58 protein-coding genes and 1 pseudogene (1 of these 59 cut by a window edge) are annotated in these 55459 nt (G+C 62.3%); 45 read left to right on the top strand and 14 right to left on the bottom strand.

Annotated elements, in window-relative coordinates:
• Nucleotides 1–305, top strand: partial view of a hypothetical protein gene (locus tag DBR47_RS11805; protein ID WP_197047022.1) — the final stretch only. The gene continues 847 nt to the left of window position 1, outside the view; 305 of the gene's 1152 nt are visible here — the last part of the coding sequence; the start codon falls outside the window, past its left edge; it ends in the stop codon at nt 303–305.
• Here DBR47_RS11805 and DBR47_RS11800 read toward each other — a convergent pair.
• The 5 genes from DBR47_RS11800 to DBR47_RS11780 all read right to left on the bottom strand — a co-directional run bounded on the left by DBR47_RS11800 (nt 277) and on the right by DBR47_RS11780 (nt 6391).
• Nucleotides 277–1746 carry a deoxyribodipyrimidine photo-lyase gene (locus tag DBR47_RS11800; RefSeq protein WP_124450219.1) on the bottom strand — a complete coding sequence of 490 codons (1470 nt, stop codon included), beginning with the start codon at nt 1744–1746 and terminating at the stop codon, nt 277–279. The genes DBR47_RS11805 and DBR47_RS11800 overlap by 29 nt on opposite strands.
• Before the next feature lie 56 nt (nt 1747–1802).
• Complete coding sequence (locus DBR47_RS11795) at nt 1803–3920, bottom strand: peptidase domain-containing ABC transporter (RefSeq protein ID WP_124450217.1); 2118 nt, start codon at nt 3918–3920, stop codon at nt 1803–1805.
• Between the two features lie 48 nt (nt 3921–3968).
• Complete coding sequence (locus tag DBR47_RS11790) at nt 3969–4958, bottom strand: TraB/GumN family protein (RefSeq protein WP_124450215.1); 990 nt, start codon at nt 4956–4958, stop codon at nt 3969–3971.
• Nucleotides 4959–5180: 222 nt separating this feature from the next.
• Complete coding sequence (locus tag DBR47_RS11785; protein WP_124450214.1) at nt 5181–5492, bottom strand: hypothetical protein; 312 nt, start codon at nt 5490–5492, stop codon at nt 5181–5183.
• A gap of 47 nt (nt 5493–5539) precedes the next feature.
• Nucleotides 5540–6391, bottom strand: a complete 852-nt coding sequence (locus DBR47_RS11780) for an HlyD family secretion protein (RefSeq protein WP_197047020.1) — start codon at nt 6389–6391, stop codon at nt 5540–5542.
• 777 nt (nt 6392–7168) lie between these two features.
• On the opposite strand from DBR47_RS11780, the gene DBR47_RS11775 reads away from it, so the two are divergent.
• From DBR47_RS11775 to DBR47_RS11745, 7 genes are read left to right on the top strand one after another with little or no spacing between them, the layout of a single operon-like run.
• The gene (locus DBR47_RS11775) at nt 7169–7750 is read left to right on the top strand and encodes a YqgE/AlgH family protein (protein ID WP_124450210.1); all 582 of its coding nucleotides are present in this window, start codon (nt 7169–7171) and stop codon (nt 7748–7750) included.
• Complete coding sequence (ruvX, locus tag DBR47_RS11770; protein ID WP_124450208.1) at nt 7747–8145, top strand: Holliday junction resolvase RuvX; 399 nt, start codon at nt 7747–7749, stop codon at nt 8143–8145. Before DBR47_RS11775 ends, ruvX begins: the two co-directional genes overlap by 4 nt.
• Nucleotides 8142–8642, top strand: a complete 501-nt coding sequence (pyrR, locus tag DBR47_RS11765) for a bifunctional pyr operon transcriptional regulator/uracil phosphoribosyltransferase PyrR (protein ID WP_124450206.1) — start codon at nt 8142–8144, stop codon at nt 8640–8642. Before ruvX ends, pyrR begins: the two co-directional genes overlap by 4 nt.
• Before the next feature lie 5 nt (nt 8643–8647).
• Nucleotides 8648–9610, top strand: coding sequence for an aspartate carbamoyltransferase catalytic subunit (locus tag DBR47_RS11760; RefSeq protein ID WP_124450204.1), 963 nt, complete (start codon nt 8648–8650; stop codon nt 9608–9610).
• Entirely contained in the window at nt 9607–10926 is a 1320-nt protein-coding gene (locus DBR47_RS11755) for a dihydroorotase (RefSeq protein ID WP_124450202.1), read from the top strand. The genes DBR47_RS11760 and DBR47_RS11755 overlap by 4 nt, the downstream gene beginning before the upstream one ends.
• A 1-nt stretch (nt 10927) precedes the next feature.
• On the top strand, nt 10928–11665 hold the full coding sequence (locus DBR47_RS11750; RefSeq protein WP_124450200.1) for a 1-acyl-sn-glycerol-3-phosphate acyltransferase: 738 nt from the start codon (nt 10928–10930) through the stop codon (nt 11663–11665).
• 22 nt (nt 11666–11687) lie between these two features.
• Nucleotides 11688–12587, top strand: a complete 900-nt coding sequence (locus tag DBR47_RS11745; protein WP_124450198.1) for a ribose-phosphate diphosphokinase — start codon at nt 11688–11690, stop codon at nt 12585–12587.
• Here the strand turns inward: DBR47_RS11745 and otnI are convergent.
• Together otnI and gpmA are read right to left on the bottom strand one after the other, a co-directional pair.
• Nucleotides 12559–13353, bottom strand: a complete 795-nt coding sequence (otnI, locus tag DBR47_RS11740) for a 2-oxo-tetronate isomerase (RefSeq protein WP_124450196.1) — start codon at nt 13351–13353, stop codon at nt 12559–12561. The two genes, DBR47_RS11745 and otnI, sit on opposite strands and share 29 nt — an antisense overlap.
• A gap of 19 nt (nt 13354–13372) precedes the next feature.
• Nucleotides 13373–14116, bottom strand: a complete 744-nt coding sequence (gpmA, locus tag DBR47_RS11735; RefSeq protein ID WP_124450194.1) for a 2,3-diphosphoglycerate-dependent phosphoglycerate mutase — start codon at nt 14114–14116, stop codon at nt 13373–13375.
• Nucleotides 14117–14259: 143 nt separating this feature from the next.
• Here gpmA and DBR47_RS11730 point away from each other — a divergent pair, with 143 nt between their 5' ends.
• From DBR47_RS11730 to DBR47_RS11710, 5 genes are all read left to right on the top strand, one after another.
• On the top strand, nt 14260–14670 hold the full coding sequence (locus DBR47_RS11730; protein ID WP_124450192.1) for a rhodanese-like domain-containing protein: 411 nt from the start codon (nt 14260–14262) through the stop codon (nt 14668–14670).
• 77 nt (nt 14671–14747) lie between these two features.
• Nucleotides 14748–15005, top strand: a complete 258-nt coding sequence (gene grxC, locus DBR47_RS11725) for a glutaredoxin 3 (RefSeq protein ID WP_124450190.1) — start codon at nt 14748–14750, stop codon at nt 15003–15005.
• 121 nt (nt 15006–15126) lie between these two features.
• On the top strand, nt 15127–15588 hold the full coding sequence (gene secB / locus DBR47_RS11720; protein WP_124450188.1) for a protein-export chaperone SecB: 462 nt from the start codon (nt 15127–15129) through the stop codon (nt 15586–15588).
• Nucleotides 15589–15722: 134 nt separating this feature from the next.
• Complete coding sequence (locus DBR47_RS11715) at nt 15723–16763, top strand: NAD(P)H-dependent glycerol-3-phosphate dehydrogenase (RefSeq protein WP_124450186.1); 1041 nt, start codon at nt 15723–15725, stop codon at nt 16761–16763.
• A gap of 1 nt (nt 16764) precedes the next feature.
• A complete protein-coding gene (locus tag DBR47_RS11710) occupies nt 16765–17739 on the top strand; it encodes a tripartite tricarboxylate transporter substrate binding protein (RefSeq protein ID WP_231512271.1) in 975 nt (324 codons plus the stop codon).
• A 6-nt stretch (nt 17740–17745) separates the two neighbouring features.
• Here DBR47_RS11710 and trmL read toward each other — a convergent pair whose 3' ends face one another.
• Together trmL and DBR47_RS11700 are read right to left on the bottom strand one after the other, a co-directional pair.
• Nucleotides 17746–18216, bottom strand: coding sequence for a tRNA (uridine(34)/cytosine(34)/5-carboxymethylaminomethyluridine(34)-2'-O)-methyltransferase TrmL (gene trmL / locus DBR47_RS11705; RefSeq protein WP_124450184.1), 471 nt, complete (start codon nt 18214–18216; stop codon nt 17746–17748).
• Between the two features lie 43 nt (nt 18217–18259).
• Entirely contained in the window at nt 18260–19024 is a 765-nt protein-coding gene (locus DBR47_RS11700; protein WP_124450182.1) for a ComF family protein, read from the bottom strand.
• Between the two features lie 21 nt (nt 19025–19045).
• On the opposite strand from DBR47_RS11700, the gene DBR47_RS11695 reads away from it, so the two are divergent.
• The 7 genes from DBR47_RS11695 (at nt 19046) to DBR47_RS11670 (ending at nt 25179) form a co-directional block, all read left to right on the top strand.
• Nucleotides 19046–19999, top strand: coding sequence for a biotin synthase (locus DBR47_RS11695; RefSeq protein WP_231512270.1), 954 nt, complete (start codon nt 19046–19048; stop codon nt 19997–19999).
• A 328-nt stretch (nt 20000–20327) separates the two neighbouring features.
• Complete coding sequence (coxB, locus tag DBR47_RS11690; protein WP_124450305.1) at nt 20328–21488, top strand: cytochrome c oxidase subunit II; 1161 nt, start codon at nt 20328–20330, stop codon at nt 21486–21488.
• A 29-nt stretch (nt 21489–21517) separates the two neighbouring features.
• Nucleotides 21518–23149, top strand: a complete 1632-nt coding sequence (ctaD, locus tag DBR47_RS11685) for a cytochrome c oxidase subunit I (RefSeq protein ID WP_124450180.1) — start codon at nt 21518–21520, stop codon at nt 23147–23149.
• 4 nt (nt 23150–23153) lie between these two features.
• Complete coding sequence (locus DBR47_RS25010) at nt 23154–23270, top strand: cytochrome oxidase small assembly protein (RefSeq protein ID WP_231512269.1); 117 nt, start codon at nt 23154–23156, stop codon at nt 23268–23270.
• A 26-nt stretch (nt 23271–23296) separates the two neighbouring features.
• The gene (locus tag DBR47_RS11680; protein ID WP_124450178.1) at nt 23297–23962 is read left to right on the top strand and encodes a cytochrome c oxidase assembly protein; all 666 of its coding nucleotides are present in this window, start codon (nt 23297–23299) and stop codon (nt 23960–23962) included.
• Between the two features lie 68 nt (nt 23963–24030).
• Entirely contained in the window at nt 24031–24207 is a 177-nt protein-coding gene (locus DBR47_RS11675; protein WP_124450303.1) for a DUF2970 domain-containing protein, read from the top strand.
• An 87-nt stretch (nt 24208–24294) separates the two neighbouring features.
• Nucleotides 24295–25179, top strand: coding sequence for a cytochrome c oxidase subunit 3 (locus tag DBR47_RS11670; protein WP_124450176.1), 885 nt, complete (start codon nt 24295–24297; stop codon nt 25177–25179).
• A 74-nt stretch (nt 25180–25253) separates the two neighbouring features.
• Here the strand turns inward: DBR47_RS11670 and DBR47_RS11665 are convergent, their stop codons facing one another.
• Nucleotides 25254–25481, bottom strand: coding sequence for a DUF2909 domain-containing protein (locus DBR47_RS11665; protein ID WP_124450174.1), 228 nt, complete (start codon nt 25479–25481; stop codon nt 25254–25256).
• Nucleotides 25482–25514: 33 nt separating this feature from the next.
• Between DBR47_RS11665 and DBR47_RS11660 the strand changes: the two genes are divergently transcribed.
• Genes DBR47_RS11660 through DBR47_RS11640 form a run of 5 tightly spaced genes read left to right on the top strand, consistent with a single transcriptional unit; the run spans nt 25515 to nt 29718 of the window.
• Complete coding sequence (locus tag DBR47_RS11660; RefSeq protein ID WP_124450172.1) at nt 25515–26270, top strand: SURF1 family protein; 756 nt, start codon at nt 25515–25517, stop codon at nt 26268–26270.
• Nucleotides 26251–26937 carry an SCO family protein gene (locus DBR47_RS11655; protein ID WP_370454907.1) on the top strand — a complete coding sequence of 229 codons (687 nt, stop codon included), beginning with the start codon at nt 26251–26253 and terminating at the stop codon, nt 26935–26937. The genes DBR47_RS11660 and DBR47_RS11655 overlap by 20 nt, the downstream gene beginning before the upstream one ends.
• Nucleotides 26938–26948: 11 nt before the next feature.
• Nucleotides 26949–28127, top strand: a complete 1179-nt coding sequence (locus DBR47_RS11650) for a heme A synthase (protein WP_231512268.1) — start codon at nt 26949–26951, stop codon at nt 28125–28127.
• A 28-nt stretch (nt 28128–28155) separates the two neighbouring features.
• Nucleotides 28156–29076, top strand: a complete 921-nt coding sequence (gene cyoE / locus DBR47_RS11645; RefSeq protein ID WP_124450166.1) for a heme o synthase — start codon at nt 28156–28158, stop codon at nt 29074–29076.
• Between the two features lie 15 nt (nt 29077–29091).
• Nucleotides 29092–29718, top strand: coding sequence for an SCO family protein (locus DBR47_RS11640; protein ID WP_124450164.1), 627 nt, complete (start codon nt 29092–29094; stop codon nt 29716–29718).
• Between the two features lie 96 nt (nt 29719–29814).
• Here the strand turns inward: DBR47_RS11640 and rpoH are convergent, their stop codons facing one another.
• The 3 genes from rpoH to ychF all read right to left on the bottom strand — a co-directional run bounded on the left by rpoH (nt 29815) and on the right by ychF (nt 32888).
• On the bottom strand, nt 29815–30741 hold the full coding sequence (gene rpoH, locus DBR47_RS11635; protein WP_370454905.1) for an RNA polymerase sigma factor RpoH: 927 nt from the start codon (nt 30739–30741) through the stop codon (nt 29815–29817).
• 261 nt (nt 30742–31002) lie between these two features.
• Nucleotides 31003–31509, bottom strand: coding sequence for a chemotaxis protein CheW (locus DBR47_RS11630; RefSeq protein WP_124450159.1), 507 nt, complete (start codon nt 31507–31509; stop codon nt 31003–31005).
• Nucleotides 31510–31796: 287 nt separating this feature from the next.
• A complete protein-coding gene (gene ychF / locus DBR47_RS11625; RefSeq protein ID WP_124450158.1) occupies nt 31797–32888 on the bottom strand; it encodes a redox-regulated ATPase YchF in 1092 nt (363 codons plus the stop codon).
• Between the two features lie 173 nt (nt 32889–33061).
• Between ychF and DBR47_RS11620 the strand changes: the two genes are divergently transcribed.
• The 6 genes from DBR47_RS11620 to DBR47_RS11595 all read left to right on the top strand — a co-directional run bounded on the left by DBR47_RS11620 (nt 33062) and on the right by DBR47_RS11595 (nt 39251).
• Nucleotides 33062–34174 carry an FAD-dependent monooxygenase gene (locus DBR47_RS11620; protein WP_124450156.1) on the top strand — a complete coding sequence of 371 codons (1113 nt, stop codon included), beginning with the start codon at nt 33062–33064 and terminating at the stop codon, nt 34172–34174.
• A 31-nt stretch (nt 34175–34205) separates the two neighbouring features.
• Complete coding sequence (locus DBR47_RS11615; protein ID WP_124450154.1) at nt 34206–34955, top strand: DsbC family protein; 750 nt, start codon at nt 34206–34208, stop codon at nt 34953–34955.
• Between the two features lie 25 nt (nt 34956–34980).
• Nucleotides 34981–35451: a DUF3429 domain-containing protein gene (locus tag DBR47_RS11610; RefSeq protein WP_124450152.1), complete on the top strand. Its 471-nt coding sequence runs from the start codon at nt 34981–34983 to the stop codon at nt 35449–35451.
• A 49-nt stretch (nt 35452–35500) separates the two neighbouring features.
• Nucleotides 35501–37270, top strand: a complete 1770-nt coding sequence (locus DBR47_RS11605) for a M61 family metallopeptidase (RefSeq protein WP_124450150.1) — start codon at nt 35501–35503, stop codon at nt 37268–37270.
• Between the two features lie 296 nt (nt 37271–37566).
• The gene (locus tag DBR47_RS11600; RefSeq protein ID WP_197047019.1) at nt 37567–38403 is read left to right on the top strand and encodes a DUF3108 domain-containing protein; all 837 of its coding nucleotides are present in this window, start codon (nt 37567–37569) and stop codon (nt 38401–38403) included.
• A gap of 53 nt (nt 38404–38456) precedes the next feature.
• Nucleotides 38457–39251, top strand: a complete 795-nt coding sequence (locus tag DBR47_RS11595; protein WP_124450146.1) for an enoyl-CoA hydratase — start codon at nt 38457–38459, stop codon at nt 39249–39251.
• A gap of 172 nt (nt 39252–39423) precedes the next feature.
• Here the strand turns inward: DBR47_RS11595 and lysS are convergent, their stop codons facing one another.
• Nucleotides 39424–40950, bottom strand: coding sequence for a lysine--tRNA ligase (gene lysS / locus DBR47_RS11590; protein ID WP_124450144.1), 1527 nt, complete (start codon nt 40948–40950; stop codon nt 39424–39426).
• A gap of 118 nt (nt 40951–41068) precedes the next feature.
• On the opposite strand from lysS, the gene DBR47_RS11585 reads away from it, so the two are divergent.
• The 14 genes and pseudogenes from DBR47_RS11585 to rfbC all read left to right on the top strand — a co-directional run bounded on the left by DBR47_RS11585 (nt 41069) and on the right by rfbC (nt 55330).
• On the top strand, nt 41069–42121 hold the full coding sequence (locus tag DBR47_RS11585) for a Gfo/Idh/MocA family protein (protein WP_231512267.1): 1053 nt from the start codon (nt 41069–41071) through the stop codon (nt 42119–42121).
• Nucleotide 42122: 1 nt separating this feature from the next.
• Entirely contained in the window at nt 42123–42728 is a 606-nt protein-coding gene (locus tag DBR47_RS11580; protein WP_124450142.1) for an acyltransferase, read from the top strand.
• Nucleotides 42729–42742: 14 nt separating this feature from the next.
• On the top strand, nt 42743–43849 hold the full coding sequence (locus DBR47_RS11575; protein ID WP_124450300.1) for a DegT/DnrJ/EryC1/StrS aminotransferase family protein: 1107 nt from the start codon (nt 42743–42745) through the stop codon (nt 43847–43849).
• A 4-nt stretch (nt 43850–43853) separates the two neighbouring features.
• On the top strand, nt 43854–45110 hold the full coding sequence (locus tag DBR47_RS11570; RefSeq protein ID WP_124450140.1) for a lipopolysaccharide biosynthesis protein: 1257 nt from the start codon (nt 43854–43856) through the stop codon (nt 45108–45110).
• Entirely contained in the window at nt 45107–45736 is a 630-nt protein-coding gene (locus tag DBR47_RS11565; protein WP_124450138.1) for a DapH/DapD/GlmU-related protein, read from the top strand. Before DBR47_RS11570 ends, DBR47_RS11565 begins: the two co-directional genes overlap by 4 nt.
• Complete coding sequence (locus DBR47_RS11560) at nt 45733–46842, top strand: glycosyltransferase (protein WP_124450136.1); 1110 nt, start codon at nt 45733–45735, stop codon at nt 46840–46842. The genes DBR47_RS11565 and DBR47_RS11560 overlap by 4 nt, the downstream gene beginning before the upstream one ends.
• Complete coding sequence (locus DBR47_RS11555; protein WP_124450134.1) at nt 46839–48065, top strand: glycosyltransferase family 4 protein; 1227 nt, start codon at nt 46839–46841, stop codon at nt 48063–48065. Before DBR47_RS11560 ends, DBR47_RS11555 begins: the two co-directional genes overlap by 4 nt.
• Entirely contained in the window at nt 48062–48772 is a 711-nt protein-coding gene (locus tag DBR47_RS11550) for a class I SAM-dependent methyltransferase (RefSeq protein WP_231512266.1), read from the top strand. The genes DBR47_RS11555 and DBR47_RS11550 overlap by 4 nt, the downstream gene beginning before the upstream one ends.
• Entirely contained in the window at nt 48769–49950 is a 1182-nt protein-coding gene (locus DBR47_RS11545; RefSeq protein ID WP_124450133.1) for a DegT/DnrJ/EryC1/StrS aminotransferase family protein, read from the top strand. The genes DBR47_RS11550 and DBR47_RS11545 overlap by 4 nt, the downstream gene beginning before the upstream one ends.
• Before the next feature lie 2 nt (nt 49951–49952).
• Nucleotides 49953–50543, top strand: a complete 591-nt coding sequence (locus DBR47_RS11540) for a sugar transferase (RefSeq protein WP_124450131.1) — start codon at nt 49953–49955, stop codon at nt 50541–50543.
• A gap of 54 nt (nt 50544–50597) precedes the next feature.
• Nucleotides 50598–52472 (top strand): nucleoside-diphosphate sugar epimerase/dehydratase, encoded by a 1875-nt coding sequence (locus tag DBR47_RS11535; protein WP_124450129.1) that lies wholly within the window; start codon nt 50598–50600, stop codon nt 52470–52472.
• 116 nt (nt 52473–52588) lie between these two features.
• On the top strand, nt 52589–53647 hold the full coding sequence (gene rfbB, locus DBR47_RS11530) for a dTDP-glucose 4,6-dehydratase (protein ID WP_124450127.1): 1059 nt from the start codon (nt 52589–52591) through the stop codon (nt 53645–53647).
• A gap of 219 nt (nt 53648–53866) precedes the next feature.
• A complete protein-coding gene (gene rfbA, locus DBR47_RS11525; protein WP_124450125.1) occupies nt 53867–54754 on the top strand; it encodes a glucose-1-phosphate thymidylyltransferase RfbA in 888 nt (295 codons plus the stop codon).
• A 22-nt stretch (nt 54755–54776) separates the two neighbouring features.
• Nucleotides 54777–55330 (top strand): annotated as a pseudogene (rfbC, locus tag DBR47_RS11520) (dTDP-4-dehydrorhamnose 3,5-epimerase).
• Nucleotides 55331–55459 lie beyond the last annotated feature (129 nt).

The following is a 55459-nucleotide window of genomic DNA, read 5'->3' as shown; positions in this document are numbered from 1 at the left end:
AAGCCCCGGGGCGCTCCGCCCTCAAAGCCCTGGCCGTGTTTGAGGGGGGCTCGCACAGCATGTTCACCGACCGCGGCCTGACGGGCGGCAGCAGCCTCAACCCGCGCGCCAAGCAGGCCACCAAGGAATTGGCGGCCGCCTTTTTGGATGAGGTCTTGCTGGGCCGCCCCCAGGCCCTGCAGAGCTGGGGCGGGCCTTACCGTGACATCCTGGCGCGCTGGCAAACGCCTTATTCAAGCGGTGTGCAAGGCAGCTTGGCCGAGGCGGCGCCCGTTCTTAAGACTCTGGCAGGGCCCGGCTCTTGACCACCGCATAGCGCGCCAGCGTCAGCGCCCGCGCTTCGTCGTGGCGCACTATTGGGCTCGGGTAGTCGCGCCCCAGCACCAGTCCACAGGCCTGCAATTCCAGCGGCTTGGCCAACCAGGGGGCATGGATCAGTTTGGGCGGCAGCTTGGATAACTGGGGCAGATAGCGCTTGATGAAGCGGCCCTCGGCGTCGAACTTCTCGCTTTGCGTGACCGGGTTGAAGATGCGGAAATAGGGCTGGGCATCGCAGCCGCTCGATGAGGCCCATTGCCAACCGCCGTTATTGGCGGCCAGGTCGAAGTCCAGCAGCTTCTCGGCGAAATAAGCTTCGCCGCGCCGCCAGTCAATGCCAAGGTCCTTGATCAAAAAGCAGGCCGCCACCATGCGCAGGCGGTTGTGCATATAGCCGCTCTGATTGAGCTGCAGCATGGCCGCGTCCACCAGGGGGTAGCCGGTGCGCCCCTCACACCAGGCGGCAAACAGGGCATCGGCGGCCGGGCCGCTCTCCCACTGGATGGCGTCGTACTCGGGCCTAAATGCCTGCCTCATCGCATGGGGATGGTGGTGCATCACCTGGTGATAGAAATCGCGCCAGATCAGTTCCGACAGCCAGACCTCGGCGCCCCGGTCGCCGCCCTGGGCGCGCTGCCAGGCCTCGCGTGCCAAGCGGCGGATGGAGATGGTGCCAAAGCGCAGGTGCACGCTCAGATAGCTAGGGCCTTTGACGGCAGGGAAGTCGCGGGCGCTGTCGTAGCGATCCATGCGCTCCACAAAATCGTCCAACAGGGCCTGTGCGCCTTCGCTGCCTTTGCCCAGCTGAGGGCTGAGGTCCACCGGCTCAAAGCCGATGTCGGCCAGCGTGGGGATGGGCGGGCAGGGTGCAAGCAAAGCCAAGCTCTGGGCATAGCGCTCCACCGGGTAGGCGCGCAGATAGAACTCATCCACCTTGCGCAGCCAGGCGTTCTTGTAGGGGGTGAAGACGCCGTAGGGGCGCATCTGACCCGTCAGCACCTCGCTGCGCTCAAAAATCACATGATCTTTGAAGGACTCAAAAGCACAGGCAAAACTGGCCAGGCGCTGCGCCACCTCGGCGTCACGGCTCAGAGCGGCGGGCTCATCGTCATGGTTGCAAAACACCGCCTGCACGCCCAACTCGGCCGCCAGCCTCGGGATTTCATCCTCCGCCAGGCCGTGGCGCACGATCAGGCCGCTGCCGGGCTGCAAGGCCTTGAGCTGGCCGTCCAAGGACTCCAGGGCCTGCAGGATGAAGAGCACCCGCCGGTCCTGGCGGGGCAGGGGGGCGAGGATGGCTTGGTCCAGCACAAACACGCAGAAGACCTGGCGGGCCGAGCGCAGCGCGTGGTAGAGGGCCGCCTGGTCCTGCGCCCGCAGATCGCGGCGAAACCAGACCAGCGCCCTATCGAATTTTCTTTTCTCCATCCATGGAGTTTCGCTGAGGAATCGGCCTCGCTGGCGAAGGAGGCGCTGCCCGACACTCAGGCCTGCATAGCGGGCTCCGTACTTGCGGGTACGGCCCTGGCCAACTCCATCACTTGCCCCTCTCGTACCATCACCACCCGCTGCGCACCAGCAATGGTCTCAGGCCGGTGGGCGATGATGAGCCGCGTCAAGACCATGCCGCTGAGCGCAGCAGTTACGGCTCGCTCGTTCTGCAAATCCAAGTGACTGGTCGCCTCGTCCAAGGCCAGCACGCGCGGCTGCTTGTACAAAGCCCGCGCCAGCAAGAGCCGCTGCTTTTGCCCGCCCGATAGGCCCGAGCCCAAGTCGCCCACCAGGGTTTGGTAGCCCATGGGCATGCGGCAGATGTCGGCGTGTAACTGCGCCAGCTCAGCGCAGGCCTGGATGCGCGCCTGATCGGGCTGCACATCGAAGAAGGCGATGTTGTCGCTCAAGCTACCGGTGAGCAAAGCGTCCTCCTGCATCACCGTGCCGATCTGGCGGCGGAAGTTCTGCAGGCCCAGCTGGCGTACCGGCATCCCGCCGAAGAGCACCTCGCCCTCGCTGGGTTTGAGCAGGCCCAGCGCAATTTTGAGCAGCGTGGTCTTGCCCGCACCCGAGGGGCCGGTGACGGCCACGCTCTCGCCCGCTTCGATGCGGAAATTGGCTTCTTTGAGAACCCAGGGTTCGCCCTCACCATAGCGAAAGCTCACGTTCTTTAACTCAATGCTGGGCGGCAGGTGGTCTAGTTCATTTGCGAAAATCTCGTCCTTCTCCGGCGGCTCCAGTGCAATATCGGCCAGCCGCTCTGCATGCAGGCTCAGCATCTTGAGTTCCACGCCATAGTTGATCAGGGCCGACACACGGCCGGTGAATTGGCCTTTGTAGGCGATGAAGGCAAACAGCATGCCCACCGTCATGCCCGCGCCGCCACTCATTTGCCCGTCCATGATGAGCTTGGCACCCAACCACAACACTAGCAAGTTCTCCAGGCCAAAGATGAAGGTGTTGGCGAGACCAAAGCCCATGCTCATCTTGGCCGTCCGCAGGTCCAGGTTTTGCACATCAATCACCAGGTTTTGCCACCGCGAGCGGCGCTCTTCCTCGCGGCCATACAGCTTCAAAGGTGTGATGGCGCGCAGGGTCTCCAAAAAATGGGTGTTCTCTTTGGCACTGACCACCAGGCGCTCGGCGGCCACATCACGAAAAGGCCGGTATGACGCCCAGCGCAACAAGCCGTACGCGGCCACGGCACACAGCACTACGGTGGTCAAGGTGGGCGCATATATCAACATCATCACCAGGGCGGCCACAGCCATCAGTCCGTCCAGCACGGCCATTATTGCGGCCGTGGTCAAGGTTCTTTGAATAGCCCCCACGGCGCCAAAGCGCGAGGTGATGTCGCCCAGGTGGCGCTTCTCAAAAAACGACACGGGTAGGCGGATCAAATGGGCAAACACATTGCTTGTCCATTGCAAGCTCAGGGTTTGACTCAGGATGATCACCATCCAAGAGCGCGCCAATCCGATCGCCGTTTGGATGACCAAAAGCAAGCCAAAGCCCCACACCAAAACAGTCAGCAAATCGCGGTCACCGGATGTGAGCACATCGTCCACCACCATCTGATTGAACAGAGGTGCAAGAATGGCGAACATCTCCAGCACCACCGCTACCGCAAAAATTTGTGCCAGCGAACGCTTCAGCCCCAGCACTTTGCCAGTCAGAGCTCGCAATGAAACGCGGGGTGCAGGCGCCTGCGATTTGAACTCTGCGTTAGGTGCTAACTCCAGCGCCACGCCGGTGAAGTGGCGTGAAACCTCAGCCATAGCTAAGCGCCGCTCACCCACCGCGGGGTCCAGGATGAGCACTTTGCCTCGAGACAACTTCTTGAGCACGACGAAGTGGTTCAGGCTCCAATGCAAGATGCAAGGCGTTTGCAACTGATCCAGTTCATCCAGTTCCAGTCGCAGAGGCCGAGAGGAGAAGCCCAAAGTCGCGGCGTAGGTAATGAGTTGCTGGAGATTGGCGCCCCTAAGGCTGACCGGAAAACGGCGGCGTAGTTCGGCCAAATCTTGATGTTGGCCGTGAGCGGCGCAAATCATTGCCAAACAGGCGAGGGCGCATTCGGAAGTTTGAGACTGAAAAATCGGATTCACCGAATCGGCCTAAGGAGATTGCTTCGTTTGGGGAGTTTCTTTAGAAAGTCAATTGTTGCGAGTTGCGCAACCGTTTTTGGTTATCTGATTGCTATCATTGATTAAGTTGCATTCGATTGAATCAATCCGGTCTGTTAGTTTTAGTTCATTCAGAATGCTTCGGTCGCCATAAAAATGATTGACGCCGAAAACAAAAAGTCCGGTTCCAGTGGTTGACATTTCGATTGTTTTGGTGGCTAAATTTCTGTTTCTTGAGTTGGTGAATATTCTTTCTATTTCCGCTGAAGGATAGCCTGTCAATTTTAGATCATTCCAGGGGTCAAGCTCCCTTCCAAAATAGCCCTGTGAAAAGGAATGTATCGTTGCATCGTGCCATTGTTGATATTTTTCAAGACACTTTTCGCAATTTGAGTAGCTAAGTACTGCTGCGGCTGACTCAGCCGCTAGCGCAGCAGGAATTGAATTTAGCGCATCGACTTGATCGCTTGCTTTTTCGACAAAAAGAGGCTGACCACCCTTGCTTTTAATTGCGGCAGAAACAATTGAATCAATGTTGTGTCTGTTTTTGTTGTTCTTATTGATATTTGCTCTGTTTGTGTACATGAGTCCATAGGTTGCAATATATACGGCCTTTAGGCTCCTAAACTTATCAATGGTATTTTTGGATGCATTGTTCTCCAGAAAAAAGCGTTGAACTTGGTTGGCTTGATCATTGCTGAACTCAAATGACCACCCTGAGTCCGAGCCATGAGTCATTTTTTCTTTAGGAATATCTGCGCTTCTTGTGTTGGCTTCGAATGCGATTGCTTGTGTTTGTCGGTCAACAAAAGATTGGATTGCAAGCGCCGTTTTCTCACACAAGGGTACAGTAGCCGCATGGCTTGAAGGTAGTAGGTAAAATTCCTTGCTTGGACCTTTGATGCTAAATACAGGCCATGATGGAAGGCATTCCATTTCGGTTGCATTGGCCATTCCGATTGAATCAAAGAATGTACTTATTGCGCCGAAAAAAAATCGAATGGCAAAGGAGTTCTTCATAATTTTTGTTGAAAATCAGAAAATCAGAAAATCAGAAAATCAGAAAATTTTGTAAATTATGAGATGAGTTTTCGATTTGCTGGATTTTGTGAAGGTAATTTATGTCGCGGCGTGGATTGGAGCTGAATTCATTGCTTAATTTGTAAGTAACAAATTTGTGTTGATTTACTTCGATAGGTAGCGGCATTGAAAATGGCCGCTACCTTTTCTAAGTGCCCGGGTTTACTTAAGGCAATTGGAGCTGCTGAAGAAGCCGTTTAGCGCCCCGCCTGCGTATGTTGCTGCATTTCCCCATGCTAAATTTCCTCCGGGTCCCAGTGGACCCGGCGCATCAGGGCCGCGGTCACCATAACTACCAAGAAAATCCATGCCGGAATTGTGAATATCCTCTAGGCAGTTTCCTCCGTATCCACCGAGCGGGCCATAGTATCGATCCCAATCTACGTTTTTTGGTAGATTCCCTTCCTTGTCCTCAAGCCCCCAACGGTCTCCACCTGCAATTGCAGAAATTTCACCTTTGTTCAATATCTTCATAGTATTTATTCAAGAAAACAGGGTGCGCCCTGAACGCATGCGCAAATTCACTGCACATTCTTTGCATATGTCGCCAAAACTGGCTCCATCATCCATTCCCAAACCCTTCGCCGTTCTTGCTGCACATCTGCCTCTAGCGCCATCCCTGCCTTTAGCGCTGTGGCTTGGCCGTAGGTGGTGATGGTTTGCTGACCCAGGCTCACATTGATTCGATAAAGGGGCTCATTGCTTTGCGCTGCGGCAAGCAAGGCTTGGCCCTGACCTGCAGGTAAATCTTGTGGATTGATGGGGGTATGACTGACGCTGACGACTTGGCCGCGAGCCATGCCAAATTTCTGATACGGGAAGGCGGCGTAGCGCAACCACACCACTTGACCGGGACGTACAAAGCCTGCTGTGCGGCTGGGGGCAAAAAGATGGGCTTCCAAGGGGGCCGTGCTCGCTAAATCGGCAGAATTGCTGCTGACAGGCAGGAGGCTGATTACGGTCTGCCCGGCCTGCACTGCCTGGCCGGGCGAGAGCGTCAGCGCGGAAACTTGGCCCGCCTGTGGGGCGCGGATGCTGAGGCCAGCGCGGGCCTGATCTTCTGTGGCTTCTTGTTCCAGGCTGGCTCGGGCGCGGTCGAGTTGAGCCAGGCTTGTTTGGGTAGCAGTTTGAGCGCTCACAAGTTCTGCCTGCACGCTCTGAATATCGCGTTGCAGTGCCTGGAGATTGCGCTGGGCGCCACGTTCGCGTAACTGCAAGTCCAGCAACTCTTCGCGTTTTTGCTGAGTTTGGGTGGCGGAAACAAAGCCGCTTTTGTCCAACTCAGCAAAGCGCTCGTGGCTTTTGCTGGCAAGTGCGACTCTCACGGCATAGGTTTCAAGGTCTTGCTGGGTTTGGCGTTCTTCGGTCTGCAAGCTACGCAAGCGTTCGGAGAGGGCGGCTTGACGTTGTTGCGCGAGCTGCTGGGTCAGATGCCGCTCGGTGCTCAAGCTAGCAAGGCGTTGAGCAAGGGCCTGGGCATTGAGCAGATGGGCGTCGCCAGAGGAGGTGACGCGTTCGCTTTTGAAGCGCAGCAGGATCTGCCCCTTGGCCACCTCTGCCCCTCATTGACCAGCACTTTATCCAGCACTCCCGCCTGTGACGCAATGAGTTGCATGAGGCCACCGCTGGGCAAGAGTAGCCCGGTCAAGCGAGCTTTGCGGGTGACTTCTCCCCAGATTGCGAAGGCAACTAAGGCTACAGCTAGACAAGCGGCCACGCCGGTTACCCAGGCAAAGCCCAGCGGCGTGCCCAAGCGAATGCTGCCTAGCCACTGTGCTTGGGCTGCTTGCATGACTTCAGGTCGGAACAAAGGCTGATTCACAGACAAACTACTGCTTTGCTTTCGGAGCGGCGTGGTTCGCACGCCTATGGCGGTATTGATACTGGGGCAAGTTCGCCTGGGGTCAGGTCTTGCCCTCAGATCTGGCCGAATCTTCTTTTGCTGCCCCCAACGGCTAGGCCCGTGTAAACCCGTGTTTAAACGGCATGCGAACTGTGAGTTTTGCCTTTGTTTGTGCAGCGCGCCGGCGGGCGGTTGGCGGGCGTTGGCGCCGCTTGCTTGTCGTGCAGTTGCGATCGAATTTTTTTGTGCCGACGGTTTTCTGGTCTGTATGTGGCCGAGGCGTTGGGCGGGCGAATAAAATGCCTGCATGAGCCAAGAAAGCAGCATTGCCCTCGCCAACCAGTTTCTGATCGCAATGCCCGGCATGGCCGATGAGGCTTTTGTGGGCAGCGTGGTCTATCTGTGTGAACACAATGAAAAAGGCGCTCTGGGCCTGGTCATCAACAAACCCATCTCCCTGACCCTGGGCCATCTGTTCGAAAAAGTGGAGCTGAGTCCACCGCAGGACGATCTGGCCGACACCCCGGTGTTCTATGGCGGCCCGGTGCAAACCGAGCGCGGCTTTGTCTTGCATGAACCTCTGGACGCCAAGGGCGGCCATTACAACGCCACGCTCAGCGTGCCCGGCGGCCTGGAGATGACCACCAGCCGCGATGTGCTGGAGGCCTTGTCCAACGGTGCCGGCCCCAAGCGCATCCTCGTCACCCTGGGCTATAGCGGCTGGGCCGCGGGTCAGCTGGAAGAGGAAATCGGCCGCAATGGCTGGTTGACCGTGGCGGCGTCGCCCGAGATTATTTTTGACACCCCGGTGGAGCTGCGCTACGAGCGCGCCCTGGGCCTGCTGGGTGTGGATCCGCGCATGCTGAGCCTTGAGGCCGGCCACGCATGAGCCAGGTCAGTTCAGCGCAGCAGTCTTTTCTGGCCTTTGACTTTGGCACCCGGCGCACCGGCGTGGCCAGCGGCACGCGCTTCACCCAGAGTGCTCAGCCCCTGACGACACTGACCCAGGACGGTGAGGCCCGTATGCAGGCAATCGAAAAGCTGATCAAGGAATGGCAGCCCGCGGCCCTGGTGATTGGCCTGCCGCGCCATCCCGACGGTGCCGAGCATGAAATGACCCTGCGGGCGCGCAAATTTGGCCGCCAGCTGCGCCGCTTCGGCCTGCCCGTGCACGAGGTGGACGAACGCTACACCTCGGTCGAGGCCGAGAGCTATGGCGCGCGCGATGTGGACGCCACCGCGGCCGCCCTGATTCTTGAACAATTCTTTCGGGAGAATCCATGAGCTCACTCTTGCTGAACGCGGAGGCGCTGTACAGCGACCTGGCCGCCGGCGTGCAAAAACTGCTGCGCCCCGATGCCGCCCTGGTGGGCATTTGGTCCGGCGGCGCCTGGTTGGCCGAGCGTCTGCAGCGCGATCTGGGCCTGGCCGGCGCCTCGGGCGTGATCTCCAGCTCCCTGCACCGGGATGACTTCGGCTCGCGTGGCATGTCCGCCAGCGCCGATCACACCAAGCTGCCTTTTGACGTCAACGGCCGCCACCTGATCCTGATCGACGATGTGCTCTACACCGGCCGCACCACGCGTGCCGTGTTGAATGAATTGTTCGACTTCGGCCGCCCCGCCAGCGTCACCCTGGCCGTGCTGGTGGACCGTGGCGGCCGCGAGCTGCCTATCGAGCCTGCTTTCTCCGCCGCCCGCATCCACCTGGATGCCGCCCAACGCCTGAGCCTCGCCAAAGACGAGGCGGGCCGCTTCAGCTTTGAAGTCCAGGAAGGCTGACCCCTATGCTGTCCAAACGAAACCCCCAACTCAATAAGCATGGCGAGCTGATCCATCTGCTCTCCGTGGAAGGCCTGCCCCAGGCCATCATTCATCAAATCCTTGACACGGCCGGCACTTTCTTGTCGGTCAATGATCGCGAGGTCAAGAAGGTGCCCTTGCTGCGCGGCAAGTCGGTGTTCAATCTCTTTTTTGAGAACAGCACCCGCACACGCACCACTTTTGAGATCGCGGCCAAGCGCCTGTCGGCCGATGTGCTGAATCTGGACATCGCGCGCAGCTCCACCGCCAAGGGCGAGACGCTGTTGGACACGGTGGCGAACCTGAGCGCCATGCACGCCGATATGTTTGTCGTGCGTCACAGCGAGTCGGGCGCGCCCTATCTGATCGCCCAGCATTGCGCCCCGCATGTGCATGTGGTGAACGCCGGTGACGGTCGCCATGCCCACCCGACCCAAGGCCTGCTGGATATGTACACCATCCGGCATTTCAAGAAGGACTTCCGCAATCTGACGGTGGCCATCGTCGGCGATATCGTGCACTCGCGCGTGGCCCGCTCGGACATCCATGCCCTGAACATCCTGGGCGTGCCCGAGATTCGCGCCGTCGGCCCCAAGACCCTGGTGCCCGGCGATCTGCGCGAGATGGGCGTGCGCGTCTGCCACGATATGGCCGAGGGCGTGAAGGACGCCGACGTCATCATCATGCTGCGTCTGCAAAACGAGCGCATGAGCGGCGCCATGCTGCCCAGCGCCGGTGAGTTCTTCAAGAACTTTGGCCTCACGCCCGAGAAGCTGGCCCTGGCCAAGCCCGACGCCATCGTCATGCACCCCGGCCCCATCAATCGCGGCGTGGAGATTGCCTCCACCGTGGCCGACGGCTTGCAAAGCGTGATCCTGCCCCAAGTGACCTTCGGCATCGCCGTTCGCATGGCCGTGATGTCCATCCTCGCCGGAAACGAAGCATGAAGATTTTGATTAAGAACGGTCGACTGATCGACCCCGCCTCCGGCCTGGACCGCATCGGTGATCTGGCCATCGCCAACGGCCGCATCGTCGCCCTGGGAGAGCCCACCGAATTCGCAGCCGACCGCGTCATCGACGCGACGGGCCTGATCGTCGCCCCCGGCCTGGTGGACCTGGCCGCGCGTCTGCGCGAGCCCGGCCATGAGCATGAAGGCATGCTGGAGAGCGAGCTGGCGGCGGCAGCCGCCGGTGGCGTCACCAGCCTGGTCTGCCCGCCGGACACCGAGCCGGTGCTGGACGAGCCCGGCCTGGTTGAGATGCTCAAATTCCGCGCTCGCAAGCTGAGCCGCTGCCGGCTCTTCCCCTTGGGTGCGCTAACCAAAAATCTGAGCGGCGACTCGCTGACCGAGATGGCCGAGCTGACCGAGGCCGGTTGCATCGGCTTCTCCCAAGCCGAATCGCCCATCCGCGACACCTTGGTGCTGCAACGCGCCCTGATGTATGCGGCCACCTATGGCTATACCGTCTGGCTGCGCCCGCAGGACGCCTGGCTGTCGGGCGGCGTGGCGGCCAGCGGCGCGGTGGCGACAAGGCTGGGCCTCTCCGGCGTGCCGGTGATGGCCGAGACCGTGGCCTTGCACACGATTTTTGAGTTGATGCGCAGCACCGGCGCGCGGGTTCACCTCTGCCGCATCAGCAGCGCCGCCGGCGTGGAGCTGGTGCGTGCGGCCAAGCGTGAGGGCCTGGCCGTGACGGCCGATGTGTCCATCAACTCCCTGCATCTGACCGATGTGGACATTGGCTACTTCAACCCCGCCCTGCGTCTGACGCCGCCGGTGCGCCAGGGCCGCGACCGCGACGCCCTACGCGCAGGTTTGGCCGACGGCACGCTGGACGCGCTGGTGAGCGATCACATGCCCGTAGGCGCGGACGAGAAGAACGTGCCCTTCGCCGAAGCCACGCCCGGTGCCACCGGCCTGGAGCTGCTCTTGAGCCTGGCCCTGCGCTGGGCGCGGGATCAGGGCCTGAGCGAGCTGGACGCCTTGCGTGCCGTCACCGCTGGGCCGGTGAGCGTGCTGGGTCATTCCCTGGGTTCCTTGTCGGCCAGCGCCGGTCGCCTGGTCCAAGGCGGTGTGGCCGATGTCTGCGTGTTCGATGCGAACGCGCACTGGGCCGTCACGCCCGAGGCCTTGAGCAGCCAGGGCAAGCACACGCCTTTTGCCTTTGAGACCAGCGGCTTTGAGCTGCCGGCTCGTGTGCGGGCCACGGTGGTGGCCGGGCATATCGCCTTCGAGGCTCAGCCAGGCAGCGCGGCCTGAGATGCGCGGCCTGATCGGCATCTGGCGCTTGCTGCGCCTGGGCTTGCACATCCTGCAGGCGCTGTACCTGATCCAGCTGCGCTTTGCGGGCATGAGCCCGGCTGAGCGGCATAGTCGGATCAAACGCTGGTCGGGCCAGACGCTGAGGATTCTTGGCGTGAGCCTGGAGACCACGGGCACGCCAAGGCCCGGAGCCAAGCTGATCGTCGCCAACCACGTCTCCTGGCTGGACATCGCCGCTGTGCACGCGGTCGTGCCCGAGGCGAGATTTGTCTCCAAGGCCGATGTCAAACATTGGCCGGTGGTGGGCTTGCTGGTGGGCGGCGTGGGCACTTTGTTCATCGAACGCAGCAGCAAGCGCGACGCCTTGCGGGTGGTGCACCAGATGGCCGATGCCCTCAAGAACGGTGACACGGTGGCGGTCTTTCCCGAGGGGACGACCGGCGCCGGGCCCGAGCTGCTGCCTTTTCACGGCAATCTCTTGCAGGCGGCCATCGCCACGGAAGTGCCCTTGCAGCCCGTGGCCCTGCGCTGGCATGAGCCGGGGCAGCGCTTCAGCACGGCGGCTCAGTTCATCGGCGGCACGACAATTGTGCAAAGCCTGTGGATGGTGGCCAAGGCGCAGGGCATGGGGGTGAGGGTGGATGTGCTGGGCTCCTTGAGCTGCAACCATGCCGACCGCCGCGCCATGGCCGAGCATGTGCGTAATCAGATCAATGAGGGGCTGGCGCTTCACTGAGCCTTCAGAGGGAGAACCTTCGATGACGACACAAACCGTGTTGCTAGCTTTTGAGGAAGAGGCCGCGCTGGGCCAAGAATTGGCCCAGGCACTGAACGTGGAAGTTGGCCTGATCCAGCGCCATCGTTTCCCTGACGGCGAGCTACGCCTGGTCTTGCCCAAGCCCCTGCCGCACACGGTCTTGCTGTTGCGCGGCCTGCAGCAGCCGAATGAAAAGCTGACCGAGCTGATGATTGCCGCGCCCACCGCGCGCGAGCTGGGCGCCCAGCGCCTGCTCTTGGTTTCGCCCTACCTGGCCTATATGCGCCAGGACATGGAGTTCACGCCCGGCGAGGCCGTCAGCCAGCGCCATATCGCGCGCTTGCTGAGTCATTTCTTCGACCACGTCATCACCCTGGACCCCCATCTGCACCGCATCAACAGCCTGGACGAGGTGATGCCTGCTGGTGCCGGCATTGCGCTCTCGGCCGCGCCCCTGCTGGGGGCCTGGGTGGCGGACAAGGTGCCCGGCGCCGTTTTGATTGGCCCCGATGAAGAGTCTGCCCAATGGGTGCGCGAGGCGGCACAAAGCAGTGGCCTGGACTTCGGCGTGGGCCGCAAGGTGCGTCACGGCGATCGAGACGTCACGCTGGCCCTGCCCGACATCGATGTGCAGGGCCGGCCCGTGGTCCTGCTGGACGATATGGCCTCCACCGGCCGCACCCTAATCGGCGCGGCTCAGGGCTTGCTGGCGCGGGGTGCGTCGTCCATCGACGTGGCCGTGACCCATGCCTTGTTCAATGGCTCGGCCATTGCCGATTTGCATGCCGCGGGCGTGCGCCATGTCTGGAGCAGCAATAGCGTGCCCCATGCCAGCAACGCGGTCAGCATCACGCCCTTGCTGGCGACAACGATCAAGTCTTTATTGGCTGCCAAGGCCTGAGCCAAGCCAAACCGCCGCTGGTGGCACCGCGCGGCCGGTACTCACAGCCCACATGGCCGGCATAGCCTAGCTCGTCGAGCAGGGCCAATAAGTGCTCGGCCCGCAGCTCACCCTGATCGGGCTCTTGGCGCGCCGGCACACCGGCGATCTGCACATGGGCCAAGAGGCCTGACTCGAAATTCAAGCGCAGCTGGGTCGAGACATCGCCCTGGCTGATCTGGCAGTGGTAGAGGTCCATCTGCAAGCGCAGATTGGGGGCGCCAACGGCTTGGATCAGCTCACGCGCCTGCTCCTGGCGCTGCAGAAAATAGCCCGGCATATCGCGGCCGTTGATGGGCTCGATGCAGAGCTGCACGCCCAGCCGGGCGGCCAGAGCGGCGGCCCAGCGCAGATTGGCGATATAGCGCTGACGGGCTGCTTCAGCGTCATCATCCGCCGCCAAGAGCCCCGCCATCACATGGATGCGCGGGCAGGCCAGAGCCGCAGCGTAGCTGAGCGCTTGGGTCATGCCGGCCTTGAACTCGGCCTCGCGCTCGGCCAGACAAGCCAGGCCGCGCTCGCCCGCCGCCCAGTCCCCCGGCGGGGCGTTGAAGAGCACCAGGCGCAGGCCATGACGCTTCAGCAGGTCGCCAAACTCGGCAGGCGAGAGCTCGTAGGGAAAGAGGATTTCGACGGCCTCAAAACCGTCGGCCGCCGCCGCCGCAAAACGTTCTCGCAAACCATGCTCCGGGTAGAGCATGCTGAGATTGGCCGCAAAACGGGGCATGGGCCGAAGGCCTTGGCGATTAGGCCTTGCCCTGGCTGGCCACCGCGGCGGCAGCTTTGGCCGCAGCCTCGGCATCACCCAGGTAATAGCTCTTGATGGGCTTGAGGTTCTCGTCCAACTCGTAGACCAAGGGGATACCGTTGGGGATGTTGACGCCCACGATGGCGTCGTCGGCGATATTGTCCAGATACTTGACCAGGGCGCGGATGCTATTGCCGTGGGCGGCGATGACGACGCGCTTGCCCAGCTTGATGGCCGGCGCCACGCTGTCGTTCCAGAAAGGCAGCACGCGCTCGACCGTGTCCTTCAGGCACTCGGTCAGCGGGATGTCCTGCGGGTTCATCTTGGCGTAGCGCACATCGCTGCGCTCGCTGCGGGCATCCGTGGCTTCCAGGGCCGGCGGTGGGGTGTCATAGCTGCGGCGCCACACCAGCACCTGCTCATCACCAAATTTCTTGGCCGTCTCGCCCTTGTTCAGGCCTTGCAGGGCGCCGTAATGGCGCTCGTTCAGACGCCAGCTATGCACCACCGGCAGCCAGGTGCGGTCCATCTGATCCAGGGTGTGCCACAGCGTCCAGACGGCGCGCTTGAGCATGGAGGTGTAGGTGATGTCGAAGTCGAAGCCAGCCTCCTTGAGCAGGCGACCGGCTTGCTTGGCCTGTTCGACGCCCGTGGGGGTCAGGTCGACGTCGGTCCAGCCGGTGAAGCGGTTTTCGAGATTCCAGGTGGATTCGCCATGGCGAATGAGCACGAGTTTGTACATGGACTGATGGTTTCGCTGAAGGTTCGCTAGTGATGCGTGGACAACTCTGATCGAGGCTGATCCACCGTGGGTCGTGGCCATTCTATCGAGCGGCTTGACGGGCCTTTCTATAATCGCGTTTTTCCATCCTTCGGACGCACCCCTTGAAATTCTTGCTCGACAACTGGATTTTGGTTTTGGCCGCCCTGACGTCCGGCGGCCTTCTGCTTTGGCCCACCCTGGCGCGTAGCAGCCAAGGCAAGGCGCTGACCACGGCCGAGGCGGTTCGCCTGGTCAATCGCGAGAAGGCCGTGCTGATCGATGTTTGCGAGCCCGCCGAGTTCGCCGCAGGCCATGTGGCCGGTGCGCGCAATATTCCGCTTGCCTCATTGGAAGGACATAAGTCCTTGCCCAGCAACAAGGCCTTGCCCCTGGTGGTGTTGTGCCAGAGCGGCGCACGCGCCGCCCGCGCTGCCGGCACACTGCGCAAGCTGGGCTATGAAAACGCCCAGCCCCTGGCAGGCGGCTTGAACGCTTGGCGTGAAGCCAATCTGCCGGTCGAGAAGAGCGCCTAAGCCCACACCCCTTGGCACAAAGCCGGGCTCGCGGGCCCGGTTTTGTTTTGACACCAGAGATTGATTGAGGACCAGCCATGGCTGCCGTGAAGATGTACACCACCCAGGTCTGCCCCTACTGCATTCGGGCCAAGGCCTTGCTGAAGCAGCGCGGGGTGGAGCAGATCGAAGAAGTGCGTATCGATCTGGACCCGGCCGCACGCGACGCGATGATGAGCCTGACCGGTCGCCGCACCGTGCCGCAGATCTTCATCGGCGACACCCATGTGGGTGGCTGCGACGATTTGATCGCCCTGGACCAGCGCGGCGGCCTGCAGCCTTTGCTGCAAGCCTGAGGGCGGCCCCGCCTTTCTCAAGAGCGGGCAGACCCCCGGACAAGAGTCATGAACGCTGCGCCATAATCGCTGCGCAAGCCCGAGCTGTAAGCCTCGGGCCTCACTTTTTTTGGAAAACACCATGGCCGAAGAGAACAACACCCCCGTATTCCAGATTCAGCGCATGTATCTGAAGGATCTGTCGCTGGAGCAACCCAATGCACCGCAGATCCTGCTGGAGCAAACCCAGCCGCAAGTCGACATCAACCTGGCTCTGTCGGCTGAGCCGGTGGCCGAGGGCGTGTTCGAAGTCTGCGTGACCGCCACCGTGACCACCAAGGTCGGCGAGAAGACCCTGTTCCTGATCGAGGCCAAGCAAGCCGGCATCTTCGAGATCCGCAACGTGCCCCAAGAGCAGGTCGAAGGCATTCTGGGCATCGTCTGCCCGCAGATGATTTACCCCTATCTGCGCGCCATCGTGTCGGACGTCTGCACCCGCGCTGGCTTCCCGCCCGTGCTGCTGTCGGAAGTCAACTTCCAGGCCATGTTCGAAGCTCAGCAAGCCCAGCGCGAAGCCGCCGAAGCTGCTCCCACGCTCAACTAAGCACGAGTGCCTGGCCCCACCATCGCCCAAAAGCGAGTGGGGTTTGCGCGAATCCAAACAGACGCCCTCACTGAGTCTCAGTCGGGGCGTTTGTCTTTCAATCCAGTCTTTTCGATCAGCCAATTTCTGCCAGCATGAAGATCAGCGTTTTAGGGGCGGGCGCCTGGGGTACGGCCCTGGCCATCCAGGCGGCCGCGCGCCACGAGGTGGTGTTGTGGGCGCGTGATGCGGCGGCGGTTGAGGCCATGCGCGCCCAAGGCCGCAACAGCCACTACCTGCCTGAAGCCGCGCTGCCGCCCAGCTTGGCGCTCGAGTCCGATCTGGCCTTGGCCGTGGCGCATGCCACCCAGGTGCATGAGGCGGGCGAGGAGCGCGGCCTGATCATCGTGGCCACGCCCATGGCGGCCCTGCGCGCCATGCTGGCCGGTCTGCCGGACGGTGCGCGGGTGCTGTGGTTGTGCAAAGGCTTTGAGGCCGGCACCGGTCTGTTGGGTCATGAGATCGCCCGCCAGGTGCAGCCGCGTCTGCGGGTGGGGATTTTGTCGGGCCCCAGCTTCGCGCAGGAGGTGGCTGCCGGCCAGCCCACCGCCCTGGTGGCGGCCAGCGAGGACGAGGCCCTGGCCTTGGCCGCGGTCGAGGCCTTCCACAGCGAGCGCCTGCGGGTCTATACCTCCAACGATCCGGTGGGCGTGGAGGTGGGCGGGGCCGTCAAAAATGTGATGGCGATTGCCGTGGGCACGGCCGATGGCCTGCGCCTGCGGGCCGAGCGGGCCGGTGAGATTGGCGATGCGCCGGGCCTGAACGCCCGCGCCGCCCTGATCACCCGTGGCCTGGCCGAGATGCTGCGTCTGGGCCTGGCACTAGGCGCACGCGGCGAGACCTTTATGGGCCTCTCGGGCATGGGTGATCTGGTGCTGACGGCCACGGGGGATTTGTCGCGCAACCGCCGCGTCGGCCTGCTGCTGGCCGAAGGCCTGCCGCTGGCGCAGATTCTGCGCGATCTGGGTCATGTGGCCGAGGGTGTTTACAGCGCGCCCACGGTTTTGGCCCGGGCCCAGGCCAAGGGTGTGGACATGCCCATCACCGCCGCCGTGGTGGCCGTGCTGGAGGGGCGATTGAGCCCGGCCGAGGCGGTCGAACTCTTGATGAGCCGGCAGTCGCGGGCGGAAATCTGAGATGAAGGGTCCGCGCCGCCGTGATCTGCTGCTGGGCAGCGCCGCCTTGCTGGCCACGGGCTTTGCGGGAGCAGAGACTTGGCCCGCAAGGCCTATCAAATTAATCGTGCCCTTTCCCGGCGGCAGCTCGCCCGATATCGTGGCGCGGGCTCTGGCCGAGCCCTTGTCCAAGGCGCTGGGCCAGGTGCTGATCATCGACAACCGCCCAGGCGCCGGCGGCAATATCGGCACCGCGGTGGCGGCCAAGTCCGCAGCCGATGGCTACACGTTTTTGTTGACCATTCAGGGCCCCTTGGTGACGGCGCCCTTGCTGAATAAGCGTCTGCCTTACGACCCCGTCAAGGACTTGTTGCCACTATGCCTGGTGGCCTCCTCGCCCAATGTGTTGGTGGTGGACCCCAAGCTGGGGGCCAAGAGCCTGGCCGAGTTTGTGCGGGTGGCCAAGGCGGCCAAGGGTGGCCTTAATTACGGCAGCGTGGGCAATGGCAGTGCGGCCCATCTGGCCATGGAGTCTTTCAAGAGCCGGGCCGGTTTGGATTTGACCCATGTGCCCTATGCCGGCTTCCCCCAGGTGGTGAATGCATTGCTGGCCGGGCAGGTCCAGGCGGCCATTGTGGTGCCCGGTCAGGCCATGGGCCAGGTCAAGGCGGGCAAGCTCAATGCCCTGGGCCTCACCAGCCTGGGGCGGGTGGCCTCATTGCCCGAGTTGCCGACGCTGGCCGAGCAAGGTTTTGCGGGCTTTGAGGCGATCTCCTGGCAGGCCTTGCTGGCACCGGCCGGCACGCCCGCGGCCATCGCGCGCCGCTTCAGCGAGGCGGCCCAGGCCATCATTCGCAGCGAGGCCTTTCGGGCGCGCCTGCTGACGCAGTATTTCAGCGCCATCGGCGGCTCGGCGGAGGCCCTGAGTTTGCAGATGCGGGAAGACCGCCAGCGCTGGGCCCAGCTGATCCAGGCGGCCAAGATTCAGGGCGATTGAACGGCTTCAGACGCTGCCCTGGTAGCCGTTCTGGCGCCAGGCCTCGAACACGGCCACGGCCACGCTATTGCTCAGATTGAGGCTGCGTTGATCCGGCCGCATGGGCAGGCGCACTCTTTGTTCAAGCGGGAACTGCTCGCGCAGCTCGGGCGGCAGCCCGGCGGTTTCGGAGCCAAAAACGAAGAAATCACCGGGCTGCCAGCCAACCTCGGCAAAGGGCCGGCTGCCACGCGTGGTGAAGGCAAACAGCCGGCTAGGCTCGGGCCGGACTTGCTCCAGAAAGGCCTGCCAGCTGGCATGGCGCAGAACGGCGGTGTACTCGTGATAGTCCAGGCCCGCGCGCTGCAGCAGGCGGTCTTCCATGGAAAAGCCCAGGGGCTCGATCAGATGCAGCGTGCAGCCGGTGTTGGCGGCCAGGCGGATGATGTTGCCGGTATTGGGCGGGATTTCTGGCTGGACCAGAACGATGTGGAACATGGTGTGTTGAGACGGGAATGGGGAAAAAGTGCAGCGCTTATCTTCAATCGCTGCCGGCTTGCGGGGTGCGTGCCACCACCCAGGCTTGCACCTGGGCTGCGCCGGCTTGACGTAGGACGCGGGCGATCTCGAACAAGGTCTCGCCACTGGTCATCACATCGTCCAGCAAGGCCACATGGGCGCCGCGCAAATCACCGGCTCGCCTGGGCTCCAGCGCAAACGCGCGTTTGACATTGGCGGCCCGTTCCTTGAGCGTCAGGCTGGCTTGTTGGGCGGTGTGCCGCACGCGCAGCAGCAGATCAGGCTCACACTGTAGCTTGCGCCGACGGGCCAGGCTGCGGGCCAGCTCGAAACTCTGGTTGTAACCCCGCTCGCGCAAGCGCTCCGGCGTCAGCGGCACCGCCAAAAGCCAGTCGGGGCGCTCGGCCTGCGCTTCGTCCAGGGCTTGTTCCAGGCGCTCCAGCAGGGTTTCGCGCAGCTCGATGGCTTGATGAAATTTGTAGTGCTGGAGCAAGCCGTCCCAGGGAAAGCTGTAGTCCAGGGCGGCGATGCAGCGCGCCAGCGGCGGTGGAATCTTGAGGCAGTTGCCGCAGCGGGGCTGGGTTCGCCAGCGCCAGTTGCTGAGGCCCGCAGGGAGATGCAAGGCGCAGGTCCAGCAGCGTAGAGCCGGCTGTGCATAACGCTGCAGGCACTCGCCGCAGACATGCTGGCTGGACCAGGCCCGACAGACCGCGCATTGGCCAGGGCAACGCATCAGCACCCGTTCCACCAAAGCGGGTTTGCTCGGGGCCAAAGGTTGGGCCGACATGGGCTCAATATACTGCCGGCCATGCATTCCAAGTCTCCTAATCCGTTCGACGAGCAGGGCCTGCTCGCGGGCGGCACCACCGCCAAAACCCCGGCCAGGGCGCAGGCGCTCGATCCTCAGGCGGTACGCCGCCATCGCCGCCGCCTGAGCCGGGCTGAGGCCAGCCCCTGGCTGCACGAAGAAGTCGCCCGCCGCATGGCGGAGCGCTTGAGCTATATCAAACTGCAGCCGCAGCAGATTCTGCAGTGGTCACCCTTTTTGGGGGCCGGAAGCGCCGAGTTGGCGCAGGCCTATCCGCAAGCGCGCCAGGTTTTGGTGGAGAGCGAGCCCGAGCTGTTCGCCCGCACCAGCGCACTCCATAAAAGACCTTGGTGGCAGGCCTGGAAGAGCGCTGCGGCGGCCCAGGTGCTGGCGCCCCAGGACTTGGCCGGCCAGCAATTCCAGCTTTTGTGGGCCAATATGGACCTGCACACCCACGCCGAGCTGCCACAAATCCTCTCGCTTTGGAATTCCAGCCTGGCGGTGGATGGCTTTGTGATGTTTTCTTGCCTCGGTCCGGACAGTTTTGTCGAATTGCGTCGCCTCTTTGAGACAAAGGGCTGGGGTCGCGCCGGGCCGGAATGGTGGGATATGCACGATATTGGCGACTTGTTGGTGCAAGCCGGTTTTGGCGACCCGGTGATGGACCAGGAGCGTATCCATCTGACTTGGGGCGACCCGCGATCCTTGCTCAAGGATTTGCGCGCTTTGGGCGGGAACATCGCGCCCACGCGCTTTGTGGGCTGTCGAGGCAAGACCTGGCACCGCGAATTGCTGCAAGCGCTGGAGTCATTGAGAGGGCCGGACGGCCGTCTCAAGCTCAGCGTGGAGATTGTTTATGGCCATGCCTTCAAGCCACCGCCGAGGCTGCGCGTCAGCCCGGAGACCAGCGTGACGCTGGACCAGATGCGGGCAATGGTCCGAAAAACAAGCTGAGTCGGCGCTGAATGAGGGGAAGCCATCCCCTTAATCGCACAAACGCTAGGCTAAACTCGCGGCCGACCTATGTGTCTACCGAGTTTAGCCAGGGCTTGCGTCAGCATCCTTGAGCCAACTCAAATACAAGTCATTGAGACAAGACAGGCTTCGGGGTTTGCCCAGCGTGGCGTTCTTTGGGGCCTTGTTTGATCGGAATGAGCGGTACCGACCCGGTGTTGGTACGGTCCATTCATCAGATGAACTAGAAACAAGAGTGACGACCATGAAGATGACGAACGCAGGAGTGCATCAGGAGGCCGCGTGCCAACTGGGACGCATGGGGCGCATGAAACGCTGGGGTCAGCAGGTCAAGCTGGCCGCGGCGGCAGGCTCTGCTTTTGTGGCCCAGGCGGCCCTGGCGGTCAACGACCTGCCCGGCGGGCCGGCGGTCAATCAGATCAATCTGCATCCTCCGGTCACTCGCATCGCTGCCGATCAGATGTGGTTGCACAACTTCATGATGATCATCTGTCTGCTGATCTTCGTGGCCGTGTTTGGGGTGATGTTCTATTCCATCTTCAAGCACCGCAAGTCCAAGGGCGCGGTGGCGGCCCACTTTCATGAGAGCGTCAAGGTCGAAATCGCCTGGACCGTCGTGCCCTTCATCATCGTCATCCTGATGGCCTTGCCGGCCACCAAGGTGGTGGTGGCCATGAAGGACACCACCAATGCCGACCTGACCATCAAGGCCACCGGCTACCAGTGGAAGTGGGGTTACGACTACATCAAGGGTGAGGGCGAAGGCATTGGCTTCCTGGCCACTCTGGACCCCGCCCAGCGCGAGATGTCTGACGCCGGCAAGCCCGCGGGCGACGATTACCTGCTGAAGGTGGACAACCCCCTGGTGGTGCCCGTCAACAAAAAGGTGCGCATCATCACCACCGCCAATGACGTGATCCATGCCTGGATGGTGCCGGCCTTCGGCGTCAAGCAAGACGCAATCCCCGGCTTTGTGCGCGACACCTGGTTCAAGTCCGAGAAGATCGGCGACTTCTACGGCCAGTGCGCCGAGTTGTGCGGCAAGGAACACGCTTACATGCCCATCCACGTGAAGGTGGTGTCGGCCGCTGACTACAGCGCCTGGGTGGATGGCAAGAAGAAGGAATTGGCCGCCAAGGCCGATGATCCGAGCAAGGTTTGGGATCAGGCTGCGCTGGTGGCCCGGGGCGAGAAGGTCTACGCCGCCAACTGCGCTGTTTGCCACAAGCCGGACGGCAAGGGCGCCGGCCCGATCAAGGCGCTGGACGGTTCGCCCGTGGTGCTGAATGAGGACAAGCTCAAGCAAATCGCTGTGCTGCTGAATGGCCAGAACAACGGCGCCATGCCTGCGTGGAAGCAGTTGTCTGACACCGAGATCGCCGCCGTGATCACCTACACCAAGAACAGCTGGTCGAACAAGACCGCTCAGGTGGTGCAGCCCGCCGAAGTTTTGGCTCTGCGCAAGTAAGCGCCTGAACGTCTAGCAAAGGAAAAATGATGAGTGCAGTGCTCGACAACCACGGCCATGGCGTTCACGACCACCATGACCATCATGACCACCACGCGCCGAGTGGCTGGCGCCGCTGGGTCTTTGCCACCAATCACAAAGACATCGGAACGCTCTACCTGCTGTTCGCCTTCACGATGCTGATGATTGGCGGCGTCTTGGCGCTGTGCATACGCGCCGAGTTGTTCCAGCCCGGTTTGCAGTTCTTCAATCCTGAGCTGTTCAACCAGTTCACCACCATGCACGGCCTGATCATGGTGTTCGGCGCCATCATGCCGGCCTTTGTGGGCTTCGCGAACTGGATGATCCCGCTGCAGATCGGTGCATCGGACATGGCTTTTGCGCGCATGAATAACTTCAGCTTCTGGCTGATGATTCCGGCGGCGCTGATGCTGGTGGCCTCCTTCTTCATGCCCGGCGGCGCTCCCGCAGCCGGCTGGACGCTGTATGCCCCGCTGACCCTGCAGATGGGCCCCTCGATGGATGCCGGCATCTTCGCCATGCACATTCTGGGCGCCTCCTCCATCATGGGCTCGATCAACATCATCGTCACCATCCTGAATATGCGCGCGCCCGGCATGACGCTGATGAAGATGCCCATGTTCGCCTGGACCTGGTTGATCACCGCCTATCTGCTGATCGCCGTCATGCCCGTGCTGGCCGGTGCCATCACCATGACGCTGACCGATCGCCACTTCGGCACCAGCTTCTTCAGCCCGGCCGGTGGTGGTGACCCCATCATGTACCAGCACATCTTCTGGTTCTTCGGTCACCCCGAGGTCTACATCATGATCTTGCCGGCCTTCGGCATCATCAGCCAGATCGTGCCGGCCTTTGCCCGCAAGCGCCTGTTTGGCTACGCCTCCATGGTGTACGCCACGGCCTCCATCGCCATCCTGTCCTTCATCGTGTGGGCTCACCATATGTTCGCCACCGGCATGCCGGTGACGGGTCAGCTCTTCTTCATGTACGCCACCATGTTGATCGCCGTGCCCACGGGCGTGAAGATCTTCAACTGGCTGGCCACCATGTGGCGCGGTTCCATGACGTTTGAAGTGCCCATGCTGTGGGCCGTGGGCTTTATCTTTGTGTTCACCATGGGCGGTTTCACCGGCCTGATCTGCGCCATGGCGCCGGTGGACATCCAGATCCAAGACACTTACTACGTCGTCGCCCACTTCCACTATGTGCTGGTGGCCGGCTCCCTGTACGCCTTGTTTGCAGGTGTTTACTACTGGGGCCCCAAGTGGACCGGTGTGATGTTCAATGAAACGCGCGGCAAGATCCATTTCTGGGGCTCGCTGATCAGCTTCAACATCACCTTCTTCCCCATGCACTTCCTGGGGCTGGCCGGCATGCCGCGTCGCTACGCCGACTATCCCATCCAGTTCGCCGACTTCAACGCCATCGCTTCGATCGGCGCATTCTGGTTCGGTCTGATGCAGGTCTATTTCTTCCTCTTCGTCGTCATCCCCATGATGCGCGGCAAGGGTGAGAAAGCGCCCCAGCGTCCTTGGGAAGCTGCCGAAGGCCTGGAATGGGAAGTGCCGTCGCCGGCTCCCTTCCACACGTTTGAAGAGCCGCCCAAGCTGAATGCCAATGCCACCAAGGTGATCGGTTAAGACCATGGCTCAGACGCCCGAACAGCGCAAAAGCAATAAGCGCCTGGCCTTGATTCTGGCCAGCGTGGCCCTGGTTTTCTTTGTCGGCTTCATGACCAAGATCGCCGTTCTCGGCTTCTGAGCAAAGAAAAAAACGCGCCTGCGGACATGACTGATCAAAAACGAAGCTGGTCCCTGGCCGCCGCCCTGCGCAGAGACAATCTGCAACTGGTCGGCAAACTGGTCGTGGTGACGGCCTTGATGTTCGGCTTCGGCTATGCCTTGGTGCCTTTGTACAAGGCGGTTTGCACGGCGCTGGGCATCAATGTTTTGTCGCTGTCCGAGCGCCAGCATGCGGTGCGCGCCGAAGACGTCAAGAACACCCAGGTGGATACCAGTCGCTCCATCTCGGTGGAGTTTGACGCCAACTCGCGTGGGCCCTGGGAGTTCAAGCCCGAGGTCTCCAACCTGACCGTGCACCCGGGCCAGCTGACCACGGTGATGTATGAGTTCCGCAATGTGCAGAACCGGGTGATGTCGGCCCAGGCGATTCCGAGTTATGCACCCAAGCAGGCGACGGCGCACTTCAACAAGCTGGAGTGCTTTTGCTTCAATGAGTACACCTTGCAGCCGGGCGAGACCAAGCGTTGGCCGGTGGTCTTTGTGATCGACCCCAAGCTGCCCAAGGATGTGAAGACCATCACCTTGTCCTACACCTTCTTCGAGGTGGCGGGCAAGGGGCAAAAAAAGCTGCCGGGTACGCCGCCGGCGCCGACGGCGGCGCTGAGTCCGACACCGGGCACGGCGCCGATCGCCAAGGAGTTGCGGCTGTGAGCGGCGGCGACAAGGCGGGGGATGACTTCAAGGAAGTGGCGGCCCGGCCGCTGTCCTTTTTGCAAACCATGCGCGCGGTGGCTTGGTCGTTTTTCGGCATCCGTCGTGGGGCCGACTATGAGAAGGATGTGGCTCGGCTGAATCCGGTGCATGTGATCATCGGCGGCGTCATCGGAGCCCTGTTGTTTGTTTTGGTCCTGGTGCTGCTGGTCCAGTGGGTGATTGGCAGCGGCGTGGCCGCTTGAGTTTGATTGCTTTCTTAGGTGTGTTGATAGACCTGATTTGAGTTTCTAGCGAAATCTGGACTGATTCCTAGTTCAAGGAGAAGAAAAATGTCGGCAGCGACTTCCACGGGCAAAGCCCCTTACTACTTCGTCCCCGGCCCTTCGCGGCACCCGGTGATGGCCGCCATCGGCCTGTTCTTCGTGATCCTGGGCGCAGGCCAGTGGATCAACGATCACGACTGGGGCAAGTACTCTTTGATCTTCGGCCTGCTCTGGTTCGCCGTGGTGCTCAAGCAGTGGTTCGGTGACGCCATCCGCGAGAGCGAAGGGGGTCAGTACAGCGATCGCATCGACCTGTCCTTCCGCTGGAGCATGGGCTGGTTCATCTTCTCCGAGGTGATGTTCTTCGCCGCTTTCTTTGGCGCCCTCTACTGGGCCCGTGTGCATTCGGTGCCTGCGCTGGGCAGCCTGGACAACAATCTGCTGTGGCCCGACTTCAAGGCCATCTGGCCCAGCGTGGCCGCCGGTGCCACGGCTTCGCCGGCCGGTACGGTGGAGCCCTTCGCCACCATGGGCCCCTGGCCTCTGCCCACCATCAACACCGCCTTGCTGTTGACCTCGGGCGTGACGCTGACCGTGGCACACCATGCTTTGATCGCCGGCCAGCGTGCCAAGACGATTGCCTTTATGTGGCTGACCGTGCTGCTGGGCATCACCTTCTTGAGCGTGCAGGGCTATGAGTACTACCACGCTTACACCGATCTGAACCTCAAGCTCAGCTCCGGCGTGTTTGGTTCCACCTTCTTCATGCTGACCGGCTTCCACGGCTTCCACGTCTTCGTGGGCATGTTGATGCTGCTCTTCATCACCCTGCGCCTGCAAAAAGGCCACTTCACCAAGGACAGACACTTCGGTTTCGAAGGTGCGGCCTGGTACTGGCACTTTGTGGACGTGGTGTGGCTGGGCCTCTACTTCATCGTCTACTGGATGTAAGCCTGGGCCGCCAGGCCTCATGAGAAAAGCGCCGCAGACAGCGGCGCTTTTTCCTTCTGAAGTGTTTGAGTGGCTTATCGATTCAGCGGCAGGCCGGTCGGTTCTATCCAACCCATCAGATAGCTCAGCAAAATGAACAGGAACAAGGCCACCGACAAGCCCACCCGCAGGGCCAAGGCGCGCGCCATATTGGGTCCACGCTTGGATTTGTCGGCGCCGCTGCTGCCCTTGAGCATGAACAGGCCGGCGGCGGCGAGGGCGCCCAGAATGCCAATAAAGGCGATCGAGATGACGAGTTTCATGGCGGCCGATTATGCGCTGCTGGGCTGCGCTGCATGAGCCCAGCCGCGCGTGCCTGGCTGATCTTCGCGGCCGCCCTGGTTTCGGTGGCCTTGACCGCACGACTGGGCGTTTGGCAACTGGACCGTGCAGCCCAGAAAATTGCCCTGCAAGAGGTGGTGGATCAGCGTGCTCAACTGCCGGCCCTGCTGGCCTCGCAGCTGCAGGCAGACGAGCAAGGGGCTCGTGCTCAGCTGCAGCGCCGCGTGCATTTGCGCGGCACCTGGCTGAGCGACAAGACGGTGTTTTTGGACAATCGCCCCATGGATGGGCGGGTCGGCTTCTTCGTCGTGACCCCGCTGCGCCTGAGCGATCGTGGCGAGGCGATTCTGGTGCAACGCGGCTGGGTGCCACGCGACGCGCAGGACCGCAGCCGGCTGCCCACGCTGGCCGACACCGCGGATGTCGAGGTCGAAGTTCAGGGCCGATTGGCCTTGGCGCCCTCACGTCTGTTCGAGTTCAGCGCGGCGGCGAGCGGCGTGATCCGGCAAAATCTCGATGCGGCGGCCTATGCTCTGGAAATCAAGCAGGGTTTGTTGCCCCTGACCGTGCTGCAGTCCGGCCCGGTGAATCCGCAGGACGGCTTGTTAAGGGATTGGGCCGCGCCCGATCTGGGTCTGCAAAAACACTACGGTTACGCCTTTCAATGGTTTGCGCTGTCGGCGCTGCTCCTGGGTCTTTATGTCTGGTTCCAACTCATCCGCCCCGTCCTTCAACGAAAAGCCAAGTCCCATGCCCGTCATGAGCCGTGAACAAGTCGAGCCCCTGAGCCTGAGCGTGCACAGCCTGCCGGACCCGCGCGAGATGGCGCAGCAGCAAGAACGCACCCGTAGCGGGCGCCTGCGCATGTTGCTGGTGCTGGCCGCCTGCGCCGCGCCGGTCATCGCTTCCTATTTCACCTTCTACGTCATCAAGCCTGGCGGCAAGGCTTATAGCGATTTGATCCACCCCACGGTGGACATGCCCGTGAATCTGCATCTACGCGATCTGCAGGGCCAGCCGGTGCAGGCCGAAAGCCTCAAAGGCCAGTGGCTGCTGACCCTGGTGCAGAGCGCCGGCTGCGACACGGCTTGTGAGCGCCAGCTCTTCATGCAGCGTCAGCTGCGCGAAATGCTGGGCAAGGAGCGCGACAAGGTCGACAAGCTGCTGCTGATCTCGGACGAAGCCCCGCTGCGCCCCGAGCTGCTGCAAGCCCTGACGACCGGCATCCCGGTGACGATTTTGCGAGCCCCGCGTGCCGAGCTGGAGGCCTTTTTGAAGCCGGCTCAAGGCCAGAACCTGAACGATCACTTCTATGTGATCGATCCCATGGGGCGCTGGATGATGCGCGCGCCGGTGGATCCAGACCCCAGCAAGCTCAAGAACGATTTGAACCGCCTGCTCAAAGCCAATGCCGGCTGGGACAAGCCAGGGCGATAAGGGTCAACAGCGTGGATATTGATTTCACCGCACTGGCCCAGTTGGCTGGTTTGGGGGCCTTGCTGGCCTGCGGCCCCTTGCTGTGGTTGCGCCAGCGCTCCAAGGCCGACACGCCGACTGCGCGCTTGCGTGCGCTGACGGTCTTGACGCTGTTCCTGACCTTTGACTTGGTGCTTTTTGGTGCCTTCACCCGTTTGACCGACTCGGGTCTGGGTTGCCCCGACTGGCCAGGCTGTTATGGCGAGGCCAGCCCGCTGGGCGCACATGCCGAGATTTCGGCCGCTCAGGCCGCCATGCCCACCGGCCCGGTGACCCATGGCAAGGCCTGGGTGGAGATGATTCACCGCTATCTGGCCAGCGCGGTGGGCGTGCTCATCATCGTGATCTGCGTGAGGACATGGAAGCTGGTGCGCCGTCACGGCACGGCGGCCTTGCAGCTGTCGCCCTGGTGGTCTTGCCTGACCTTGTTCTGGGTCTGCATGCAGGGTGCTTTTGGCGCTTTGACGGTGACCATGAAGTTATTCCCCGCCATCGTCACCTTGCATCTGCTGGGTGGTGTCGGCCTCTTGATGCTGCTGGCTTGGCAGGCCCAGGCCTATGAGCCCAATCCTCTGCGCTTGCGGCCCGCCTTGCGGCGTGGCGCCAGGCTGCTCTTGCTGGCCTTGATCGTTCAGGTGGCCCTGGGCGCGTGGGTGAGCACCAATTACGCGGTGCTGGCTTGCTCTGAGTTCCCCACCTGCCAGGGCGGCCAGTGGTGGCCCCCCATGGACTTTGAACATGGCTTCACGATCTGGCGCGAGCTGGGCGTGGGGGCCGACGGCGGCTGGTTGCCTTTTGCGGCGCTGACGGCCATCCATATGGTCCACCGCATCGGCGCACTGATCGTGTTCAGCGGCCTGGCAGTTTTGTGCTGGGCCTTGTGGACCAGTGGCCAGGCGCAGGCCCGTGTCTGGGCCAAGCGCTTGCTGTGGGCGGCCGCCTGGCAGCTGCTCAGCGGCATGTCCAATGTGGTGCTGGACTGGCCCATGCTGGCGGCCCTGGCCCATACCGGCGGCGCAGCCATGCTCTTGATGCTGATGAGCTTTATGCTGGCCCAGATTCGCCAGGGGCAGGGCGCTGCCCAGGCCGTTTCGGCGGCGCCGCCCCTTTCTTCTTCTTCTTCTTCACCGCGCGCTCGTGCCGGTGCCTGACCTCGAATACCGACACCGTTTTCTCCCTATGGCCTCCAATCCTTCCCTCGCTGCGGCCACGAGCATGAGCTCTCGCTGGCAGCAGTATTACCAGCTGACCAAGCCGCGTGTGGTGCAGCTGATTGTGTTTTGCGCCGTGATCGGCATGGCCTTGGCCGTGCCCGGCCTGCCCTCGGGCACGCAATGGGGCGCCATTCTGGCCGCCACCGTGGGCATCTGGTTGGTGGCCGGTGCGGCGGCCGCTTTCAACTGCCTGATTGAGCAGCAGATTGACGCCAAGATGAAGCGCACCGCTTGGCGTGCCACGGCCAAGGGTCAGCTGAGCCAGGGCCAGACCCTGGTCTTTTCTGCTTTGTTGTGCGGGCTGGGCTCGGCCATTTTGTGGGTCTGGGTCAACCCGTTGACCATGTGGCTGACCTTTGCCACCTTCATCGGCTATGCCGTCATCTACACCGTGGTGCTCAAGCCCATGACGCCGCAAAACATCGTCATCGGCGGCGCCTCGGGTGCGATGCCGCCGGTGCTGGGTTGGGCGGCCATGCGAGGCGAAGTTGGACCTGAGGCCATGCTGCTGTGCTTGATTATTTTTCTGTGGACGCCACCGCATTTCTGGGCCCTGGCTCTGTACCGCACCGAGGAATACCGCAAGGCCGGCCTGCCCATGCTGCCGGTGACCCATGGTTCGGAATACACCCGCTTGCAGATCTTCCTCTACACCTGGATTTTGTTGGCCGCGACCCTGCTACCCTTCTTGACTGGCATGAGCGGCTGGATCTATCTGGCCAGCGCCGTGCTGCTGGGCCTGGGCTTCTGCGCCTATGCTTGGAAGCTGTGGCGCAATTATTCGGACGAGTTGGCGCGCAGCACCTTCCGCTTTTCCATCCTGCATCTGTCCTTGCTGTTTGCGGCCTTGCTGGTGGACCACTATCTCTCCCCCTGGATCCGCTGAAGCTTCTTCCTCGCTATGAAAACTCCCTCCCGCTACTTCTTCACCAAACTTCTGCTCGCGTCTAGCCTGGTCCTGGGTTTGAGCGCCTGCGACAAGCTGGGCCTGGGACAAAGCGATAAGCCCGCGTTCAAAGGCGTGGACCTGACCGGCGCCGAGTACGCCCGCAATCTGAGCCTCAGCGATCAAGAGGGCCGTGCGCGCAGCCTGGCCGAGTTCAAGGGCAAGGTGGTGGTGGTCTTCTTTGGCTACACCCAGTGCCCCGACGTTTGCCCCACCACCTTGGCCGAGCTGGCCGAGGTCAAGCGCTCCCTGGGAGCCGATGGTGAACGGGTGCAAGGCGTTTTTGTGACGGTGGATCCCGAACGGGATACCGCGCCCTTGCTGAAAGCCTATCTGGCCAGCTTTGACCCGAGCTTTGTGGCTTTGCGCGGCAGCGAGGAGCAGACCAAGGCCATGGCCAAGGAATTCAAGATCTTCTACGCCAAGGTGCCCGGCAAGACGCCGGAGAGCTACACCATGGACCACACCGCCGCCAGCTTCATCTACGACACCCAGGGCCGGGTGCGGGTGTTCTCGCGTTATGGCTCGGGTGCGCAAGCGCTGTCGGACGACATCAAGATCTTGTTGGCCGAAAAGTCCTGAGGCACAGGCATCCCCGGTGAAAAGGGAAAAGCCCCTGCAGGCGTTCTGCAGGGGCTTTTCTTTTGGGGGCGAAGCGCCAGCGGCTTCAGGCCAGCTTTATGCGGGTGACAGGGTCTTGCGCATCTTCTTCATCGCGGCCACCTCGATCTGGCGGATACGTTCGGCGCTGACGCCATACTCGGCCGCCAACTCATGCAGCGTCATGCCGCCGGTGGAGTCGTCGTTGACCTTGAGCCAGCGCTCTTCCACGATGCGACGGCTGCGCTCGTCCAGGGCTTCGAGGGCGCGAGTGATGCCGTCGCTGGCCAGGGAATCACGGGCCTGTGCTTCCAGCACGCGCGTGGGTTCCTGGGTTTCGTCGGCCAGATAGGCGATCGGGGCATAGGCCTCGCCCTCATCGTCAGTCAAGGGCTCCAGGGCCACATCACCGCCGGACATGCGGGTCTCCATCTCCAGCACTTCTTCGCGCTTGACGTTGAGCTCGCGTGCCACATGCTCCAACTGGGCCTCGGTCAGGCTCATGCGGTGCGTCAGGTCGTCGCTTTGCTCTTCCTTCATGCTGTGCTTCATGGAGCGCAGATTGAAGAACAGCTTGCGCTGGGCCTTGGTGGTGGCGACCTTGACCATGCGCCAGTTGCGAAGCACGTATTCGTGAATCTCCGCCTTGATCCAGTGCATGGCATAGCTGACCAGACGCACGCCCTGATCGGGGTCGTAGCGCTTGACGGCCTTCATCAGGCCCACATTGCCTTCCTGGATCAGATCGCCCTGGGGCAGGCCGTAGCCCATGTATTGACGCGAGATGGACACCACCAAACGCAGGTGGGAGAGCACCAATTTACCGGCGGCTTCCAGATCACCGCTGTCGCGCAGACGGCGAGCGGCGCTGCTTTCCTCTTCGGGCGTCAGCAGGGGCAGGCGGTTCACGGCGGAAATGTACGCGTCCAGATTGCCCAGGGAGGGCACCAGTGACCAGGGGTCACGGACCGTCAGCGCAGCAGCAGGGGTAACCATCGTCATCATTTCATCCTTCGCAGTTCGAACGTTTGGCCGTTCGATAAAGAAGATATTAGCACTCGCTGTGAATGAGTGCCAATGGCGAAAGGTTATTGGTTTTGTGTAGGATTTGTAAGAGAAAAACTGAGGGTGCTTACTAACTTTTTGAGTCGAAAGTTAGCGTAGGCCGGGGCCGGGCCCTTGTTGCGGCCTGGATAGATGCCTAGACCCGGCTCTTGGCCCGGCTTTTGGGGCCGGGGCTTTGAGCAAGGGGCGCAAGCCCGGCAATCAGTCAATCAAGCCGAAATCGGGGCTGGCGACCATGGACTCGATGTCCAGCAGGATCAGCATGCGTTCGGCGATTTTGCCCAGGCCGGTGATGAAGCGGGCGTCCATGGCACAGGCGACTTCTGGCGGCGGCTTGATCTGGTCGGCATTGAGTTCTAGCACGTCCGAAACCGAGTCCACCACGATGCCGACGATGCGCTGACAGACATTGAGCACGATCACCACGGTGAAGTCGGTGTAATCGGCCGTCTGGCCCAGGCGCATGCGCAGGTCCACGATGGGGACGATGACGCCGCGCAGATTGGTCACACCCTTGATGAAGGCCGGCGCGTTGGCCACGCGGGTCGGGGCTTCGTAAGAGCGAATCTCCTGCACGCGCAAGATGTCCAGGCCATATTCCTCGGCGCTGATGCGGAAGGTCAGGAACTGCTGGGAATCGGGCCGAGCTTGACCGGTGGTTTGCAGCGCTTGGGAGCCGGGTTGGGAAACCAGTTCGGTAGAGGTCATGGAAGGTGTCAGCTAAAAGGCGCTTTGAAAGCGGGTCTGCCAAGAAGGGCTGCGTGCCGGACACGGCGGTGGCTCACATCGCCATCGATGCAGGGCAAGCAGGCTTCCTCGCCTTGCTATTTTGCGGCTTCCTGAAGCCTTGAATCCAGCGATCAGGCCATGCCGGCGGCACTTTCTTGGCACTTCTCACAAAAAATGCTGTGCCGCAGCAGAAATTTTGCGCCAGTCAGGCCTGGCATCCCGGCTGCGGCCCCAATAAAAAAGCCCGCGGCTGCGGGCTTTTCAAATTAGACGTTGAACAAGAAGTTCAGCACGTCGCCATCCTTGACCACGTACTCCTTGCCTTCGGCGCGCATCTTGCCGGCGTCCTTGGCACCTTGCTCACCCTTGTAGGTGATGAAGTCCTCATAGGAGATGGTCTGGGCGCGGATATAGCCGCGCTCAAAGTCGGTGTGGATCACGCCGGCGGCTTGCGGGCCGGTGTCGCCCTTGTGAATGGTCCAGGCGCGCACTTCCTTCACGCCAGCGGTGAAGTAGGTTTGCAGGCCCAGCAGGCTGAAGGCGGCGCGGATCAGGCGGTTCAGGCCCGGCTCCTCCTGGCCCATTTCGGACAGGAACATGGCGCGGTCTTCATCGCTCATTTCCGACAGCTCGGCCTCGGTCTTGGCGCAGATGGCGACGACAGGGCCATTCTGGGCGGCGGCGTATTCCTTCAGGCGGTCCAGGAAGGGGTTGTTCTCGAAACCGTCTTCCGAGACATTGGCCACAAACATGGCCGGCTTGGCGGTGATCAGGCACAGAGGCTTGAGCAGGACCAGCTCTTCCTTGCTGAAGTCAATCGTGCGCACGGGCTTGGCTTGGTTCAGCGCGGCTTCGCACTTCTCCAGCACCTTGACCAGGGCGATGGCGTCCTTGTCGCCAGCGCGCGCCACCTTGTTGTAGCGGTGCAGGCTCTTTTCCACCGTGCCCATATCGGCCAGGCAGAGTTCGGTCTGGATCACCTCGATGTCAGAGATCGGGTCGATCTTGTTATTGACGTGGATGACGTTGCCGTCTTCAAAACAGCGCACCACATTGACGATGGCGTCGGTTTCGCGGATGTGGGAGAGGAATTTATTGCCCAGGCCCTCGCCCTTGGAGGCGCCCGCCACCAGGCCGGCGATGTCCACGAACTCGACCACGGCTGGCAGCACGCGCTCGGGCTTGACGATTTCGGCCAGGGCGGCCAAGCGCGGGTCGGGCAACTCCACCACGCCCACATTGGGTTCGATGGTGCAGAACGGGTAGTTCTCAGCGGCGATGCCGGCCTTGGTCAGCGCGTTGAAGAGGGTGGACTTGCCGACATTGGGCAGGCCAACGATGCCGCATTTGAGACTCATGGAAAACTTTCTGGCTAAGGCGCGCTTGACGCAAAACGGGGATTTTAGTCGCCTTGTGCATGGGCTGGGCGGCTCGGCCGGGCTTGGCGCGTCGTTCGCATGCCAATCCGGCTGGCCCTTGGCGTGGGTGTGGGCACCACAGTGCCCGCGCATTGCCTGCCTACAATGCCCGCATGCAAAGCTATGAAGTCTTGGTTCGTGGAAGCGGCTGCGTCGGGCGCAGCCTGGCCTTGGCCCTGGGGGCCAAAGGCTTGCGGGTGGCTTTGCTGGCCAGCGCCGAACCCAGCCAGGCCCAACGAGACGATGTGCGCAGTTATGCGCTCAACGCCGCCTCCGTGCGCCTGCTGCGCGAGCTCAAGGTGTGGGACTCCCTGGCGGCTGACGCGATCACGCCGGTTTACGACATGAAGATCCGTGGCGACGCTGCGGGCTCGCTCTTGGAGTTTTCCAGCTGGACCCAGGGCGTGGCCGAGCTGGCCTTCATCGTGGACGCCGGGGCGCTGGAGCAGCAGCTGGCCCAGGCCCTGCGCTTTGCGCCGCATGTGCAACGGGTGGATGCAGCCGTTCCGGCCGCCTTGACCGCCTTGTGCGAAGGCCGCGATTCAGCCATGCGGGGCGAGTTGGGCGTCAAGTTTGAAAAACACAGCTATGGCCATCGCGCCATTGCCGCGCGGCTGACCACCGATAGGCCGCATCAGGGCGTGGCCCATCAATGGTTTCGCTCCCCCGACATCCTGGCCTTGCTGCCGATTGCCAAACCCGAGCCGGGCGCCTCGTTTGGCCTGGTGTGGTCTTTGCCTGAGGCGCGTGCGGACGAGTTGCTGGCTGCGGGTGAAACCCTGTTCGAACAGGCGCTGAACGAGGCCAGCCAAGGCGAGGCCGGCCGGCTGAGCCTGGCCAGCAGTCTCTCGTCATGGCCCTTGGCTTTGGCGCGTGCCGAGCCCTTGATCGGCCCGGGCTGGGCATTGCTCGGTGACGCGGCCCATCTGGTGCATCCGCTGGCGGGGCAGGGTCTGAATCTGGGTCTGGCCGATGTGGCGGCCTTGACGAGCGTCATCGCCGAGCGCGAGAGCTGGCGCAGCCTGGGGGATGAAAAACTGCTGCGCCGCTATGTGCGTGCGCGTCAGCTGGATACCTGGGCCATGGGTGAATTGACCGATGGCTTGTTGAAGATGTTTGCCAGCGACGCTGCGGCCTTGCGCACCTTGCGCAATACCGGCATGAGCGCGCTGAATTCCTTGGCCCCCCTGAAGCGCTGGTTGACCCAGCGCGCCCTGGGTGCCTGACATTCTGCTTTGTTGAGAGATTGAGATTCGAATGAGCTTTTTGCCCAACTCCCTGCGCCGTTTCAGCCTCAGCTTGAGCTTGCTGGCCTGTTTGCCCCTGGCTGCCACGGCCAACGAGGCCGTGATCCGCAAGGCCCTGGCCGAACGCTTGAGCGGCCTGCCCAAGATCGAGGAAGTGCGGCCCAGCCCCATGCCGGGGCTGTGGGAAGTGCGCATCGGCAACGAGCTGCGCTATACCGACGCCAGCGGCAGCTTCTGGGTCGAAGGCGAGCTTTTCGATCTGAAGTCTCGCAAGAATCTGACCGAGGAGCGTCTGTCCAAGATCAATGCGATCGACTTCTCCGCCCTGCCTCTGAAGGACGCCATCGTCTGGAAGAGCGGCAATGGCAAGCGCCGTATCGCCGTGTTTGCCGACCCCAACTGCGGCTACTGCAAACGCTTTGAGCGCAGCCTGCAAGACGTCAAGGACGTGACGGTTTACACCTTCCTCATCCCCATCCTGGGCGGCGACTCGCCGGACAAGTCGCGCTCCATCTGGTGCGCCAAGGACTCGACCTCGACCTGGGTGAACTGGATGGTGGACGGCAAGGTGCCGCCCAAGGCCGCGGGTGCTTGTGACGACGGCGCCATCGAGCGCAATGTGGCGCTGGCCCGCCGTCACCATGTCAATGGCACACCGGCCATTATTTTTGAAGATGGCAGCCGCGTGCCGGGTGCCTTGAATGCCGACCAATTGGAAAAGCGCCTGCAAAGCGTGGGCACCAAGGCCGACAAGTCCTGATTTCAACGTCACCAAGCTCAATACCATGACCGCCGCCGCTGTACACCCGGCTTCCACGCCCGCCTTGCCCCTGCACCCCATGGCCATGAAGCTGGGGCATCTGGGCCTCGTGCCCTTTGTGCTGGGCGCCTTGCTGGTTTGGTTGATTGGTGACCGCAATCTGGACGCGCATTACTACGCGGCCCTGGGTTTGTCGGCTTACGCGGCCCTGATCATCTCCTTCCTGGGCGGCATTTACTGGGGCCTGGCCTTCGTCAGCACCAGCCACTCTCCTCAGCCCTTTGTCTGGGGCATCGTGCCCGCGGCCGTGGCCTGGATGGCGGTGATGATGCCGGCTTACGCGGGCCTGGTCTTGCACGGGGTGATGCTGATCGTTTGCTATCTGGTGGATCGCCGCCTCTACCCAAGCCTGGGGGCTTCGGCCTGGCTGACGCTGCGCTTCCGGCTCAGCGCGGTGGCGGCCTTGAGTTGCTTTTTGGCGGCGGCCGGAAGCTGACGGCCATCCCTCCGGGCAAGCCGGCCACGACTTTGAGAGAACGAGAACAATGGCCCTCATCAGCTACCGCGTCGACCTCGATCAGCCGCACAAGCATTACTACCAGATCACACTGACCATTCCGACGCCGGCTGCGCTGCAGGAAGTGAGCCTGCCCAGTTGGATTCCGGGCAGCTATCTGTTGCGCGAGTTTGCCCGCCACCTCAGCGGCCTGCGCGCCAGCCAGGGCAGCCGCGACTTGGCCGTCGAGCAGCTCGATAAATCACGCTGGCAGGTGCGCTGCAGCGGCCGCAGTGCCTTGGTTCTGCACTACCGGGTCTATGCGTTTGACAACTCGGTGCGCACCGCGTTTTTGGACGCGCAGCGCGGCTTTTTCAACGGCAGCAGCCTTTTGCTGAAAGTGCATGGCCGTGAGGCCGAGCCGCAGCAGCTGAGCCTGGGTGCGCTGCCTGCGCGCTGGGCCGTGGCCACCACCTTGCCGCAGACCGCCGCTGCTGAGTTCTTGGCCGCCAACTATGACGAGTTGTTGGATCACCCCTTCGAGCTGGGTGAGTTCTGGCAGGGAGCCTTCGAGGCCGGCGGTGTGCGCCACCGCTTTGTGGTCAGCGGCGCCTTGCCCAGCTTTGACGGCGAGCGCCTGCTGCGCGACTCGCAAAAGATTTGCGAAGCGCAGATCGCTCTCTGGCATGGCCCCGCCTCAAAGCGCAGCGAGCGCCCGCCGTTTGGCGAGTATTTATTCATGCTTAATGCGGTGGACGAGGGCTATGGCGGCCTGGAGCACGCCGCCAGCACGGCCTTGATCGCGCCGCGCCGCAATCTGCCCCGCCAGGGGCAGACCGAGACGGCGGACGGCTATGTGCAGCTGCTGGGCTTGATCAGCCATGAGTACTTCCACGCCTGGAATGTCAAACGCCTCAAACCGGCGGAGTTCGCGCGGCTGGACTATGACCGGGAGAACTACACCGAGCTGCTCTGGTTCTTCGAGGGTTTCACCTCCTACTACGACGATCTGAGCCTGGTGCGCTGCGGCCTGATCGACGAGGCGCGTTATCTCAAGCTGTTGGCCACGACCTTGAGCGGGGTGCTGGCCACGCCGGGCCGTCAGGTGCAAAGCCTGGCCCAGTCCAGCTTTGATGCCTGGACCAAGTACTACCGGCCTGACGAGAACACGCCTAACGCCACCATCAGCTATTACGGCAAGGGCGCTTTGCTGGCGCTGGCTACCGATCTGAGCCTGCGCAGCGGTACGGCGGCCACCAGCCTGGACGCCTTGATGCGCGCCCTGTGGCAGCGCAGCCAAGGCGGGCCCATCAGCGAGGCCGACATCCTGGCCCAACTGGCCGAGTTGGCCGGGCTTGAGTTGGCGGAGGATGTGCGGCAATGGGTGCATGGCACGGCCGATCTGCCGCTGCCGCCGCTGCTGGAGCGCTTTGGCGTGCAGTGGCAGAGCGACAAGGCCACGGTGGCCCAGCGCCTGGGCTTGCGGGTGAATGAATCGGCGCTTGGCGGTGTGCAGATCAAGCAGGTCTTGGCGGGCTCGCTGGCTCAGGAGGCGGGCTTGTCGGCCGGTGACGAATTGCTGGGCTGCAACAGCTGGCGACTGCGTCGGCTGGATGATGTCTTGCTGAGCCTGGCCGCAAACCAAACCCGCCTGGAGTTTTTGCTGTCTCGCGATCAGCGCTTGATGAGTATTGGCCTGGACCTGCCCGCTGCCGGTGGCTTGCAGGGCGCTGCATCGGGTGCCGCCGTCTTGCTGAGCCCGGCCGAAAAACCAGCGCTGCGGGCGGCCAATCTGCGCCGCGCATGGCTGGCGGGTTGAAGCCGGGCCTGCGAAAAAGAAGGCGTTGGCTGGTAGCTTTTATCCTGCTGCCGGTACTCCTGGTGCATGGCTGCGTGGGGCATGAGCTGCAAGCGCTTTTGCAGTCCTGGCAGCCCTTGGATGAGGCGCCGCCGCGCCTGTCGGTGAGCTATGTGAGGGAGTTGCGGCTGGCGGAGCCTGCGGCAGCGCTTGTGCCGCCAAAGCCTAGAGTGCTGGCAGCCAAGTCTCAAGCTCACACCATCTCAGTACCCACGCCAGCGGCCGCGGCCTCGCAGCCCGAGGCTATGCCCGAGGCAATGCCTGAGTCCACGGTCGAACTCAATGTCGAACCCAATGTCGAGCCTGTCTCAGCGCCCGACTTGGCCGCCAGCGCTGCCGTGGCTGACACCGCCGAAGTGCCGATCAGCCCCACAGTCGCGGCCTCCGCGCCGCAAGACCCGAGCAGCCAGGAGCCCGGCCCCGAATGGCCGCCCTCGACCCGGCTCAGCTATGAGCTGACGGGCAATTACCGTGGTGCCGTCACCGGCCAGGCGCAGGTGGAGTGGATACGCCAGGGCAGTCATTACCAGGTGCATCTGGAAGTGGGCGTAGGCCCCAGCTTCGCGCCCTTGCTGTCGCGACGCATGAGCAGCGATGGGGTGCTCGGGCCCATGGGCATCTCGCCACGCCGATACGATGAAGACACCAAATTCATCTTGGGTGAGCGCCGCCGGGTCAGCGTGCTGTTTCAGGGCGATAGTCTGCGCTTGGCCAACGGTCGTGAAGAGCCGTCGGCAGTGGGTTCGCAAGATGCGGCCAGCCAATTCGTGCAGCTGACCTGGCTTTTTCTCACCGGGCGCGAGCAGATGCGGCCGGGCCTGGTGCTGGAACTGCCCCTGGCCTTGCCGCGTCGCCAGTACCGTTGGCGCTACGAGGTGGTGGGCGAAGAACTCTTGCAAACACCCATGGGCCCCTTGCCCACCTGGTATCTGCGGCCCAGCGTGCTGGCCAGCGGCGGTGATTTGACGGCCGAGGTTTGGTTGGCGCCGAGCCTGCAATACTTGCCGGTGCGCATACGCATACGCCAGGATGAAAAGAATTTTGTTGACCTGATGCTCAAGGCCTCGCCGCTGCAAGCCGCGCCCGAGCCCTAAGCCCGATTTTTGCCACACCTTTTTTTGATCCCACCAAGTCCCAAGGAGACCCCATGAGCTACGAATGCATCTTGACCGCCGTGCACGGCGAGGGCCCGCGCAAGACGGCCCTGATCACCCTCAATCGCCCCAAGGCCTTGAATGCCTTGAGCGACCCCTTGTTCGACGAGTTGGGTGAGGCCTTGCTGGCTTTTGATGCCGACGACAGCATCGGCTGCATCGTCTTGACCGGCTCCGAGCGCGCGTTTGCCGCCGGGGCCGACATCCCGACCCTGGCCAAGCACGACTTCCAAAGCGCGGTGCGCACCGACATGATTACCCGTAACTGGGAGCACATCCTGCGGGTCAAAAAACCGGTGATCGCGGCCGTGGCCGGTTTTGCCCTGGGGGGCGGCTGTGAGCTGGCGATGATGTGCGACTTCATCATCGCGGCCGACACGGCCAAATTCGGCCAGCCCGAGGTCAAGCTGGGCGTGGTGCCCGGCGCCGGTGGCACCCAGCGCCTGCCCCGCGCCGTGGGCAAGGCCAAGGCCATGGATCTGTTACTGACCGCCCGCATGATGGATGCGGCCGAGGCCGAGCGCAGCGGCCTGGTTTCGCGGGTGGTGCCGGCCGACAAGCTGCTCGAAGAAACGCTCGCCGCCGCCGAGACCATCAACGGCTTCAGCGCCCCGGCCCTGCAGCTGATCAAGGAACTGGTGAACCGCAGCTTTGAAAGCGGCCTGAAGGAAGGTGTGACCTCCGAGCGCCGCGTCTTCCATGCCGTCTTCGGCACCGATGATCAGCGCGAGGGCATGGACGCTTTTTTGAACAAGCGGGCGCCCGTCTTTAAGCACGGAAAACGATGAACCCCTCGCCCAGTCTCGCCCCGCTGAACGCGGGCGAGCCTGGTCGGTCCCCCGAGGGGACGAGGCCATCAGCGGCATTGAGCCGCTGATGGTCTCAGGTGGGCCGGCTTGGGGCGGCCCGGCGCTCGGCCCGAATACCCCAATTCAACGGGCTCGGGCTGCGCGGAGTGACTTACGCTTCGCGGCGCAGCGCAGGGAACAAGATGATGTCCCGGATGCTGGGCGAATCGGTGATCAGCATCATCAGGCGGTCGATGCCGATGCCGCAGCCGCCGGTGGGGGGCATGCCGTATTCCAGGGCGCGGATGAAGTCCGCGTCGTAGAACATCGCTTCTTCGTCACCTGCGTCCTTGTTCGCCACTTGGGCTTGGAAGCGAGCGGCCTGGTCTTCGGCGTCGTTCAGCTCTGAGAAACCGTTGGCGTACTCGCGGCCGGTGATGAAGAGCTCAAAGCGCTCGGTGATCTTGGGGTTCGTGTCCGAGGCGCGGGCCAGGGGCGAGACTTCGACCGGGTAGTCGATGATGAAGGTCGGCTGCCAGAGCTTTTCTTCCACCACGGCCTCGAACATGCCGAATTGCAGCTCGGGCAGGGTCCAGTGCTTGGGGGCTTCCTCGCCCAGATCCTTGAGCTTGGCGCGCAGCAACTCGGCGTCGTCGGCTTGGTTCTCAGTCAGGCCCGCATGGGCGACCAGGGACTCACGCACCGACAGGCGGGCAAAGGGCTCGTCCAGATGCACTTCCTTGCCGGCATAGCTGACGCGAGCATTGCCGGTGGCGGCGCGGGCGGCGTGACGCAGCACTTCCTCGGTGAAGTCCATCAGATCATGGTGCGTCCAGTAGGCCGCATAAAACTCCATCATCGTGAACTCGGGGTTGTGCCGAACCGAGATGCCTTCGTTACGGAAGTTGCGGTTGATCTCGAACACACGCTCGAAGCCCCCCACCACCAAGCGCTTCAGGTACAGCTCGGGCGCAATGCGCAGGTACATCTCCTGGTCCAGCGCATTGTGGTGAGTGATGAAGGGTTTGGCATTCGCACCGCCGGGAATGGGGTGCAGCATGGGCGTTTCCACTTCCAGGAACTCATGCTCGACCATAAAGCTGCGGATCGAGGACACGGCCTTGGAGCGGGCCACAAAACGGGCACGGGCGTGCTCGTCGGTGATCAGGTCCACATAGCGCTGGCGGTATTTTTGTTCCTGGTCGGCCATGCCGTGGAACTTGTCCGGCAAGGGGCGCAGGCTCTTGGTCAGCAGGCGCAGATTGGTCACGCGCACCGACAGCTCACCGGTCTTGGTCTTGAACAGCGTGCCCTCGGCACCCACGATGTCGCCCAGGTCCAGGTGCTTGAAGGCGTCGTAAGACTCTTCACCCACGCCATCCTTGGTGACGAAGAGCTGGATGCGGCCGGTGGCGTCTTGCACGGTGCCGAAGCTGGCCTTGCCCATCACCCGCTTGAGCATCAGGCGGCCAGCGATGCTCACTGCCACGGCCTGCGGCTCCAGGGCCTCGTTGTCCAGATCGCCGTAGCGTTGGCTCAGAGGCAGGGCGCGGTGCTTGGGTTTGAAATCGTTGGGGAAGGGGACGGCGGTCTTGGCGCGCAGGGCGGCCAGTTTCTCGCGGCGCTCGGTGATGAGCTGGTTCTCGTCTTGAGCGACGGGGCTGTGGTGCGGTGCGGCGGGAGTGTGCTGGGTCATCATCAACTCTATGAATTTGCCGCGATTTTAGGCGCAGGTGCAGCAAGCGCATGCGGGCGGCGATGTTTTTAGCGCATCCACTCTCTTAGAATCAGCCCTCTTTCATCCCAGCCTGCCGCGCGTGAACCTGCCCATTCTTGATCGCCCCATTCGCTTTGCCTTGGTGGGCTGCGGCCGTATTTCCAAGAACCATATCGAAGCCATCGCCGCGCACGGCGAGCGTGCTCGACTGGTGGCCGTCTGCGATACGCGCCCCGAGGCCCTTGCCGCCGCTGTGGCCCAGACCGGTGCGGCAGGCTTTGCCAGCCTGGACGCCTTGTTGGCCAACACGGACGCCGATGTGGTGGTGCTGGCCACGCCCAGCGGCCTGCACCCGCAGCAAGCGATTCAAGTCGCCGCCAGCGGCCGCCATGTGCTGAGCGAAAAGCCCATGGCCACCAAGTTCGACGAGGGCATGGCCATGGTGCGCGCCTGCCGGGACGCGGGGGTGAAGCTGTTTGTGGTCAAGCAAAACCGCCTCAATGCCACGGTTCAGGCCGTCCGCCAAGCTATTCAAGAGGGTCGCTTCGGCCGCATTTTCCTGAGTACCGTCAATGTGTTCTGGACCCGCCCGCAAAGCTATTACGACGCCGCCCCCTGGCGCGGCCGCTGGGATCTGGACGGCGGCGCCTTCATGAACCAGGCCAGCCATTACGTCGATCTGCTGGACTGGCTGGTCGGCCCGGTGGACAGCGTGCACGCCTACACCGCCACCCTGGACCGGGATATCGAGGCCGAGGACACCGGTGTGCTCAGCGTGCGCCTGCGCCAGGGTGGGCTGGGTTCCATCAATGTGACCATGCTGACCTATCCGCAGAATCTGGAAGGCTCCATCACCATCCTGGGCGAAAAAGGCACGGTCAAGATCGGCGGCACGGCGGTCAACAAGATCGAGCATTGGCAGTTCGCCGATGAGCGGCCCGAGGACGCGGCCATCAAGGCGGCCAGTTACGAGACCACCAGCGTCTATGGCTTTGGCCACCCGCTTTACTACGACAACGTCATCAAGACCCTGCGTGGCGAGGCCGATGCGGCCGTGGACGGCTATGAAGGCCTGCGCTCGCTGGAGATCTTGATCGCCGCTTACCGTTCGGCCCGCGATGGCCAGCGCGTCGGCCTGCCCTTGGTGTTCTGACATGAGCTATTGGAAGCACGAAAGCGCCATCGTCGACGAAGGCGCACAGCTGGGCGAGGGCACAAAAGTCTGGCACTTCGCCCATGTGAGTTCCGGCGCCCGCATAGGCGCGGGCTGCGCCTTGGGGCAGGGCGTTTATGTCGGCAACGATGTGAGCCTGGGAAATAACGTGCGGGTGCAGAACAATGTCTCGGTCTATGACGCGGTGACGCTGGAGGACGATGTGTTCTGCGGCCCTAGCATGGTGTTCACCAATGTCTACAACCCGCGCGCGGCCGTAGCGCGCAAGAACGAGTACCGCCGAACCCTGGTGCGCCAAGGTGCCACCCTGGGGGCCAATTGCACCATCGTCTGTGGCGTCACGATTGGCTCTTATGCCTTTGTGGGTGCCGGCGCCGTGGTGCAAAAGGACGTCAAAGACTTTGCCCTGATGGTGGGCGTGCCGGCCCGGCAGATCGGTTGGATGAGCCGTTTTGGTGAGCGTCTCCATTTGCCCCTGCAAGGTGAGGGCGAAGAAAGCTGCCCGCATACCGGCGACCGCTACCGCCTGCAAGGCGCTCAGGTGACTCTGCTGCTAAGCGAAGAAGAACAAGGAAAACAAGCATGAGCAGCAAGCCAGCCCTGCCATTCATCGACCTGAAGGCCCAATACGCTGCGCTGAAAACCAGCGTCGACGCCCGCATCCAGCGCGTGCTGGATCACGGTCAGTACATCATGGGCCCCGAGGTGAAGGAGCTGGAAGACCAGCTGGCCGCCTTTGTGGGCGTGCGGCACTGCATCACCGTCTCCAGCGGCACCGAGGCCTTGTTGATCGCCTTGATGGCCTTGGACCTCAAGCCGGGCGATGAGGTCATCACCACGCCCTTCACCTTCGCTGCGACGGCCGAGGTCATCGTCTTGCTGGGCGGGGTGCCTGTGTTTGTGGACATCGAGCCCGACACCTGCAATATCGACGTGAGCCTGATAGAAGCCGCCATCACCCCGCGCACCCGCGCCATCATGCCGGTGAGCTTGTATGGCCAGGTCTGCGATATGGACGAGATCAATGCGATTGCCGCCCGCCACGGCAATTTGCCCGTCATCGAGGATGCGGCCCAGAGCTTTGGCGCCAGCTACAAGGGGCGCAAGAGCTGCGGCCTGTCCACCTTTGGCGCGACCAGCTTCTTCCCCAGCAAGCCCCTGGGCTGCTATGGCGACGGCGGCGCTTTGTTCACCGATGACGATGCCCTGGCCCAGGCCGCGCGCGAGATTCGAGTGCACGGCCAAAGCCAGCGCTACACCCACACCCGGGTGGGCGTGGGTGGGCGCATGGACACCTTGCAATGCGCTGTGGTGCTGGCCAAGCTGGAGCGTTTCGAGTGGGAGATTGCCCGCCGCCTGGAAATTGGTGCGCGCTATCAAGCGCTGCTGGATGGCCTGCCGGTGCAAAAGCTGGTGCTGCGCCCCGACCGCAACTGCGTCTGGGCCCAGTTCACCTTGTCGGTCGAGGCGCGCAGCCAGGTGCAGGAGCGTCTCAGCGCCGCCGGCGTGCCCACGGCCGTGCATTACCCCAAGCCCTTGCATCAGCAGCCCGCCTATGCCCAGTGGGCGCAGGGTCATCGCTTCCCGCAGGCCGAGCGTGCCGCGCAGCGGGTGATGAGCCTGCCCATGAGTGCCGATTTGAGCGAGGTGCAGCAGGATCAGGTGATTCAGGCCTTGACCCAAGCCTTGGACGGCCTGGAGCGATGAGCGCATGAGCGCGAACCAGCGCTCCGGCCTGCTGCGATCCACCCTGACGCTTTTGCTGGGCGGTGCGCTGGCCCAGCTTTTGCCCCTGCTGCTGGGGCCTTGGCTCACCCGCATTTACACGCCGGGCCAGTTTGGGCAATTTGCCTTTGTCTGGGCCTTGGCCAGCAATGTGGCGGTGGTGGCTTGCGCCCGCTATGAATTCGCCTTGCCGCTGGAGACGGGGGAGAGCCGGGTCCGCGTGCTGATGGCGCTGTGCGCCCGGGTGCTCTTGGCCGTCAGCGCGGTCAGCGTGTTGCTGGGTCTGGGCCTGGCCTTGTGGCAGCAACAGTCTTCGGCCTTGCTCATGCCCTTGGCCGTGCTGGCCGGCGGCGCCACCCAATGGCTGACGATGTGGGCGACACGAGCCCAGCGTTTTAAGTTGCTGGCCATCGGGCGGGTGCTACTTTATGGCGGCGGCGCTTTGATTCAGCTGGCCCTGGGTCTGCTGGGCTTTGGGGTTTGGGGTTTGCTGCTGGGCCCCGTCCTGGCTGGCCTGCTGACGGCCGCCTTGCTGGCGCGGCCAGCGCCCGAGGCGGGCTGGCTGCGGCTGTGGCAGGTGCAGCGCGAGGATTTGGCTGCCATGGCGCGCAAGCACCGTGACTTCCCCCTGCTCAACACCCCGCATGCTTTTGCGGGTGCCTTGCAGGACAGCCTGGCGATGCTGATTCTGGCGGCCTGGAGTGGTGATGCGGCGGCTGGCTACTGGGCCTTGGCCCTGCGCTATCTGAAGGCGCCCGCCGGTCTGGTGGGCGGGGCTTTGTCGCAAGCGCTTTACCCGCGCCTAGTGGCGGCGCAGAGCGCGGCGGAGGCCGCGGCCTTGGTGCGCAAGCTGACTTTTTTGCTCTGCCTGCTGGCCCTGCCCTTGATGTTGGGTCTGATGGCTTTCGGCCCGGCCCTGTTCACCTGGGTGTTTGGTGAGCGCTGGCATGATGCCGGCATGTTGGCGCGCGGCCTGGCGCCCTATATCGCCCTGCATTTTGTGGCTTCGCCCCTGTCGGTGGCCACCATGGCCTGGCAGCAGCAGGCCTGGGCCCTGCGCCTGGCCTTGGCGGGCCAAGCCTTGTTTGTTTTGGGTCTGGCCTTGGGCCTGCAGTTGGGCGGTTTGTGGGGCGCGGCCTGGGGTGTTTCGGTGGCAATGACGGTGTATTTCAGCTGGTTTTTTTGGGCTCTGCCAAGGCGGGCCCAAGCAGGTGCGGCAGCGGGTGGAGGCTTGATGGCATGAAGAGCAATCTCAAAGCGCCTTGGTGGCGCCGCCCTTATCAGCAACTCAAGATGTTGGCCTCGCGGGCCTGGGGCACGCGCATGGTGGGCGGCTTTGTGCGCGGGGACGGGGTGTTCCTGCCGCATACCCGCATCAGCAATACCAGCCATGTATTCGCGCGTGAACGGCTGGATGTGGGCGACCATGTCTTCATCGGCCACTTCAGCGTGCTCGATGCAACCTATGGCCTGCGCATCGGTGAGGGCTGCCAGATCGGTTTCTTCACCGGCATCTTCACGCACTCCAGCCATGCGGCCATTCGCCTCTATGGCCGTGCTTATGTTGAAACGGCCGAGAAGAAGGCCTACTTCACCGCGCCCGTGGAGATTGGTGATTACTCCTTCGTCGGTGCCCACGCCACGCTCTTGCCGGGCACGGTGCTGGGCCGGGGCAGCATTGTCTCGGCCTACAGCATGGTCAGCGGCAAGCACCCGGACTTCGCCATCCTGGCCGGCCAACCCGCCAAGCAGGTGGGGGACACCCGCCGCATGGACGAGCGCTTGCTGCGCGAGCACCCCGAGTTGCAAGCGCATTACCTCGCCTGGGCGGGCGAGCTGCCCAAGCCCCCCGAGGGGGCGCAGCCATGAAGCTGGTTTTGATCGGTGACGGCGAGAGCCCGCATCTGCTCAAGTGGGCGCGCGCCCTGGCGGCCGCGCCTGGGGTGGATCTTTGGGCCGCTTCTTCGCGTGGCTTCTCGCCCGAGTTTGAAGTCATCGTGCCGGCGACCAAGCGCCTGGCCCTGAATACCTCGCCCGAGCATGGTGGCGGCAATATCGCCTTGCTCAAGCAACTCCCCAAGCTGGGCGCCTGGCTGGCCCAGGTCAATCCCGATTGGCTGCATGCGCATTACCTGACTTCACACGGCACCCTGGCCTGGATGGCCAAGCGGGTCTGGCATCTGCGCGCGCACATTGTGGGCTCGGCCTGGGGTAGCGACATCTTGGTCACGCCAAACCAGAGCTGGGCCTATCGCTGGCTGACCCGCAATGTGCTGCGGGCCTGCGACCTCTGCACCTCGGACTCCCAGCATATGACGGCTCGTATGCAGGAGCTGGATGCGCACGAGGTGATGACCTTCCCCTTTGGTCTTGAGGCCATGCCCAAGCTGGGGGTGCGCAAAGCCCCTTGGAGCTTTTTTGCGAATCGCGGCCTGGAGCCCATCTACCGTCCAGACCTGGTGATTCGCGCCTTCGCCGCCGTGGCCGCGCGAGAGCCTGAGGCCAGCTTGGTCGTCGCTAACGACGGGTCTCTGCGGCCTGCGCTGGAAGCTCAGGTTGCAAGTCTGGGTCTGTCCGCCAAAGTCAGCTTTGTCGGCCGTCTCGACGCCAAAGCCCAGGCCAGCCACTACGCCCGTGCGCGCTGGTACTTGAGCCTGCCTGAGAGCGACTCGGTCGCCGTCTCGGTGCTGGAGGCCATGGCGCATGCCTGTGTGCCCATTCTGTCGGACTTGCCGGCCAACCACGAGTTGCTGGACTCAGCGGCGCCGGCCGCCCAGCCCCGTGGCCTGATCCTGGACGAGGCGAATCTGCCCGGCCTGCACGGCCAGTTGCTGGCGCTGGCGCCAAATGCCGAGGCCATAGGCCTGGCCAACCGCGACTGGGTGAACCGCCACGGCCTGTTCGCACCGGCCGTGCTGCGCTTTCTGGCCCGCTTGCGGGCTTTTGAATCAGAGAAGAAGACAACACCGCCGTGAAGATTTTGCTCATCAACCATTACGCCGGCTCACCCCAGCACGGCATGGAGTTCCGCCCTTTTTATCTGGCGCGGGAATGGCGGCGCATGGGGCATCAGGTTTTGATTCTGGGCTCCACCCAGTCCCATGTGCGAGCCAAAGAGCCGCAGGCCGGCGTGCAGATCATCGAGGGCGTGAGCTACTGCTGGTACGAGACGCCGGCTTACCAGGGCAATGGCCTGGGTCGGGTCCGCAATATCTGGTCGTTTTGCCGCCAGGTCTGGCGTGATGCCGACGTGTTGGCGCGGGACTTTGAACCCGATGTGGTGATCGCGTCCAGCACCTATCCCATGGACGTTTGGGTGGCGCGGCGTATCGCAAGTATGGCCAAAGCCAAGCTGGTCTACGAGGTGCATGATTTGTGGCCGCTATCGCCCATCGAGCTCTCGGGTATGTCGCCCCTGCACCCCTTTGCGCTGCTGTGTCAAAAGGCGGAGAACGACGCCTATCGCGATGCGGATGTGGTGATCTCCATGTTGCCCAAGGTGCAGGACCATATGGCCTCGCATGGCCTGGATCTGGCCAAGCTGGCCATCGTGCCCAATGGCATCACCCTGGATGAGTGGACCACGGCCGCTGAACCCCTGGCCGAGGGCGCGCTGCGCAATCACCTGCGCGAGCAAAAGGCCCAGGGCCGCCTGGTGCTGGGCTATGCCGGATCGCACGGACTGCCGAATGCCCTGGACGTGCTCTTGGACGCGGCCAAGCGCCTGCAGCACAGCGCACCTCAGCTCGCCATCGTGCTGGTAGGCAGCGGGCATGAGAAATCACGCTTGGCGGAGCGGGTGAGGGCAGAGGGCCTGAGCAACGTGGCCCTGTTTGAGCCCATCCCCAAAAAGCAGATTCCCAGCCTGCTGGAGCACTTCGACATCGCCTACATCGGCTGGCAGCGCACGCCCATCTATCGCTTCGGCATCGCGCCGAACAAGCTGATGGACTACATGATGGCGCGCCGCCCGGTGCTGCACTCGGTGGAAGCCGGGAACGACCCTGTGCTTGAGGCCAGCGCCGGCCTGACCGTGGCACCCGAAGATGCGGCCGCGGTGGAAGCGGGTGCCTTGCGCCTGGCCGCCTTGTCGGCAGAAGAGCTGAAAGCCATGGGCGAGCGCGGCCGTGCCTTTGTGTTGGCGAACCACACCTATCCCATCCTGGCCCAGCGTTTTTTGAAGGCGCTTGAACCGTGAGTCAAGGCGAGCATGGGCGAGAGCTGGAGCGCGTGGCCGACTGCTATGCCAGACGTAGCCAAGCGCATCTTGAGGATCGCTACAGCCTGTTGAAGCCCGAGGTCTGGCAGATGCTGCAGGAGCGCCAGCGCGCCCTTTTGCGTCTGCTCGCTCAGCGCCCCGGCCAAGTGGCCGATTGGCGCCTGACCGAGGTAGGCTGCGGCGCTGGCGGCAATTTGCTGGAGATGCTGCGCTTTGGGCTACGGCCCGAACACCTGACCGGCATCGAACTGCTGCCCGAGCGCCTGAACCTGGCGCGGCCCATGCTGCCCGCCGCCTTGCGCCTGCATCTGGGCGATGCCTCAACGGCGGCTGTGCCTGAGGCCAGCCAGGATCTGGTGTTGCAATCGACTGTGTTCTCGTCTTTGCTGAGCGACGAGGTGCAGCAGGCGCTGGCCAGGGCCATGTGGCGCTGGCTCAAGCCCGGTGGCGCGGTGCTTTGGTATGACTTCATCGTCGACAATCCCCGCAACCCGGATGTGCGCGGGGTGCCGCTGCGGCGCGTGCGAGAGCTGTTCCCGGCAGCGCGCTTGTGCAGTCAACGCCTGACCCTGGCGCCGCCGCTGGCGCGCTGGGTCTGCAACAAGATTCACCCCGCCGCCTATTCCCTGCTCAATTGCCTGCCCCTGCTGCGCAGCCATGTGCTGTGCTTGATTGAAAAACCATGAGTGCTAATCAGCCCCAATCCGACCTGCCCTTCTTGCCCTTCGCCCTGCCCGAGATCGGTGAGGACGAGATCAATGAGGTGGTGGACACCTTGCGCTCGGGTTGGGTCACCACCGGCCCCAAGGCAAAGCGCTTCGAGGCCGACTTCGCCGCCTTCTTGAATGAGCCGCAGCTCGAATGCATCGCCGTCAACTCGGCCACGGCCGGTCTGCATCTGGCTCTGGAGGCTATGGGCATTGGCCCGGGCGACGAGGTCATCACCACCACCCACACCTTCACTGCGACGGCCGAGGTGGTGCGCTATCTGGGCGCCGATGTGGTGTTGGTGGACATCGACCCGGCCACCTTGAACATCGACCCCAAGCTGGTTGAGGCGGCCATCACGCCTAAGACCCGCTGCATCATTCCGGTCCACTACGCGGGCCTGGCGGTGGACATGCTGGCGATTCTGGACATTGCCCGCCGCCACGGCCTGCGGGTGCTGGAAGACGCCGCCCATGCCTTGCCGACCACGCTGGAGAAAGAGCTGATCGGCACCATGGGCAGCGACGCCACCGTGTTCAGCTTTTACGCCAACAAGACCATGACGACGGGCGAGGGCGGCATGCTGGTGACCCGCAATGCCGAACTGGCCAAGCGCGCCCGGGTGATGCGCTTGCACGGCATGAGTCGCGACGCGTTTGACCGCTTCACGGCGACCGTGCCCAGCTGGTACTACGAGATCGTGGCGCCGGGCTTTAAGTACAACATGACCGATATCGCAGCGGCGCTGGGCCTGCACCAACTCAAGCGCATTGCTGCCTTCCAGGCTCGGCGTGAGCAGATCGCTGCGGCCTACAACGAAGCCTTTGCTGACCTGCCTCTGATCCTGCCGCCTCAAGCGCCGGAAGGCGATGTGCATTCCTGGCACCTGTATGTGCTGCGCCTCAGCGATGAAGCCAGCATTGCCCGCGACGCTTTCATCGAGGCCATGTATGCCGCCGGCATCGGTTGCAGCGTGCACTACATCCCTCTGCATCAACAGCCTTACTGGCGTGATCGCTATGGTTTGACGCCCGAGCAGTTCCCGCATTCGCAAAAGGCCTATGAGCGCAGCATCAGCATCCCGCTCTACACCGCGATGACGGACGCCGATGTGCAGCGGGTGATTGCGGCCGTGCGGCGCATTGCGCTGAGCTGAATGTGGCCAAGCGAATTTTTGACATCGTCTGCGCGAGTCTGGGCCTGCTGCTCTTGAGCCCTTTGCTGATCCTGCTGGCGCTGTGGATCAAATGGGATTCGCCTGGCCCGGTGATGTTCCGCCAGGAGCGGGTAGGGCGGTTCGGTCGCCATTTCTACATCCACAAATTCCGCAGCATGCGGGTGGACGCGCCAGCTCTGGGGCCGCAAATCACGGTGGGCGAGGATCCTCGCATCACCCGCAGCGGCCGCCTGCTACGCGCTGCCAAGCTCGATGAGCTGCCGCAGCTCTGGGACGTGTTTCGCGGTGCCATGAGTTTGGTGGGCCCGCGCCCAGAGGTGCCGCGCTATGTGGCGCTCTACACGCCTGAGCAGCGCGAGCTTGTGCTGTCGGTGCGGCCCGGCATCACCGATCCGGCTTCGCTGCAGTTTCGCAATGAGAGCGAAATTCTGGCCCGCGCTGCCGACCCGGAGCGAGAGTACGTGGACGTCATCTTGCCGGCCAAGCTCAAGATCGCCGGTGACTATGTGCGGCAGGCCAGCTTGTGGACCGATGTCCGGCTGATTTTGGCCACGCTGCGGCGGCTCTTCTAAATCACAAAGACTGCCAGGCGCTTGCCTCCTTTATTGCACCGACAATCAATGCCTATGTTCTGGCAATCACTCGACGCATTTCTGACCCGCATACGTCCGCGCCGCGAGGCTTTGTCCTTGGTGTTGGACGGCCTGATGATCTTCTTGGCCTGGCAGGCCACTTATCTGTTCCGCCTGGGCTTTGAGCGCTGGATCTCCGCTCGGCCAGACTACGACGCCTGGGTCATCGCGGGCTTGGTTGCACTCTATCTGCTAAGCCTGTGGCTATTCAAAGTGCCCAAGGGCATGTGGCGTTTCAGCGGCTTTGGCGAGGTGCAAAGAGTGACCCTGGCTTGCGCGGCGGCTGGCGTCGTCGGCGCTGTCGTCGTCCTGATGGCGCAGTTGCAGGCCGTGCCGCGCTCGGTGCTGGCCTTGCACCCGGTTTTCAGCATCATCGGCCTGGCCATGATGCGCCTGGGCTACCGCATGCTTTACGAGCACTTGAGAGCCCGTATCAACGGCAGTGCGACCGAAGCGCATCGCGCCCTGGTTCTGGGTGCTGGCCAGGCTGGCCGTCTGCTGGTGGCTGGCATCCAACATCAAGGCTGGACGGTGGTGGGCTGGCTGGACGACGACAGTGCCAAGCAGGACTCCCGTGTGGCGGGCATCCCCGTCCTAGGCCCCCTGAGCGAGGTTGAGCGCTTCGCTGACCTGCATGGCATCACCCACATCATCGTGGCCATGCCCTCGGCAGACCTCAGCAAACGCCGCCAGCTCTTGGAGTTGGCTGGCAAGACTGGCCTGCCCGTGTTGACCGTGCCCAGCAGCGCCGAGCTGAGGGCGGGCAGCAAGGTCGACCAACTGCGCGACATCCAGCCAGAGGATTTGCTAGGCCGTGAGCCGGTCCAACTGGACGAGGCCGGCATCAGCGAATGCCTGAACGACAAGGTCGTGCTGATCACCGGCGCCGGCGGCAGCATTGGTAGCGAGCTGTGCCGGCAAGTGGCCCGTTACGGCCCCTCCAAGATCGTGCTCTACGAGATGAGCGAGTTCGCGCTCTACACGATTGAACAGGAACTGAGCGAGAAATTCCCGCGCATCCCTCTGGTGCGCCTGGTTGGCGATGTGAAGGACCTGGAGCATCTGCGCTACACCTTCGGCAAGTACAAACCGCAAATCGTCTTCCATGCCGCCGCTTACAAGCATGTGCCCCTGATGGAAGTGGACAACGCCTGGGCCTGCCTGCGCAATAACACCCTGGGGACTTTCCACGCCTGCACGGCCGCGGCCGAGCATGGGGTGGAGCGTTTTGTGCTCATCAGCACCGACAAGGCCGTGAATCCCACCAACGTCATGGGAGCCACCAAGCGCGCAGCGGAGTTGGTGATCAGCCATATGGCCGGCCAAGGCCACGCCACCAAGTTCATGGCCGTGCGCTTCGGCAATGTCTTGGGCTCCAGCGGAAGCGTGATCCCCAAGTTCAAAGAACAAATCGCCAAGGGCGGGCCGGTCACTGTCACTCACCCTGACATCACTCGCTACTTCATGACCATTCCCGAGGCCGCCCGTTTAGTCGTGCAGGCTGCGGTGATTGGAGAGTCGGGGCAGGTGTTGATTTTGGATATGGGGGAGCCGGTTAAAATCTTGGATCTTGCTCGCGACATGATTCGGCTGGCTGGGCGGGAATCGGCCAATATTCGAATCGAATTCTCTGGACTTAGACCTGGAGAAAAGCTGTTTGAGGAATTGCTCGCCGATTCGGATAACACGATTCCTACTGGCATATCTCGCTTGAGAATCGCCTGCTTGGCTCAACAAAACGCTGAAATTGAGCGGCTTCTGGACTTGCTTGAACATGCCAAGCAATCCATGGCTCCGCTCACTGACCATTTGCATGATGAGCTGGCGCGAGTAGGTCTGGGTTATCTCAGAGTTGCAGGATCAGCTTGATGCGAGATTGAAGTTTTTAACTGCCTTTTTGGTGGTGGCCGGTACAAGTGGCTAAGGCTTGAGAATCATTTATCAAGCAATAGAGCGCCAAGATTTGTTTTTATTTACATAATTTTATGACCATTCTCGTCACCGGCGCAGCCGGCTTTATCGGCAGCAACTTCGTGCTGGACTGGCTCAAGTCCTCGGATGAGCCCGTCGTCACCCTGGACGCGCTGACCTACGCCGGCAATCTGGAGAACCTGGCCTCGCTGCAAGGCGATGCCCGCCACACCTTTGTGAAGGGCGATATCTGCGACCGCGCCCTGGTGGATCAGTTGCTGAGCCAGCATCGCCCTCGCGCCCTGATCCACTTCGCGGCGGAGAGCCATGTGGATCGCTCCATCAGCGGCCCCGGTGCCTTCATGCGCACCAATATCGAGGGCACTTACACCCTGCTGGAAGCGTCTCGCGCCTACTGGAGCGGCTTGAGCGATGAGGACAAGGCGGCCTGGCGCTTTCACCATGTCTCGACCGACGAGGTCTACGGCTCTTTGAGCGCCGAAGACCCGCCCTTCGCCGAGACCAAGACCTACGAGCCTAACAGCCCCTACTCGGCCAGCAAGGCCGCCAGCGACCATCTGGTGCGGGCCTGGCACCACACCTACGGCCTGCCGGTGCTGACCACCAATTGCAGCAATAACTATGGGCCCTATCACTTCCCCGAGAAGCTGATCCCACTGATGATCGTCAACGCCCTGGCTGGCAAAGCCTTGCCCATCTACGGCGACGGCAAGAATGTACGGGACTGGCTCTTCGTCACCGACCACGCCAGCGCCATCCGCGCCGTGCTCAAGGGTGGCCGCGTGGGCGAGACCTACAACATCGGCGGCTGGAACGAGATGACCAATCTGGAGATTGTGCACACCGTGTGCGAGCTTCTTGATGAGTTGCGCCCCGATGCAGCCGGCAGCTACAAGCGCTTGATCACCTATGTGAAGGACCGCCCCGGCCACGACAGGCGCTACGCCATCGATGCCCGCAAGATCGAGCGCGAGCTGGGCTGGCGCCCGGCCGAGACCTTTGCCACAGGCATCCGCAAGACCGTGCAGTGGTACTTGGACAACCCTGAGTGGGTCGCCCGCGTGCAAAGCGGCGCCTACCGCGACTGGGTCGCGCAGCAGTACCAGGCCTGAGCGGTCACCTTAAAGAAGAGTCATTCGTTAGCAACTAGTTCTTGTGACGCCCCAGCCCTAGCCCAGTCACTTCTGAATTCTGGGTCACCTACAACCAACGTACGAGAAACTCCTGATCGACGCCGACTTATTGGCGGCAAGGATTCGCGCGTGAGTTTTTGAGGCTCCTTCAGCTTCAGGTGCTAAGTGAGACCCTTTATTGCCATCAAGGAGATATCTATGACTAAAAGCCGCAAAGGCATTATCCTCGCAGGGGGTTCAGGTACTCGTTTGCATCCCGCCACTCTGGCGATGAGCAAGCAGTTGCTGCCGGTCTATGACAAGCCCATGGTGTACTACCCGTTAACCACGCTGATGTTGGCGGGTATCCGGGACATCTTGCTGATAAGTACCCCACAAGACACCCCTCGCTTCGAAGCTTTACTAGGGGACGGAAAACGTTGGGGGCTCAATATAAGCTACTGCGTTCAGCCCAGTCCCGATGGCTTGGCCCAAGCTTTCATCCTGGGGCGGGACTTCATTGACGGCGCCCCTAGCGCTCTGGTTCTAGGCGACAATATCTTCTACGGGCACGATTTTCAGAACTTATTGGCAAAGGCAAACCGAGCGACTACCGGCGCCACTGTTTTTGCCTACCATGTGACCGATCCTGAACGGTATGGTGTGGTCAATTTCGATGCGGGTAAGAAGGCTTTGTCCATCGAAGAAAAACCACTCAAACCCAAGAGTAATTTCGCTGTCACTGGGCTCTATTTTTACGATGAGCAAGTTTGCGATATCGCAGCGAGCATTCAGCCTAGCGCGCGCGGTGAGTTGGAGATTACTGACATCAATGCACAGTATCTGCGCCAGGGAGAGCTACAGGTCGAAATAATGTACCGCGGCTACGCTTGGCTCGACACGGGCACGCATGACAGCCTGCTCGAAGCGGGTCAATTCATTGCCACGCTGGAAAAGCGCCAAGGCCTAAAAGTTTCCTGTCCAGAGGAAATTGCCTTCCGTTCCGGCTGGATCACTGCAGATCAGCTCGCTGCCCTGGCCCAGCCCTTAGCCAAAAATGGTTATGGCCAATATTTGCAGAAGCTATTGGCTGAAAAGGCCTACTGAAGATGAAGGTCACCCCGGCAACGTGACGAAGGTCATCCCGGAAACGTTGCCCGAAGTTCTCATCATCGAACCCAGTGTTATAGGTGACGGGGTAAGGTTCGCTTCTGAGAGCTGGAACGAACAAGCTTTTAGTATGGCAGTGGGGCAGCAAATCGGCCTTGTTCAAGATAACCACTCCCGATCTGCGAAAGGTGTTTTGTGTGGTTTGCACTATCAGATCGTGCCGCATACTCAAGGGAAGTTAGTGCGTGTAATTCAAGAAAAAGTGCATAACTTAGCCGTCGACATTCGTCGTTCTAGCTCCAGCTTCGGTCGATGGACAGGAACAGAACTTAGCGACGAGCATTACCGTCAAGTTTGGGTGCCTCTCGGTTTTGCTCATGGATTTTTGGTATTGAGCGAGTCGGCGGAATTTTTCGAGAAACTACCGGTTTGTATGCGCCGCGTGGAGAACTGTGTGTTCGCTGGAGTTGCGCCGTAATTGGCATTCAATGGCCGGGTGTTGGTGTGTCACCCCTTTTGGCGGAAAGAGATGCAAGTGCACCTGCTCCTTCCGCCGCGACGTGGCTTGATTGATCTGTATTTTTTGATTGCGTAAGACACAGATATCGGTCAGGGTAAGGGGATGACATTCCCAAACTATTTGAAGTACAAAACAATTGTGAGGAAAGTGATGAGTTTGAAGGTTTTAGCCGTCGTTGGTCT

The organism is Paucibacter sp. KBW04, assembly GCF_003852425.1.
Lineage (GTDB): Bacteria > Pseudomonadota > Gammaproteobacteria > Burkholderiales > Burkholderiaceae_C > Paucibacter_A.
Note: the sequence above shows the minus strand (reverse complement) of the source record. Positions and strands in the feature narration are given on the sequence as shown.

Coding starts and splice junctions, on each gene's coding strand:
- DBR47_RS11800 (WP_124450219.1), bottom strand. CDS start 1,746: ATGGAGAAAAGAAAATTCGATAGGGCGCTGGTCTGGTTTCGCCGCGAT.
- DBR47_RS11790 (WP_124450215.1), bottom strand. CDS start 4,958: ATGAAGAACTCCTTTGCCATTCGATTTTTTTTCGGCGCAATAAGTACA.
- DBR47_RS11785 (WP_124450214.1), bottom strand. CDS start 5,492: ATGAAGATATTGAACAAAGGTGAAATTTCTGCAATTGCAGGTGGAGAC.
- DBR47_RS11775 (WP_124450210.1), top strand. CDS start 7,169: ATGAGCCAAGAAAGCAGCATTGCCCTCGCCAACCAGTTTCTGATCGCA.
- ruvX (WP_124450208.1), top strand. CDS start 7,747: ATGAGCCAGGTCAGTTCAGCGCAGCAGTCTTTTCTGGCCTTTGACTTT.
- pyrR (WP_124450206.1), top strand. CDS start 8,142: ATGAGCTCACTCTTGCTGAACGCGGAGGCGCTGTACAGCGACCTGGCC.
- DBR47_RS11760 (WP_124450204.1), top strand. CDS start 8,648: ATGCTGTCCAAACGAAACCCCCAACTCAATAAGCATGGCGAGCTGATC.
- DBR47_RS11755 (WP_124450202.1), top strand. CDS start 9,607: ATGAAGATTTTGATTAAGAACGGTCGACTGATCGACCCCGCCTCCGGC.
- DBR47_RS11750 (WP_124450200.1), top strand. CDS start 10,928: ATGCGCGGCCTGATCGGCATCTGGCGCTTGCTGCGCCTGGGCTTGCAC.
- DBR47_RS11745 (WP_124450198.1), top strand. CDS start 11,688: ATGACGACACAAACCGTGTTGCTAGCTTTTGAGGAAGAGGCCGCGCTG.
- otnI (WP_124450196.1), bottom strand. CDS start 13,353: ATGCCCCGTTTTGCGGCCAATCTCAGCATGCTCTACCCGGAGCATGGT.
- gpmA (WP_124450194.1), bottom strand. CDS start 14,116: ATGTACAAACTCGTGCTCATTCGCCATGGCGAATCCACCTGGAATCTC.
- grxC (WP_124450190.1), top strand. CDS start 14,748: ATGGCTGCCGTGAAGATGTACACCACCCAGGTCTGCCCCTACTGCATT.
- secB (WP_124450188.1), top strand. CDS start 15,127: ATGGCCGAAGAGAACAACACCCCCGTATTCCAGATTCAGCGCATGTAT.
- DBR47_RS11715 (WP_124450186.1), top strand. CDS start 15,723: ATGAAGATCAGCGTTTTAGGGGCGGGCGCCTGGGGTACGGCCCTGGCC.
- DBR47_RS11710 (WP_231512271.1), top strand. CDS start 16,765: ATGAAGGGTCCGCGCCGCCGTGATCTGCTGCTGGGCAGCGCCGCCTTG.
- trmL (WP_124450184.1), bottom strand. CDS start 18,216: ATGTTCCACATCGTTCTGGTCCAGCCAGAAATCCCGCCCAATACCGGC.
- DBR47_RS11700 (WP_124450182.1), bottom strand. CDS start 19,024: ATGTCGGCCCAACCTTTGGCCCCGAGCAAACCCGCTTTGGTGGAACGG.
- DBR47_RS11695 (WP_231512270.1), top strand. CDS start 19,046: ATGCATTCCAAGTCTCCTAATCCGTTCGACGAGCAGGGCCTGCTCGCG.
- coxB (WP_124450305.1), top strand. CDS start 20,328: ATGAAACGCTGGGGTCAGCAGGTCAAGCTGGCCGCGGCGGCAGGCTCT.
- ctaD (WP_124450180.1), top strand. CDS start 21,518: ATGAGTGCAGTGCTCGACAACCACGGCCATGGCGTTCACGACCACCAT.
- DBR47_RS25010 (WP_231512269.1), top strand. CDS start 23,154: ATGGCTCAGACGCCCGAACAGCGCAAAAGCAATAAGCGCCTGGCCTTG.
- DBR47_RS11680 (WP_124450178.1), top strand. CDS start 23,297: ATGACTGATCAAAAACGAAGCTGGTCCCTGGCCGCCGCCCTGCGCAGA.
- DBR47_RS11675 (WP_124450303.1), top strand. CDS start 24,031: ATGCGCGCGGTGGCTTGGTCGTTTTTCGGCATCCGTCGTGGGGCCGAC.
- DBR47_RS11670 (WP_124450176.1), top strand. CDS start 24,295: ATGTCGGCAGCGACTTCCACGGGCAAAGCCCCTTACTACTTCGTCCCC.
- DBR47_RS11665 (WP_124450174.1), bottom strand. CDS start 25,481: ATGAAACTCGTCATCTCGATCGCCTTTATTGGCATTCTGGGCGCCCTC.
- DBR47_RS11660 (WP_124450172.1), top strand. CDS start 25,515: ATGAGCCCAGCCGCGCGTGCCTGGCTGATCTTCGCGGCCGCCCTGGTT.
- DBR47_RS11655 (WP_370454907.1), top strand. CDS start 26,251: ATGCCCGTCATGAGCCGTGAACAAGTCGAGCCCCTGAGCCTGAGCGTG.
- cyoE (WP_124450166.1), top strand. CDS start 28,156: ATGGCCTCCAATCCTTCCCTCGCTGCGGCCACGAGCATGAGCTCTCGC.
- DBR47_RS11640 (WP_124450164.1), top strand. CDS start 29,092: ATGAAAACTCCCTCCCGCTACTTCTTCACCAAACTTCTGCTCGCGTCT.
- rpoH (WP_370454905.1), bottom strand. CDS start 30,741: ATGATGACGATGGTTACCCCTGCTGCTGCGCTGACGGTCCGTGACCCC.
- DBR47_RS11630 (WP_124450159.1), bottom strand. CDS start 31,509: ATGACCTCTACCGAACTGGTTTCCCAACCCGGCTCCCAAGCGCTGCAA.
- ychF (WP_124450158.1), bottom strand. CDS start 32,888: ATGAGTCTCAAATGCGGCATCGTTGGCCTGCCCAATGTCGGCAAGTCC.
- DBR47_RS11620 (WP_124450156.1), top strand. CDS start 33,062: ATGCAAAGCTATGAAGTCTTGGTTCGTGGAAGCGGCTGCGTCGGGCGC.
- DBR47_RS11615 (WP_124450154.1), top strand. CDS start 34,206: ATGAGCTTTTTGCCCAACTCCCTGCGCCGTTTCAGCCTCAGCTTGAGC.
- DBR47_RS11610 (WP_124450152.1), top strand. CDS start 34,981: ATGACCGCCGCCGCTGTACACCCGGCTTCCACGCCCGCCTTGCCCCTG.
- DBR47_RS11605 (WP_124450150.1), top strand. CDS start 35,501: ATGGCCCTCATCAGCTACCGCGTCGACCTCGATCAGCCGCACAAGCAT.
- DBR47_RS11600 (WP_197047019.1), top strand. CDS start 37,567: ATGCCTGAGTCCACGGTCGAACTCAATGTCGAACCCAATGTCGAGCCT.
- DBR47_RS11595 (WP_124450146.1), top strand. CDS start 38,457: ATGAGCTACGAATGCATCTTGACCGCCGTGCACGGCGAGGGCCCGCGC.
- lysS (WP_124450144.1), bottom strand. CDS start 40,950: ATGATGACCCAGCACACTCCCGCCGCACCGCACCACAGCCCCGTCGCT.
- DBR47_RS11580 (WP_124450142.1), top strand. CDS start 42,123: ATGAGCTATTGGAAGCACGAAAGCGCCATCGTCGACGAAGGCGCACAG.
- DBR47_RS11570 (WP_124450140.1), top strand. CDS start 43,854: ATGAGCGCGAACCAGCGCTCCGGCCTGCTGCGATCCACCCTGACGCTT.
- DBR47_RS11565 (WP_124450138.1), top strand. CDS start 45,107: ATGAAGAGCAATCTCAAAGCGCCTTGGTGGCGCCGCCCTTATCAGCAA.
- DBR47_RS11560 (WP_124450136.1), top strand. CDS start 45,733: ATGAAGCTGGTTTTGATCGGTGACGGCGAGAGCCCGCATCTGCTCAAG.
- DBR47_RS11545 (WP_124450133.1), top strand. CDS start 48,769: ATGAGTGCTAATCAGCCCCAATCCGACCTGCCCTTCTTGCCCTTCGCC.
- DBR47_RS11535 (WP_124450129.1), top strand. CDS start 50,598: ATGTTCTGGCAATCACTCGACGCATTTCTGACCCGCATACGTCCGCGC.
- rfbB (WP_124450127.1), top strand. CDS start 52,589: ATGACCATTCTCGTCACCGGCGCAGCCGGCTTTATCGGCAGCAACTTC.
- rfbA (WP_124450125.1), top strand. CDS start 53,867: ATGACTAAAAGCCGCAAAGGCATTATCCTCGCAGGGGGTTCAGGTACT.